55 protein-coding genes and 1 pseudogene (2 of these 56 cut by a window edge) are annotated in these 57,671 nt (G+C 51.4%); 48 read left to right on the top strand and 8 right to left on the bottom strand.

The window, feature by feature from the left end; translation table 11 throughout:
- The 8 genes from ABID13_RS15270 to ABID13_RS15235 all read left to right on the top strand — a co-directional run.
- On the top strand, nucleotides 1-186 hold the 3' portion of the coding sequence (locus ABID13_RS15270; RefSeq protein WP_007859928.1) for an HPr family phosphocarrier protein. 48 nt of this gene lie to the left of the window's left edge; 186 of the gene's 234 nt are visible here — the last part of the coding sequence; the start codon falls outside the window, past its left edge; its stop codon occupies nucleotides 184-186.
- Between the two features lie 295 nt (nucleotides 187-481).
- Entirely contained in the window at nucleotides 482-1,234 is a 753-nt protein-coding gene (locus ABID13_RS15265) for an SseB family protein (protein WP_007859927.1), read from the top strand.
- 191 nt (nucleotides 1,235-1,425) lie between these two features.
- Nucleotides 1,426-3,675 carry a bifunctional diguanylate cyclase/phosphodiesterase gene (locus ABID13_RS15260; RefSeq protein ID WP_040415003.1) on the top strand — a complete coding sequence of 750 codons (2,250 nt, stop codon included), beginning with the start codon at nucleotides 1,426-1,428 and terminating at the stop codon, nucleotides 3,673-3,675.
- Nucleotides 3,676-3,719: 44 nt separating this feature from the next.
- Nucleotides 3,720-4,700: an AraC family transcriptional regulator gene (locus ABID13_RS15255; RefSeq protein WP_007859923.1), complete on the top strand. Its 981-nt coding sequence runs from the start codon at nucleotides 3,720-3,722 to the stop codon at nucleotides 4,698-4,700.
- A gap of 140 nt (nucleotides 4,701-4,840) precedes the next feature.
- The gene (locus ABID13_RS15250; RefSeq protein ID WP_048930855.1) at nucleotides 4,841-6,262 is read left to right on the top strand and encodes a rhamnulokinase; all 1,422 of its coding nucleotides are present in this window, start codon (nucleotides 4,841-4,843) and stop codon (nucleotides 6,260-6,262) included.
- Between the two features lie 16 nt (nucleotides 6,263-6,278).
- Nucleotides 6,279-7,529 carry an L-rhamnose isomerase gene (locus ABID13_RS15245; RefSeq protein ID WP_048930856.1) on the top strand — a complete coding sequence of 417 codons (1,251 nt, stop codon included), beginning with the start codon at nucleotides 6,279-6,281 and terminating at the stop codon, nucleotides 7,527-7,529.
- A gap of 70 nt (nucleotides 7,530-7,599) precedes the next feature.
- Nucleotides 7,600-8,427: a rhamnulose-1-phosphate aldolase gene (rhaD, locus tag ABID13_RS15240; RefSeq protein WP_007859918.1), complete on the top strand. Its 828-nt coding sequence runs from the start codon at nucleotides 7,600-7,602 to the stop codon at nucleotides 8,425-8,427.
- A 244-nt stretch (nucleotides 8,428-8,671) separates the two neighbouring features.
- A complete protein-coding gene (locus ABID13_RS15235) occupies nucleotides 8,672-9,067 on the top strand; it encodes a pyridoxamine 5'-phosphate oxidase family protein (protein WP_007859917.1) in 396 nt (131 codons plus the stop codon).
- 58 nt (nucleotides 9,068-9,125) lie between these two features.
- On the opposite strand, the gene ABID13_RS15230 is transcribed toward ABID13_RS15235, so the two are convergent.
- Nucleotides 9,126-9,449 (bottom strand): winged helix-turn-helix transcriptional regulator, encoded by a 324-nt coding sequence (locus ABID13_RS15230; protein ID WP_007859916.1) that lies wholly within the window; start codon nucleotides 9,447-9,449, stop codon nucleotides 9,126-9,128.
- A 203-nt stretch (nucleotides 9,450-9,652) separates the two neighbouring features.
- Between ABID13_RS15230 and ABID13_RS15225 the strand changes: the two genes are divergently transcribed.
- From ABID13_RS15225 to ABID13_RS15210, 4 genes are all read left to right on the top strand, one after another.
- Nucleotides 9,653-10,630: an SIR2 family NAD-dependent protein deacylase gene (locus ABID13_RS15225; protein ID WP_007859915.1), complete on the top strand. Its 978-nt coding sequence runs from the start codon at nucleotides 9,653-9,655 to the stop codon at nucleotides 10,628-10,630.
- On the top strand, nucleotides 10,627-11,424 hold the full coding sequence (locus ABID13_RS15220) for a protein-ADP-ribose hydrolase (RefSeq protein ID WP_048930857.1): 798 nt from the start codon (nucleotides 10,627-10,629) through the stop codon (nucleotides 11,422-11,424). The genes ABID13_RS15225 and ABID13_RS15220 overlap by 4 nt, the downstream gene beginning before the upstream one ends.
- 229 nt (nucleotides 11,425-11,653) lie before the next feature.
- Nucleotides 11,654-12,064, top strand: a complete 411-nt coding sequence (locus ABID13_RS15215; protein ID WP_007859913.1) for a MarR family winged helix-turn-helix transcriptional regulator — start codon at nucleotides 11,654-11,656, stop codon at nucleotides 12,062-12,064.
- Between the two features lie 21 nt (nucleotides 12,065-12,085).
- Entirely contained in the window at nucleotides 12,086-12,766 is a 681-nt protein-coding gene (locus tag ABID13_RS15210) for a DUF554 domain-containing protein (protein ID WP_007859912.1), read from the top strand.
- A gap of 6 nt (nucleotides 12,767-12,772) precedes the next feature.
- Here ABID13_RS15210 and ABID13_RS15205 read toward each other — a convergent pair whose 3' ends face one another.
- Nucleotides 12,773-13,174 carry a metal-dependent transcriptional regulator gene (locus ABID13_RS15205; RefSeq protein WP_007859910.1) on the bottom strand — a complete coding sequence of 134 codons (402 nt, stop codon included), beginning with the start codon at nucleotides 13,172-13,174 and terminating at the stop codon, nucleotides 12,773-12,775.
- 257 nt (nucleotides 13,175-13,431) lie between these two features.
- Between ABID13_RS15205 and ABID13_RS15200 the strand changes: the two genes are divergently transcribed.
- The 22 genes and pseudogenes from ABID13_RS15200 to ABID13_RS15095 form a co-directional block, all read left to right on the top strand.
- Nucleotides 13,432-13,641, top strand: coding sequence for a FeoA family protein (locus ABID13_RS15200; RefSeq protein WP_007859908.1), 210 nt, complete (start codon nucleotides 13,432-13,434; stop codon nucleotides 13,639-13,641).
- A gap of 39 nt (nucleotides 13,642-13,680) precedes the next feature.
- Nucleotides 13,681-13,902, top strand: coding sequence for a FeoA family protein (locus tag ABID13_RS15195; protein WP_007859906.1), 222 nt, complete (start codon nucleotides 13,681-13,683; stop codon nucleotides 13,900-13,902).
- Nucleotides 13,903-13,986: 84 nt separating this feature from the next.
- On the top strand, nucleotides 13,987-16,161 hold the full coding sequence (gene feoB, locus ABID13_RS15190; RefSeq protein WP_007859904.1) for a ferrous iron transport protein B: 2,175 nt from the start codon (nucleotides 13,987-13,989) through the stop codon (nucleotides 16,159-16,161).
- Between the two features lie 109 nt (nucleotides 16,162-16,270).
- Nucleotides 16,271-16,558, top strand: a complete 288-nt coding sequence (locus ABID13_RS15185; RefSeq protein WP_007859901.1) for a Fur family transcriptional regulator — start codon at nucleotides 16,271-16,273, stop codon at nucleotides 16,556-16,558.
- Nucleotides 16,528-16,899 carry a heavy-metal-associated domain-containing protein gene (locus ABID13_RS15180; RefSeq protein ID WP_045091885.1) on the top strand — a complete coding sequence of 124 codons (372 nt, stop codon included), beginning with the start codon at nucleotides 16,528-16,530 and terminating at the stop codon, nucleotides 16,897-16,899. Before ABID13_RS15185 ends, ABID13_RS15180 begins: the two co-directional genes overlap by 31 nt.
- A gap of 198 nt (nucleotides 16,900-17,097) precedes the next feature.
- Nucleotides 17,098-17,418 (top strand): DUF6110 family protein, encoded by a 321-nt coding sequence (locus ABID13_RS15175; RefSeq protein WP_007859898.1) that lies wholly within the window; start codon nucleotides 17,098-17,100, stop codon nucleotides 17,416-17,418.
- A gap of 80 nt (nucleotides 17,419-17,498) precedes the next feature.
- Nucleotides 17,499-19,574 (top strand): heavy metal translocating P-type ATPase, encoded by a 2,076-nt coding sequence (locus tag ABID13_RS15170; protein ID WP_048930858.1) that lies wholly within the window; start codon nucleotides 17,499-17,501, stop codon nucleotides 19,572-19,574.
- A gap of 203 nt (nucleotides 19,575-19,777) precedes the next feature.
- Nucleotides 19,778-21,073, top strand: coding sequence for a phosphopyruvate hydratase (gene eno, locus ABID13_RS15165; protein ID WP_007859890.1), 1,296 nt, complete (start codon nucleotides 19,778-19,780; stop codon nucleotides 21,071-21,073).
- Between the two features lie 295 nt (nucleotides 21,074-21,368).
- On the top strand, nucleotides 21,369-21,932 hold the full coding sequence (gene ahpC / locus ABID13_RS15160; protein ID WP_007859889.1) for an alkyl hydroperoxide reductase subunit C: 564 nt from the start codon (nucleotides 21,369-21,371) through the stop codon (nucleotides 21,930-21,932).
- The gene (locus ABID13_RS15155) at nucleotides 21,933-23,678 is read left to right on the top strand and encodes an FAD-dependent oxidoreductase (protein ID WP_354021043.1); all 1,746 of its coding nucleotides are present in this window, start codon (nucleotides 21,933-21,935) and stop codon (nucleotides 23,676-23,678) included. It begins immediately after the preceding gene.
- Between the two features lie 144 nt (nucleotides 23,679-23,822).
- Nucleotides 23,823-24,440 (top strand): TetR/AcrR family transcriptional regulator, encoded by a 618-nt coding sequence (locus ABID13_RS15150; RefSeq protein WP_007859887.1) that lies wholly within the window; start codon nucleotides 23,823-23,825, stop codon nucleotides 24,438-24,440.
- A 71-nt stretch (nucleotides 24,441-24,511) separates the two neighbouring features.
- Complete coding sequence (locus ABID13_RS15145) at nucleotides 24,512-26,326, top strand: ABC transporter ATP-binding protein (protein WP_195415808.1); 1,815 nt, start codon at nucleotides 24,512-24,514, stop codon at nucleotides 26,324-26,326.
- Entirely contained in the window at nucleotides 26,323-28,065 is a 1,743-nt protein-coding gene (locus ABID13_RS15140) for an ABC transporter ATP-binding protein (RefSeq protein ID WP_007859884.1), read from the top strand. Before ABID13_RS15145 ends, ABID13_RS15140 begins: the two co-directional genes overlap by 4 nt.
- 153 nt (nucleotides 28,066-28,218) lie before the next feature.
- The gene (locus ABID13_RS15135) at nucleotides 28,219-28,845 is read left to right on the top strand and encodes a TetR/AcrR family transcriptional regulator (protein WP_007859883.1); all 627 of its coding nucleotides are present in this window, start codon (nucleotides 28,219-28,221) and stop codon (nucleotides 28,843-28,845) included.
- Nucleotides 28,846-28,904: 59 nt separating this feature from the next.
- Nucleotides 28,905-29,777, top strand: a complete 873-nt coding sequence (locus ABID13_RS15130; RefSeq protein WP_040415563.1) for a methionyl aminopeptidase — start codon at nucleotides 28,905-28,907, stop codon at nucleotides 29,775-29,777.
- 274 nt (nucleotides 29,778-30,051) lie between these two features.
- A complete protein-coding gene (locus tag ABID13_RS15125; RefSeq protein WP_007859880.1) occupies nucleotides 30,052-30,771 on the top strand; it encodes an ABC transporter ATP-binding protein in 720 nt (239 codons plus the stop codon).
- The gene (locus tag ABID13_RS15120) at nucleotides 30,771-33,116 is read left to right on the top strand and encodes an ABC transporter permease (RefSeq protein ID WP_048930860.1); all 2,346 of its coding nucleotides are present in this window, start codon (nucleotides 30,771-30,773) and stop codon (nucleotides 33,114-33,116) included. Before ABID13_RS15125 ends, ABID13_RS15120 begins: the two co-directional genes overlap by 1 nt.
- A gap of 6 nt (nucleotides 33,117-33,122) precedes the next feature.
- Nucleotides 33,123-34,436 carry an efflux RND transporter periplasmic adaptor subunit gene (locus ABID13_RS15115; RefSeq protein ID WP_007859876.1) on the top strand — a complete coding sequence of 438 codons (1,314 nt, stop codon included), beginning with the start codon at nucleotides 33,123-33,125 and terminating at the stop codon, nucleotides 34,434-34,436.
- A 75-nt stretch (nucleotides 34,437-34,511) separates the two neighbouring features.
- A complete protein-coding gene (locus ABID13_RS15110) occupies nucleotides 34,512-35,318 on the top strand; it encodes a class I SAM-dependent methyltransferase (RefSeq protein WP_330376803.1) in 807 nt (268 codons plus the stop codon).
- 12 nt (nucleotides 35,319-35,330) lie between these two features.
- The gene (locus ABID13_RS15105) at nucleotides 35,331-36,308 is read left to right on the top strand and encodes a helix-turn-helix domain-containing protein (RefSeq protein WP_048930861.1); all 978 of its coding nucleotides are present in this window, start codon (nucleotides 35,331-35,333) and stop codon (nucleotides 36,306-36,308) included.
- 154 nt (nucleotides 36,309-36,462) lie between these two features.
- Nucleotides 36,463-37,161, top strand: a complete 699-nt coding sequence (locus ABID13_RS15100; RefSeq protein ID WP_082173983.1) for an ABC transporter transmembrane domain-containing protein — start codon at nucleotides 36,463-36,465, stop codon at nucleotides 37,159-37,161.
- Between the two features lie 83 nt (nucleotides 37,162-37,244).
- A pseudogene (locus ABID13_RS15095) lies at nucleotides 37,245-37,736 on the top strand (ATP-binding cassette domain-containing protein); the annotation flags it as partial.
- Nucleotides 37,737-37,842: 106 nt separating this feature from the next.
- On the opposite strand, the gene ABID13_RS15090 reads toward ABID13_RS15095, so the two are convergent.
- The gene (locus ABID13_RS15090; protein WP_007859871.1) at nucleotides 37,843-38,733 is read right to left on the bottom strand and encodes a helix-turn-helix transcriptional regulator; all 891 of its coding nucleotides are present in this window, start codon (nucleotides 38,731-38,733) and stop codon (nucleotides 37,843-37,845) included.
- A gap of 199 nt (nucleotides 38,734-38,932) precedes the next feature.
- Here ABID13_RS15090 and ABID13_RS15085 point away from each other — a divergent pair, with 199 nt between their 5' ends.
- From ABID13_RS15085 to ABID13_RS15065, 5 genes are all read left to right on the top strand, one after another.
- Entirely contained in the window at nucleotides 38,933-40,207 is a 1,275-nt protein-coding gene (locus ABID13_RS15085) for an ABC transporter substrate-binding protein (protein WP_045091879.1), read from the top strand.
- Between the two features lie 50 nt (nucleotides 40,208-40,257).
- On the top strand, nucleotides 40,258-41,142 hold the full coding sequence (locus tag ABID13_RS15080) for a carbohydrate ABC transporter permease (RefSeq protein WP_045091878.1): 885 nt from the start codon (nucleotides 40,258-40,260) through the stop codon (nucleotides 41,140-41,142).
- A gap of 13 nt (nucleotides 41,143-41,155) precedes the next feature.
- Nucleotides 41,156-41,980 carry a carbohydrate ABC transporter permease gene (locus ABID13_RS15075; RefSeq protein WP_045091877.1) on the top strand — a complete coding sequence of 275 codons (825 nt, stop codon included), beginning with the start codon at nucleotides 41,156-41,158 and terminating at the stop codon, nucleotides 41,978-41,980.
- A gap of 40 nt (nucleotides 41,981-42,020) precedes the next feature.
- Nucleotides 42,021-43,910, top strand: a complete 1,890-nt coding sequence (locus ABID13_RS15070; RefSeq protein WP_048930863.1) for a beta-L-arabinofuranosidase domain-containing protein — start codon at nucleotides 42,021-42,023, stop codon at nucleotides 43,908-43,910.
- Between the two features lie 408 nt (nucleotides 43,911-44,318).
- Nucleotides 44,319-45,338, top strand: coding sequence for an SDR family oxidoreductase (locus ABID13_RS15065; protein WP_048930864.1), 1,020 nt, complete (start codon nucleotides 44,319-44,321; stop codon nucleotides 45,336-45,338).
- An 82-nt stretch (nucleotides 45,339-45,420) separates the two neighbouring features.
- Here ABID13_RS15065 and ABID13_RS15060 read toward each other — a convergent pair whose 3' ends face one another.
- On the bottom strand, nucleotides 45,421-45,627 hold the full coding sequence (locus tag ABID13_RS15060; RefSeq protein ID WP_276325549.1) for an FCD domain-containing protein: 207 nt from the start codon (nucleotides 45,625-45,627) through the stop codon (nucleotides 45,421-45,423).
- A 192-nt stretch (nucleotides 45,628-45,819) separates the two neighbouring features.
- Here ABID13_RS15060 and ABID13_RS15055 point away from each other — a divergent pair, with 192 nt between their 5' ends.
- Nucleotides 45,820-46,059 carry a hypothetical protein gene (locus tag ABID13_RS15055; RefSeq protein ID WP_048930865.1) on the top strand — a complete coding sequence of 80 codons (240 nt, stop codon included), beginning with the start codon at nucleotides 45,820-45,822 and terminating at the stop codon, nucleotides 46,057-46,059.
- A 3-nt stretch (nucleotides 46,060-46,062) separates the two neighbouring features.
- Here ABID13_RS15055 and ABID13_RS15050 read toward each other — a convergent pair whose 3' ends face one another.
- Nucleotides 46,063-47,211: an aldo/keto reductase gene (locus ABID13_RS15050; protein ID WP_048930915.1), complete on the bottom strand. Its 1,149-nt coding sequence runs from the start codon at nucleotides 47,209-47,211 to the stop codon at nucleotides 46,063-46,065.
- Nucleotides 47,212-47,697: 486 nt separating this feature from the next.
- On the opposite strand from ABID13_RS15050, the gene ABID13_RS15045 reads away from it, so the two are divergent.
- Both ABID13_RS15045 and fliB read left to right on the top strand, forming a co-directional pair.
- Nucleotides 47,698-48,267 carry a methylated-DNA--[protein]-cysteine S-methyltransferase gene (locus ABID13_RS15045; protein ID WP_007859857.1) on the top strand — a complete coding sequence of 190 codons (570 nt, stop codon included), beginning with the start codon at nucleotides 47,698-47,700 and terminating at the stop codon, nucleotides 48,265-48,267.
- Entirely contained in the window at nucleotides 48,264-49,418 is a 1,155-nt protein-coding gene (gene fliB, locus ABID13_RS15040) for a flagellin lysine-N-methylase (RefSeq protein WP_048930866.1), read from the top strand. The genes ABID13_RS15045 and fliB overlap by 4 nt, the downstream gene beginning before the upstream one ends.
- Nucleotides 49,419-49,451: 33 nt before the next feature.
- Here the strand turns inward: fliB and ABID13_RS15035 are convergent, their stop codons facing one another.
- A complete protein-coding gene (locus ABID13_RS15035; protein WP_048930867.1) occupies nucleotides 49,452-49,994 on the bottom strand; it encodes a hypothetical protein in 543 nt (180 codons plus the stop codon).
- A 370-nt stretch (nucleotides 49,995-50,364) separates the two neighbouring features.
- Here ABID13_RS15035 and ABID13_RS15030 point away from each other — a divergent pair, with 370 nt between their 5' ends.
- Both ABID13_RS15030 and ABID13_RS15025 read left to right on the top strand, forming a co-directional pair.
- Nucleotides 50,365-51,201, top strand: coding sequence for an Mrp/NBP35 family ATP-binding protein (locus ABID13_RS15030; protein WP_048930868.1), 837 nt, complete (start codon nucleotides 50,365-50,367; stop codon nucleotides 51,199-51,201).
- Nucleotides 51,202-51,263: 62 nt separating this feature from the next.
- Nucleotides 51,264-51,977 carry a GTP pyrophosphokinase gene (locus ABID13_RS15025; protein ID WP_040415560.1) on the top strand — a complete coding sequence of 238 codons (714 nt, stop codon included), beginning with the start codon at nucleotides 51,264-51,266 and terminating at the stop codon, nucleotides 51,975-51,977.
- Nucleotides 51,978-51,987: 10 nt separating this feature from the next.
- Here ABID13_RS15025 and ABID13_RS15020 read toward each other — a convergent pair whose 3' ends face one another.
- Nucleotides 51,988-52,809 (bottom strand): GNAT family N-acetyltransferase, encoded by an 822-nt coding sequence (locus ABID13_RS15020; protein ID WP_048930869.1) that lies wholly within the window; start codon nucleotides 52,807-52,809, stop codon nucleotides 51,988-51,990.
- Nucleotides 52,810-52,995: 186 nt separating this feature from the next.
- On the opposite strand from ABID13_RS15020, the gene ABID13_RS15015 reads away from it, so the two are divergent.
- From ABID13_RS15015 to ABID13_RS15000, 4 genes are all read left to right on the top strand, one after another.
- A complete protein-coding gene (locus tag ABID13_RS15015) occupies nucleotides 52,996-53,358 on the top strand; it encodes a CidA/LrgA family protein (RefSeq protein WP_007859844.1) in 363 nt (120 codons plus the stop codon).
- Between the two features lies 1 nt (nucleotide 53,359).
- Nucleotides 53,360-54,064, top strand: a complete 705-nt coding sequence (locus ABID13_RS15010) for an LrgB family protein (RefSeq protein WP_007859840.1) — start codon at nucleotides 53,360-53,362, stop codon at nucleotides 54,062-54,064.
- A 67-nt stretch (nucleotides 54,065-54,131) separates the two neighbouring features.
- Nucleotides 54,132-55,922: an oligoendopeptidase F gene (pepF, locus tag ABID13_RS15005; protein WP_048930870.1), complete on the top strand. Its 1,791-nt coding sequence runs from the start codon at nucleotides 54,132-54,134 to the stop codon at nucleotides 55,920-55,922.
- 75 nt (nucleotides 55,923-55,997) lie between these two features.
- On the top strand, nucleotides 55,998-57,389 hold the full coding sequence (locus ABID13_RS15000; protein WP_045091870.1) for an MATE family efflux transporter: 1,392 nt from the start codon (nucleotides 55,998-56,000) through the stop codon (nucleotides 57,387-57,389).
- A 1-nt stretch (nucleotide 57,390) separates the two neighbouring features.
- Here ABID13_RS15000 and ABID13_RS14995 read toward each other — a convergent pair whose 3' ends face one another.
- Nucleotides 57,391-57,671, bottom strand: partial view of a phospholipase D family protein gene (locus ABID13_RS14995; RefSeq protein ID WP_007859834.1) — the end only. The gene runs 1,204 nt beyond the window's last position; the window shows 281 of its 1,485 coding nt (coding positions 1,205-1,485); its start codon lies beyond the right edge, outside the window — the gene reads right to left on this strand; it ends in the stop codon at nucleotides 57,391-57,393.

Here is a 57,671-nt window from a genome sequence, read left to right as displayed (position 1 = left end):
TTTGTAAATACGATCAGCCGCTATGATTATGACGCAGATATAAAGTACGGCAGCCACATGGTAGACGCCAAGTCCATACTGGGCGTCCTTTATCTGGCAGTGTCCCGCACCGTGGAGCTGGTTCTGCACACGGAGGAGTCAAACTGCAGGGATCTAAAGCAGAGACTTGCCAAATTCGCGGTGTAGGATCAAGCGGATGGGTCCGCAAGCCGGGAACAGGCGGATATAGGCATAAAGGTATAAGGCATTAGGGATATAAGGCAGGATACAGGAACAGCACAAGGTATGGATTTCCATCAGCGGAAGCCATACCTTTTTGATTCCTGGAAAAAAGTAAAAAAGATTTTATATTATTTAAATAGCATAAGAATGAATGGGGTGGTATAATAACAAGCGATAGTCTGTTTTAAGTACGCTGTGCGGCCCGGTTTTCATATCCTGCCCGGCTGTGCTTGGAAGGAAAGAAGAGGAGAAGAACTACATGAATGATAACAAATCCACAGGAAATCAGGAAGTAATCCAGCGCTTAAAGAGTGCTGAGGCACTCTATGTTTTAATATCCGGCTGCACCAAGGAGCCATATATTGTCTGCGATCCGGAATCGTTTGATGATGAGACCTATATGTTTTTTACGCCAGAGGATGCCCAGGCAAAGGCTGGCGAACTGGCAGGCGGCAACATTGATGTTAAGGTGGCAAAGCTGGAAGACAGGCAGATGCTTATGTTTTACACCAGCCTTTATACCATGGGAGTGAATGCCCTGGCTGTCACGGAGGGTGCAGAGGAAAGGCATATCCAGCTGGCTGATTTTGTAAGACGGGACAGACCGGCCCAGGATCCGGAAGGCAAGATGTGGGTGGAGAACCCGGAACTGCATCTCACCGCCCTCTACTACATGCAGGAACTGAGAAAACAGCCTGCACAGGAGAACAGCCCCCAGTTAAGGGAGTGGCAGGAAGAGATATCCAATTACTTTGCTAAAGGCAGCTTCATTGTTCCCGTACAGAAAGAGGGGAACGGCATACCTGTCATCAAGTTAAACGACCAGGAGGTGTATCAGGCGATCTTTACTGATATTATGGAGTTCCAGAAGTTTAACAGGGAAAACCAGCTGCGTCCCCTTGTCATAACCGCGGACAAGATCCCCCAGATCCTGGTGGCAGAGGCTGTGGGAGTGCTTTTAAACCCCATGGGAGTGCGGATGCCGCTGCAGATCAAGAAACAGGCTGAATAAAGATAAGAAAACAGGCAGACCCCCCTGCCTGTTTTTTGTATTTTCAGGTATTAGGAGCCCTTGGGACGCCCATTTTTCTTGCTATTTGAGTTCAAATATATTATGATTAAACCAATTTAGAAATCAGGACAACACCGGATGGGAGCACTCCCGACCAGGGGGTTCTGAAGAAAAAGGCCGGGGTATATGAGATGAGTACGACAGATGGAAAAACGCACAGGCTAATGGACACGGTCCTTCCCTTACTGCTGTGCCTGTGTTTTATTGCCAGCAGCTTATTGTTCCTGGTGCAGATGATCATAAAGAACCAGGTGGAGAATATTGAGTATCTGTACAATGCATCTGACCAGAAAAAGACTACGATTGTAAAGCAGGTCCAGGGCGATCTTCAGACATTGGAGGGGCTTGGGATTATGCTGGGAGGGATGGACGAGAGTGAGCGTGAACGTCTCCTGCCCATTCTCCGTGATATTAATAATGAAAATGCATTCATACGCATGGGGTTTGCCAGGCTGGATGGAGACGCGTGGTTTGTGGATTTAAACGGTAAGGTCTATGAACGCAATCTGAAGGACATGGAGTTTTTCCAAAAAGCCCTGCAGGGGAAGAATAATATATCGGACGTGTTTTCGGATGACCTTCAGGAGGGACAGTACATCAATTATTACGGCGTGGGGATCAAGACGCCGGCAGGAGAGACCATAGGCGTTCTCTGCGCGGTGCACACAGCCGATGTTTTAAGGAGCATCCTGGACGCTCCGGTACTCAGCGGTCAGGGATTTTCCAATATAATCAGCAGCAGCGGGGATTACATCATGCGCTCCATTCATGCGTTCCCCGGGGATATATTGCCGGAGAACAAGGAGGCGCTGCGAAAGGCCATAGAGGAGGGCGGTACCGGGTCCTTTGAAATGACCGACAAGTATGGAAGAGAACAGGTGTCTGTTATCGTGCCCCTCTTAGAAGGCAGATGGTACCTTCACAGCATGGTGCCCCAGAACGTGCTGCGGGCCAGATATATAGAGACCACCATGGGGATCATGGCCATTATCGTGGTGGCATGCTGCCTGTTTGCCCTGTTTATCAGCAGGCAGAGGAGCATGGCGGCCCGGGCCCAGAAGATGCTCATGGATCTGGCCTACAATGATAGGCTTACAGGCCTGCGCAATTATGACGGATTTAAGGTGGATGCCAGGCAATTCCTTGGAAGGGATGACCTGCCCTCCTGTATTTTGTGGTACGGAGACTTAAAGAAGTTCAAATTCATCAATGATATTCTGGGGTATGAGGAAGGGGATAAGATCCTGAGGATCATATCTGAGTACCTGGTGGATAAGGAGTCAAAGGACTGCATCTCCTGCCGTGTGTCGGCTGATAATTTTGCGGGGATCTGCAGGTGCGAAAGCCAGGAACTTTTTATGGAGCAGGTCTTGTCCCTGAATCAGTACATAAAGGATTCCGGTGTTGAGGGGCAGGATTTTATCGAACTGTCCATCGGCGTTTACCGGCTTGCTCCCGGTGACAGTGAGACATCCATTGACGTGCTGGTGAATTACGCCAACATGGCTCATAAGATTGCAAAGGAGAGGTCCGGAAGCAGCTGCGCGCTGTATGATGACGAGATCAGACAGCAGCAGATCGAGGATTCCTTAATGGAGGCGGAAGCTGAAAAAGCCTTAAGGGCAGGGGAATTCAAGGTCTACATGCAGCCCAAGGTGAACATTCAGAACCACAACCGGATCGCGGGGGCGGAAGCCCTGGTGCGCTGGCTCAGTCCATCCAAGGGCCTGATCCCGCCTGCCAGTTTTATCCCTCTGTTTGAAAAGAGCGACCGGATCGTCCTGCTGGACCGGTACATGTTTGAACAGACATGCGGATGGTTCAGGCGCTACCTGGATGAGGGCGGCAGTCCCATCAGCCTGGCTGTCAATGTGTCAAAGGTGGGGCTGCTCCAGAAGGATTTTATAGAGTATTATGCAAAGACCAAACAGAAGTACCGGCTGCCGGACGGCTATCTGGAGCTGGAGTTTACCGAGGGAGTCCTGTTAAATGATACGGATCTGTTCTCCGACATTGTAAGGAAGCTTCAGTCCAAGGGTTTTATCTGTTCCCTGGATGATTTCGGTTCCGGCTACAGTTCCCTTAACCTGCTGAAAAACCTGCCCATTGACGTGCTGAAGCTGGACATCATGTTCTTTCACAAGAGTGAGGACAGTGAAAAGGAACGGATCGTGGTCTCCAATTTCATACACATGGCCAAGGAGTTGAGGATCAAGACCATTGCAGAGGGTGTGGAGTCTGTGGAAAATGTGGATTTCCTCAGAAGCTGCGGCTGTGACGTGGTCCAGGGATATGCCTTTTTCAAACCCATGCCCCTGGAAGACTTTGAACATTTAGTGAACGAGCTGGGAGACCGGCAGCTGGAACCGGAGAACGTGTGACATGGTTGGAAAAGGTGTGACACGGATAAAAGGGGGAATAGGCAGTGAATCAGGAGATGGTCGAACGCCTGAGTGTGATCACCCGGGAGGAGCAGGACATCCTTAGGGGGAACCGCGAGATAGACAGGACCCTTTATATGGACCGTGGTGATATGGTCATAGACAGCAGGAAGCTGCTTCACGCAGGTAAGATGATAACGATCCGGCCCCATACGCGGTTTGTCCATTTCCCTGCCCATACCCACAACTATGTGGAGGTCATCTACATGTGCCAGGGGCATACCACCCATATAGTGGATGGCAACCGGGTGGAATTAAAGGCCGGGGAGCTGTTGTTTTTAAACCAGCACGCCACCCAGGAAATACTTCCGGCAGGACGGGATGACATAGGGGTGAATTTTATTATCCTGCCTGAGTTTTTTGACACTGCCTTCCGGATGATGGGGGAGGAAGAGAATCTGCTGCGGGAATTTCTGGTGGGCTGTCTCTGTGATGATACCAGGTATGACAGATATCTGCATTTCCAGGTGTCGGATGTACTGCCCATTCAGAACCTGATGGAAAATATGGTGTGGTCCCTGCTCAATGAACAGCCGGGCAAGCGCAGCATCAACCAGGCCACCATGGGCCTTGTGCTCCTCCATCTCATGCACTATACAGGCAGATTGAGGATGAGCCCTGATTCAGGACAATCCCTGGAACAGAAACTGACCTTCCAGGTGCTCCGGTATATTGAAGAGCATTACCGCGAGGGCACCCTGGCGGAGCTGGCCGGCATCATGGGATATGACGTATACTGTTTGAGCCGCATGATCAAGCAGGTCCTGGGGCGCAACTATAAGGAACTGCTCCAGGTAAAGCGCTTAAACCAGGCCGCATTCCTGCTGCAGAATACAGGGATGAACATTGTGGATATCAGCGTGGCTGTGGGGTATGACAATACCAGCTACTTCCACCGCATATTCAAGGGATATTACGGTCAGTCCCCCAGGGAATACCGGTTGAGCCAAACGCTTTCCGATTGAGGGATACACTGCAAATAAGGACGCAAAATCTCCACAAGTTGCGTTCTTATTTTTTTGCCCTTTTTGCGGTATGATTTTTATATGGTTTCCGGGGCAGAGACCGCGGGAGGGCATGCAATATACAAGGAGGGGTGACGGGAATGTGCAATTATTATCTGGCAGTGGATATCGGAGCGTCCAGCGGGCGCCACATCATTGGCTGGGTTCAGGATCATGTGATGAAGGTCCGGGAAATATACCGTTTTTCCAATGGGATGGAGTCTGTAAACGGCCGGCTTTGCTGGAATACGGACAGGTTGTTTGAGGAAATCACAGCCGGAATGAGGGAGTGCAAAAAGCAGGGGATCATTCCCCGCACCATGGGCATCGACACCTGGGCCGTGGACTATGTGCTTTTGGACAAACAGGGACGCAGGCTGGGAGAAAGCGTGGGGTATCGGGACGGACGCACCAAGGGGATGGACACCAGGGTGTACGGGATTATTTCTCCGGAAGACCTGTATGCCCGTACCGGCATCCAAAGGCAGACATTCAACACAATTTACCAGCTGATGGCCGACCGGTGCCAACAGGGGAAGCGGCTGGAACAGGCGGACGGTCTGCTGATGATCCCGGATTATTTTCACTATCTGCTCACCGGAAAGAAGCGGCAGGAGTATACCAATGCCACAACCACCCAGCTGGTGGATGCCCGTACCGGAACATGGGATGAGGAGCTGATCGGGATGCTGGGATATCCGAAGCATTTGTTTGGCGCCCTCTCCATGCCGGGAACCGTGGTGGGCAGCCTCAGGGGGGAGATACGCCGGCAGGTGGGATTTGACTGCAAGGTGGTGCTTCCGGCAACCCACGATACCGCCTCCGCCGTGATGGCTGTGCCGTCCAATCAGGAACATGTGCTCTATATCAGTTCCGGGACATGGTCCTTGATGGGCACTGAGCGGCCATATGCCGACTGCGGGCCAGAAAGCCGCGGGGCCAATTTCACAAATGAGGGCGGATATGAACACAGATACCGTTACCTGAAAAATATCATGGGCCTTTGGATGATCCAGTCCGTGAAAAAGGAGTGGGAAGCGGAGGGGGAGCGTTATTCCTTTGGGGAAATATGCGAACGAGCGTCCAGGGAAAGGATTGCCTCCATTGTGGACTGCAATGACAGCTGTTTTCTGGCGCCGGACAGCATGTGCAGGGCTGTGGCGGACTTCTGCAATGCCGGCGGACAGCAGGTCCCAAGGACCAGGTGGGAGATGGCTGCCGTGATCTATAACAGCCTGGCAGCCTGCTATGGGGCGTGTGTAAAGGAACTGGAGCAGCTGACAGGGATTTCCTATGACAGGATCCATATTGTGGGGGGCGGGGCCAATGCCGATTATCTCAACCGCCTGACGGCAAATGCAACCGGCAGGACCGTGTACGCAGGGCCCGCGGAGGCCACGGCCATCGGCAACCTGGCGGCGCAGATGATAAAGGGCGGTGAATACGCAAGCCTTGCGGACGCAAGGGAGAGTATTTTCAGGTCCTTTGAAATAAAGACATATCACAGCAAAAACAACCATTGAAAGGGGTAAAGTCAGGATGAATGCAAAGGAAAGATATGAATCAGCAAGAGAAATATATGGAGCCATTGGCGTGGATACCGAGGCGGCCATGGAACAGTTAAGGAACATTCCCATCTCAATGCATTGCTGGCAGGGCGATGACGTTATGGGATTTGAGGGCGCGCAGGCCCTGTCGGGGGGGATCCAGGCAACCGGCAATTATCCGGGCCGTGCAAGAGATCCCCGGGAACTTATGAGCGACATCAAAAAGGCGTTGAGCCTGATCCCGGGAAAGCACAGGCTGAATCTTCATGCAAGCTATGCCATATTTGAAGAGGGAGAGAAGGTGGACAGGGACCAGCTGGAGCCCAAGCATTTTGCCAAATGGGTGGAATTTGCCAAGGAAATGGGACTGGGGCTGGATTTTAACCCCACCATGTTCTCCCATCCCAAGGCGGAGAATGCAACCTTATCCAGCGAGGATCCCAAAATCCGGAAATTCTGGATCGACCACTGCAGGGCCTGCATCCGCATCGGCCAGTATTTTGCGGAGGAGCTGGGCACTCCCTGTTCCCTTAACATATGGATACCCGATGGATTTAAGGATATTCCGGCTGACCGCACCTCGCCCAGGGCAAGGCTTAAGGATTCCCTGGACCGGATCCTGGATATGGATTACCGTAAGGAAAAGGTCCTGGTGGCCGTGGAGTCAAAGGTATTCGGCATTGGAATGGAGAGCTGTACGGTGGGCTCCCATGAGTTTTACATGAACTATGCTGCCTCCAGGGGAATCATGTGTCTTCTGGACAGCGGACATTTTCACCCCACAGAGGTGATCTCTGACAAGATATCTTCCATGCTCCTGTTCTCACCCCAGGTGGCGCTTCACGTAAGCCGCCCGGTGCGCTGGGACAGCGACCACGTGGTGCTGTTTGATGATGAGACAAGGGAAATCGCCAAGGAGATCGTGCGCAATGATCCAAAAAGGGTACTGCTGGCCCTGGATTTCTTTGACGCCAGCATCAACCGAATTGCCGCCTGGGTGGTGGGCATGAGAAACATGCAGAAAGCCTTGTTATATGCCCTTCTGATGCCCGGAAAGTCCCTTGCGGCACTCCAGGAAGAGCGCAGGTTTACGGAGCTGATGATGCTCCAGGAGGAACTTAAAACATATCCATTTGGCGATGTGTGGGATCATTTCTGCGAAGAGAACCAGGTTCCGGTAAAGGAGCAGTGGTTTGAGGATGTAAAGGCCTATGAGCAGGAAGTGCTGTCAAGGCGGAGCTGACAAGGTGTTGTGGAACTGGCAGGGATTTATATACATAGTTACGAAAAAATAAAAAGTGAGGAACATGGAAATGAACGTATTAGATGCATCTTTTGTACAGGGATTTATCCGTATGTGTGACGATGGCTTTAAGCAGAACTGGCACGAGCGAAACGGCGGGAATTTAAGCTACCGCATCACCCCCGGGGAAGTTGAGGAGATCAGGGAATGCCTGAGCGCAGCGCAGCCGTGGCAGCCCATAGGGACCAGCGTGCCCGGGCTGGCCGGCGAATATTTTATGGTGTCGGGAAGCGGAAAATATATGCGCAATATGATCCTTGAACCTGAGGCAAATGCCTGTATCATAGAGCTGGATGGGACCGGGGAAAATTACCGCATCTGCTGGGGGCTGGTAAAGGGCGGCAGGCCCACCAGTGAACTGCCGTCCCATCTCATGAACCATGAGGTAAAAAAGCAGGCCACGGGCGGAAAGCACAGGGTGATCTACCATGCCCATCCCGCCAATGTGATCGCCCTTACCTTTGTGCTTCCTTTAAAGGACGAGGTGTTTACAAGGGAGCTGTGGGAGATGGCCACCGAGTGCCCGGTTGTTTTTCCTGACGGTATCGGGGTTGTGGAGTGGATGGTTCCCGGCGGAAGGGACATTGCAGTGTCGACCAGCGAGCTGATGAAGCAGTATGACGTGGCGATCTGGGCTCATCACGGCATGTTCTGCTCCGGAGAGGATTTTGACCTGACCTTTGGGCTTATGCACACGGTGGAGAAGTCCGCGCAGATCCTGGTAAAAATGCTGTCCATGCGCCCTGATAAGCTTCAGACCATTACGGCTCAGAATTTCCGGGATCTGGCCAGGGATTTTAAGGTGACCCTTCCCGAAAAATTTTTATATGAGAAATAGGAGGATCGGTATGGCGGGGAAAAGGGCGGTTTGAAACAGTATCATAAAGATAGTTACATACGTTTAGGTGCCTATCTTCCCGCCGGGTGCCTATCTTCCCGCCGGGTGCCTATCCCTCCGCCGGGGGCCTATCCCACTTTAAAGTGCGTACTTACCGGATGAATACTGCTTAAGCTATAATCATGAATGTAACCAGTACAGATATACTCTGTAACGAATGCTTAGAAGAAAAGGAGACATTTTCATGAAAAAAGTAGTGGAATTTTTACAGGCTAATCCGGTACAGTACCTGGCAACCGTGGGCAGGGACCACAAGGCCAAATGCCGCCCCTTTATGTTTTGCTTTGAAAAGGATGGGAAGCTGTGGTTCTGCACCAATAACCGGAAGGATGTCTATAAGGACATGCAGGCGAATCCGGAGATTGAGGTGAGTGTTTCTGATCCCGGTTATGCATGGATCCGCCTTCATGGCCGGGTGGTGTTTGAGAACAATATGGAGGTGAAGGAAGGGTGTATGGCCAATCCCATTGTAAAGGGCCAGTATAACAGGGCCGACAACCCGATCTTTGAGGTGTTTTATCTGGATGAGCCCCATGGGGTCATTGCCGACTTTTCCGGCAATCCGCCCTATGAATTCTGATGCAGGTCTGCATGGTGAACATAGATCCTTGTTTTAAGATTGCTCCCGGGTCCTGCAGCTAAATCCTGCTTTTGTACTCGCTGCCCCAGGCGAACATGGAATCCAATATAGGTTTCAGGCTGTATCCTGTTTCTGTGAGCGTGTACTCCACTTTGGGAGGCACCTCGGGATAAACGGTCCGTGTCAAGAGCCCATCCTGTTCCATGGCGCGCAGATGGCTTGTGAGGACCTTTTGTGTGATGCCGCCCACGGAGCGCATCAGTTCATTGAACCGTTTGGTCCCGGTGAGCAGGTCCCGCAGGATCAGGACTTTCCATTTGTCGCCAATGAGCTGCAGGGTCATTTCCACAGGACAATCAGGTATGTTTTTTGTATGTTCCATAAGGGTACCTCCAGGTATATTTTAGATGATACAGTCATATTTGGCTGTATCATATTTATCAGCTGTACAGCCATGCCGGACCGCCTGGGCTTATTATAAACCGTGGCCGTTATTTTTTCAATATGGGCCAGGAAATTTCTGCAGGCAGCCGGAAGGTCTTGGTAAGGTTTCCTGGAGGAGACAGCTTGGAAAGAGGGATGAAAATGGATTGGCTTAGGTTTTTAAGCGGCACTTCTGCCGGAGATTACGTGTACCAGGATCTGCCCTATGATCAACTGATCCAAAGGGCGGCATCCATGATCAGCAAGGCGGATGCCGTGTTGGTCGGGGCAGGAGCCGGTCTGTCGGCCGCAGCGGGACTGACCTACACGGGCCGGCGGTTTAAGGAAAATTTCAGTGAGTTTATCGGGAGATACGGGCCTGCTGCCATGAGGGATATGTATGCGGCTGGCTTTTATCCCTTTCCCACGGAGGAGGAGCGGTGGGGCTACTGGTCCAAACACGTCTGGGTGAACAGGATTGAACCGGGGGCTTTGCCTCTGTACAGGAAACTGTGTGATATGGTGACCACACGGAAGCATTTTGTGTTGACCACCAATGTGGACCACCAATTCTGGAAAGCAGGCTTTGAAGATAAAAATATATTCGCCACCCAGGGGGATTATGGGAAGATCCAGTGTGCCGGGGCATGCCATGACGTGACCTATGATGCCACGGATCTGTTTGCGCGCATGAATGAGGCCCGCAAAGGCTGCGTTATCCCCTCTTGCATGGTTCCCGTGTGCCCTGTGTGCGGCGGTCCCATGGCCATGAATTTACGGTGCGACCAATATTTTGTGGAGGATGACCATTGGCATCAGGCAGCAAAACGTTACAGCGCGTTCCTGGAGCAGGCGGCTTTGAAGGAGACGGTGGTACTGGAGCTGGGTGTCGGCTTTAACACCCCGGCCATCATACGGTTCCCCTTTGAAAAGATGGTGCGGCAGAATGGGCGGTGGTCGTTTATACGCCTGAATACGGATGGGGCCGCGGTTCCTGCAGATGTGGAAAAACGGGCCGCCGGTATCAATGGCGACATGACTGAAAGTTTGGAGGGCATATGCAGGGCCCTTGAAGGTAAAACTTTGGAAGGCAGGGCTTCAGATAACGGAACGGACAGGGAGAGGAGGCATGACACATGACGCCGGAAGAACAGCGGATCTATCTGATCCGGACATTGGCAGGGGAGATGCCTCAATACAGAAAGGTTGAGATCCCTGAGGAGGAGGCGGGGCAAAAACAGCTGATCCGGGCACTGATGAACGTGCGTCCGCCCCTTCCGCCGGGCCGTGAGTTCTTAGAGATCCAGGATACATATCTGCGGGACGAGATAATGAAACGCGGAATTGTGGATGCCTCCTCCCTGGCCCCGGTAAAGGAGGGGAGCCGCATCTTTCTTTGGCAGGGGGATATAACCAGGCTGAGGGCGGATGCCATTGTAAATGCAGCCAACAGCGCGCTTTTGGGATGCTTTCATCCGCTGCACTCATGCATTGATAATGCGATCCATTCATTTTCCGGGATCCAGCTGCGCCTTGCGTGCAATGAGATCATGAGAGCCCAGGGGCATGAGGAACCCACCGGCACCGCGAAGATCACTCCCGGATATAATCTGCCCAGCCGGTATGTGCTGCACACGGTGGGGCCGGTTATTTCCGGCCCCCTGCGGGAGAAGGACTGTTGTCTCCTGGCGGATTGTTACCGGTCCTGCCTGGAGCTGGCGGTAAAAAGCGGGATCAGGTCCATTGCCTTTTGCTGCATTTCCACCGGAGTATTTCAATTTCCGCGTGAACGGGCGGCTGAGACGGCCATAGAAACAGTGGCCGGTTTTCTGGAAGGGGATAAGTCCTTAAAACAGGTGATATTTAATGTGTTTGCAGATTTGGACCTGGCTGTTTACAGACGGCTTTTGGAGCTGTCCGGAAGGGCCGTATAGAACAAGACGATATAAAATCCAGAGAATATAAAAATCGGAAAAACGTTTCCGGCCCCCATTGATCAGGAGCCGGGGACGTTTTTTTGATTCATGGATCCCGGCATGCACGATCCGGGCATAGATCCGGGAATAAAACCAAAAATCAGGATTGACAGAGCGGACCGTCACCATTATAATAGTTAGATATCTAATGATTAGAATGCTAATATATATAAAAGGGGAGGTGCACATGACATTTCACTATCTGCTGATGGCAAGCCATGCGATCTACAACAAAAAACTGATGGAAATGCTTAGTGATACCGGACTTACCGCTGGCCAGCCCAAGGTTCTTGATTATCTGGGGGACTATGACGGGGCCAGTCAGAAGGAGATTGCGGCCCACTGTTATATTGAGGCCGCAACTCTTACCTCGGTGCTGAACGGTATGGAGACAAAGGGGCTGATCCAGCGCAGGCGGATGAACGGGAACAGACGTACCTTCCATATTTTCCTCACGGACAAGGGATGGGAACAGCAAAAACGGGTCCAGGAGGCTTTCCTGAAAATTGAAGCCGAAACCTTTGAACAGATGGAGCGGGAGGAATGGGAGAAATTTATCCATCAGTTTGCCAGGATACACGAACATTTTGAAAAATAGACGAAAAGAGGAGAAGATATCATGCCGTACGGAGTTATCATCAATTGCATTGCAGTGTTTATAGGAGGGCTGCTGGGAGCTGTTTTAAAAGATTATTTCCCGGACAAATTAAAAGAGGCCCTTCCGGGGATCTTTGGCCTCTCTGCCATTACCATGGGTGTCACATTGATCATCAAGCTGGAAAGCCTTTCCGCAGTCATCCTTGCCGTGATCCTGGGAACTGTGATCGGGGAGCTGATGAACCTGGAGACAAGTCTGATGCGGGGGCTTCACAGCCTGGAATCCAGGCTCCCCCTGAGCCTGGACGACAAACAGCTGGACGTGCTGATCAGTATGATCATCCTGTTCTGCTTTAGCGGCACCGGTATTTTCGGGGCCATGAACTCCGCAATGACCGGCGACCATTCCATTCTGATCGCCAAAGCCATTATGGATTTTTTTACTGCTGTGATATTCGGCACCACGGCAGGGTATCTGGTTGGGTTTGTGGCAATTCCCCAGTTTGTGGTCGGGGTCCTGCTGTTTGGGTGCGCCGGCTGCGTACTCCCCTACATAACAGGGACCATGCTTGCCAACTTCAAGGCCTGCGGCGGCATCATAACCCTGGCGGTGGGACTTAAGATCGCGGATATTAAGAAATCCAGGGTGTTAAACATACTGCCGGCCATTGTGCTGGTGTTCCCTTTTTCCACGTTCCTCTAAGGAATTTTAAACATGCTCCGGGTCTTCCATGTCAGGCAGCTCATGTCCCTCCGTGATATGGGCTTTGATGGCTTTAAAACTTTTGGCGCTGACCACATGCTCGATGCGGCAGGCATCCTCCACGGCTGTCTGTTCATCCACCCCGAGATAGATCAGCCACTGGGACAGCATGGCGTGGCGTTCGTACATGGTCTCGGCAATCTCCCTCCCCGGTCCGGTGAGGGAGATATGCCCTTCGGAATTGATCTCAATGTATCCGTTCTCCCGAAGGTTTTTCATGGCAACGCTGACGCTTGGCTTGGAAAAGGACAGCTCGTTTGCAATGTCGATGGAGCGGACATAAGGGTTGCGGTGGCCTAACATCAGAATGGTTTCCAGATAATTTTCAGCAGATTCCTGTATTTTCATATAAATCAATCCTTTCAAAACGGTGATATGTTTCCCCCTGCGATCCTGTGTTTTTTGTGCACTGAGGTATGGTTTGATTTTAGCATATTTCAATATTCTGTGCAAAGATTGAATTTCTCATCAAGGTTTTTGAAAAAAATTATTGACATTTGAGTTAATTGGTGCTAACTTAGACTTGCAGTTAGGATACCATAACTTTCCAGGACTGCATCTGTACCTATTACTGTGATCACATCAAAAAGAAGAGGAGTGATTGTATGCCTTTAACAATGGCAAAAGAGGGTGAAGTAGCATCCATTAAGCGTGTAGGCGGTAAAGATGAAGTGCGCCGGCACCTGGAGAATATGGGATTTGTACCTGGAACGGATGTAACGGTCGTGTCCATTAACAATGGCAATGTGATTGTTAATGTAAAGGACGCCCGCGTTGCGATCAGCAGGGAAATGGCCAACAAGATCATGATCTAACTGGGAATCAGGGCATGAGGAAGAAAGGAGCGTTTGATTATGCACACATTAAAAGAGGTTAAATGCGGAGATACGGTTTCAGTGGTAAAGCTTCACGGTGAGGGAGCGGTAAAGCGCCGTATCATGGATATGGGAATCACAAAGGGGACTGAAGTATATGTCCGCAAGGTTGCTCCCCTGGGAGATCCGGTGGAAGTCAATGTAAGAGGTTATGAGCTGTCTCTGAGAAAAGCGGATGCAGAGATGATCGAAGTGCAGTAGGGGCTGCTTTTTTTTAGATAATGAGTTAGCTTGAACTAATTTATTGATAAATTTTCTCAATAAGAGGAATAGGAGGATATGAAAATGTCAATCAAAATTGCTTTGGCCGGTAATCCAAACTGTGGTAAAACTACCCTGTTTAACGGACTCACCGGATCCAACCAGTTTGTAGGAAACTGGCCGGGTGTAACGGTGGAAAAAAAGGAAGGTAAGCTAAAGGGGAACAAAGATGTGATCATCATGGACCTTCCCGGGATCTATTCCCTGTCACCCTATACGCTGGAGGAAGTGGTTGCAAGGAATTATCTGATCACGGAACGCCCTGATGCGATCCTTAACATTGTGGACGGAACCAATCTGGAGCGCAACCTGTATCTGACCACCCAGCTGATGGAACTGGGGATCCCGGTTCTCATGGCTGTGAACATGATGGATATTGTGCAGAAAAACGGAGACCAGATCAATATAAATGCCCTGAGCAAAAAGCTGGGCTGCCCGGTTGTTGAGATTTCGGCCCTTAAAGGCAGCGGCATCATGGAAGCGGCCAACAAGGCGGTGGAACTGGCCAGGGGAGGACAGAAAGTATCCTCCGTGCACCGGTTTGGGTCTGATGTGGAGTCTGTGCTGGAAGAGATCGCAGGCTGCCTCGGCAATGAGATCCCGGAGGAGCAGAAGCGTTTTTATGCCATCAAGCTGTTTGAGCGGGATGATAAGATTGCTGCCCGGATGTCCACGGTGCCCAATGTTGAGAGCCTGATCAAGCGCACAGAGGATGCCATGGATGACGATGCGGAAAGCATTATCACAAATGAACGCTATACATACATTACCTCCATCATCAGCGGCTGCTATGTGAAAAAGAATAAGCAGAAGCTGAGCACCTCGGACAGGATCGACCATATTGTGACAAACCGCTGGCTGGCCCTTCCTATCTTTGCGGTTGTTATGTGGGTAGTGTATTATGTGTCGGTTACCACAGTGGGTACCTGGGCAACGGACTGGGCCAATGACGGCGTGTTTGGAGACGGATGGAGCCTGTTTGGCATGGAAGTTCCCGGTATTCCGGTCCTGGTGGAAGGCTTCCTGACTTCCGTGGGCTGCGCTGACTGGCTGTCCAGCCTGATCCTGGATGGTATTGTTGCCGGTGTGGGCGCCGTGCTGGGATTTGTTCCCCAGATGCTGGTGCTGTTCATCTTCCTGGCATTCCTGGAGGCCTGCGGATACATGGCCAGGGTTGCGTTTATCATGGATAGGATCTTCCGTAAATTCGGTCTGTCCGGCAAGTCCTTTATCCCCATGCTGATCGGCACGGGCTGCGGCGTTCCCGGAATCATGGCATCACGTACCATTGAAAATGACAGGGACCGCAAGATGACCATTATGACCACCACCTTTATTCCCTGCGGTGCGAAACTCCCCATCATTGCCCTGTTTGCAGGCGCACTGTTCGGAGGCGCTTCCTGGGTTGCACCCAGCGCTTACTTTGTGGGTATTGCAGCCATTATCTGCTCTGGTATTATTTTGAAAAAAACAAAGATGTTTGCAGGCGACCCGGCGCCCTTTGTTATGGAACTTCCTGCTTACCATATGCCCACTGTGATCAATGTACTGCGCAGCATGTGGGAGAGGGGATGGTCCTTTATCAAGAAGGCCGGAACCGTGATCCTGTTATCCACCATCTTTGTATGGTTTACATCCAGCTTTGGGTTTGTGGACGGTCACTTCGGAATGGTGGAGGACCTGTCTGACGGCCTTCTGGCCAGCATTGGCCAGGCGATTGCCTGGATCTTTGCTCCTCTTGGATGGGGCAACTGGCAGGCGGCTGTTGCAGCCATCACAGGACTGGTTGCAAAGGAGAACGTGGTCGGTACCTTTGGTATCCTTTACGGCTTTGCGGAAGTGGCAGAGGACGGCGAGGAGATCTGGGGAACCCTTGCACAGAGCTTTACCACTGTGAGCGCATATTCCTTCCTTGTATTTAACCTGCTTTGCGCTCCCTGCTTTGCAGCCATCGGAGCGATCAAGCGTGAGATGAACAATGCAAAATGGACCTGGTTTGCAATCGGTTACCAGACACTCCTGGCCTACGGCGTATCACTCTGCATCTACCAGCTGGGAACATGGTTCACTTCCGGAAGCTTTGGCATCGGAGCAATTGTTGCGCTCCTTCTGGTAGCGCTGTTCATTTACCTGATGGTAAGACCGTACAAGGAAAGCAAGTCCCTGAAGGTTGGCGCAAAAGCCGGCGCAGCATCCTGATAACAGATGAACGTGCACGCGAGCGTGGAAAGACGATCCCCGCTCCGTGCGCGTTCTGACGTACCTGCGGCCATTAAGTGCCTGAAATCACGTAAGGAGGAGAACTGATATGTGGCAAAAAGAGCAGGTGATCGAAGAATTTCAAAAAAGAGGAAAACGGATGACCCAGCAGAGACGGATGCTTTTGGAAGTGATCCTGGAAAGCGACTGGACAAACTGCAAGGATATCTACTATGAAGCACGCAAGCGCGATCCCAACCTGGGGATGGCCACTGTGTACAGGACGGTCAGTGCACTGGAAGAGATGGGGGTGCTGGCGCGCACGTACCAGTACTCCTCACCGGATTCGCCAAAGGAGGAAGAGGATTGTCAACAGCAATCATTTGTGTCTTATTGATCATTATTTCCGTGTTTGGCATCAGAAGCTATATGAAGCGTCTGGCTTCCGGCTGCTGCGGATCGTCCGGGGAAAAGTCCCCCAAACGGATTAAGGTAAAGGATAAGGACCTGTCCCATTACCCGCACCAGTGCACCATGAAGGTGGACGGAATGTCCTGCGGCAACTGCGCGGTCCGTGTGGAGAATGCCCTGAACGCCATGGAGGGCGTGTGGGCAAGGGTGGATCTGGAAGCAGGAGAAGCGCAGGTTTATATGAAACAGAAGTATGAAGACAAGGCCCTGAAGGATGCGGTGAAGGCAGCCGGATACACGATTTTTAAAATCAATCACACTAAATGACTTTATTTCTCAATAAGAAGCGTTGGAATTGACTAACCAGCATTTTCCAGTTTAGGATAAATGTGTAAACGATATGTAAAGTTCCCGCAAAGGAAGTGACACAAGATGAAATATCACAAATTCTGGGCTTGGGCCATGGTGTTTTGTTTCGCGATGACCCTATACACCGGGTACAAGCATAAGTAGGAGGATAAAGAGATGATTGATTGTTTTAAGTGTAAGAGGATTGGTTTGTTTTTGGGCGGCGTCCTGTTTGGTACGGCAGGCGTTAAGGTGCTGGCAAGCACGGACGCAAAGAAGTTTTATATCAACTGCCTGGCAGCCGGTTTACGGGCTAAGGACTGTGTGATGACCACGGCCACCAACATCCAGGAAAATGCGGAGGATATCCTGGCAGAAGCCAAGGAGATCAATGTAAAGCGCAAACAGGAAGAAGTGTTTGAGGATGAGAGCGGAGCAGAAGACCAGGCTGTTTCTGAGGAGATGGCTGAGGAGCCGGTAAACGTGGTTACAGAGTAATGTGGATTCCGCCCGGGGATAGATGGTTCCCTGGGCGGTACTTTTTTCGTCACAGTAAGTCAGATAGGAGCTGCAGGCAGATGAAATTTGTTATAAGACATGAGATACGGGGCAGGGTGAGGATCCACCTTTACCAGAAGGAGATGAGCATCCGCCAGGCGGACCTGCTGCAGTATTATCTCTGCGCCTTGCCGGGTGTGAAGGATGCAAAGGTGTATGAGAGGACTGCGGACGCGGTTGTGGTCTTCGAGGGCGACCGGGGAGAGATCCTTAACGGTGTGCGGAAATTTTCTTATGAAAATGAACGGCTTCAGGAACTGGTTCCCAAGAACAGCGGAAGGGCCCTGAACAGGGAGTATAAGGAAAAGCTGATCCAAAAGGTGGCGGTACGGGCGGTGACAAAGGCATTGTTTCCCCTGCCCTTCCGGGCAGTCTACACCGTGTACCACGGGATCCGGTATCTGATCAAGGGGATCCGCTGCCTGTTAAAGGGCGCTTTGGAGGTGGAGGTCCTGGATGCCACGGCAATTATGGTTTCCATTGTAAGGAGGGATTTTGACACGGCCGGTTCCGTGATGTTCCTTCTGGGGATCGGCGAGCTTTTGGAGGAGTGGACCCACAAGAAATCAGTGGGCGACCTTGCCAGGAGTATGTCCCTTAATATCACTAAGGTATGGCAGAGCGTGGAAGGGACCGAGGTGCTGGTGCCCCTTTCCAAGATCCGGGAAAATGATATGGTTACCGTACATATGGGAAATGTGATCCCGCTGGACGGCGTGGTGGTGTCCGGGGAAGCCATGGTGAACCAGGCAAGCCTAACAGGGGAGTCCGTGCCCGTGAAAAAGGAAGAGGGCATGTATGTGTATGCCGGAACCGCCATAGAGGAAGGGGAGATCACGCTGTGCGTGAAAAAGGCAGCGGGAGCCACCCGGTTTGAGCGGATCGTGACCATGATCGAGGAGTCGGAGCAGCTTAAGTCCACGGCAGAGGGAAAGGCGGCCACCCTGGCCGATGCCCTGGTCCCCTGGAGCCTGGGAGGCACGGTCCTGACATGGCTGCTCACCCGCAATCCCACCAAGGCCCTGTCCATCCTGATGGTAGACTTCTCCTGCGCCCTGAAGCTGGCCATGCCGTTATCCGTGCTGTCGGCCATGCGCGAGGCCAGCAGCTACCACATCACGGTAAAGGGCGGCAAGTATATGGAGGCGGTGGCGGCAGCGGACACCATTGTATTTGACAAGACAGGCACCCTGACAAAGGCAAGGCCCCAGGTGGCTGATGTGGTGGCGTTTAACGGGCAGGATAAGAATGAACTGCTGCGGATCGCCGCCTGCCTGGAAGAACATTTCCCCCACTCCATGGCCAATGCCGTGGTCCAGGAGGCGGTTAAACGAGGCCTGGTGCACCAGGAGATGCACTCCAGGGTGGATTACATCGTAGCCCATGGAATCGCCACCTATGTGGGGGAGGAGCGGGTGGTGATCGGAAGCTATCACTTTGTGTTTGAGGATGAGGGCTGCAAGGTGCCGGAAGACGGCAGGGATGCATTTGACAGCCTTCCCTCGGAATACTCCCATCTGTTTTTGGCCATTGGAGGAAGGCTGGCAGCCGTCATCTGCATCGAGGACCCCCTGCGGGAGGAGGCGGATGCGGTGATCAGCGCCCTTCACAGACAGGGGATCAAAAAGATCGTGATGATGACTGGGGACAGCGAGCGCACGGCCCGGGCCATTGCGGCCAGGATAGGCGTGGATGAGTATTATTCCGAGGTTCTGCCCGAAGATAAGGCGGGATTTGTGGAGCGGGAAAAGAAGCTGGGCCACAAGGTGATCATGATCGGAGACGGAATCAATGACTCGCCGGCCCTTTCCGCTGCGGATGCAGGCATTGCCATCAGCGAGGGAGCGGAGATCGCCAGGGAGATTGCGGATATCACCATATCCGAGGACAACCTGTTCCAGCTTGTGACCCTGAGGGCGATCAGCAGAGGGCTGATGGACCGGATTGACCGGAATTACCGGTGCGTGATCGGGTTTAATCTGGGACTGATCCTGTTGGGCGTAGGGGGCGTGATCGCGCCTGCCACCTCAGCCCTGCTCCATAATACATCCACTCTGGCAATCAGCCTTAAGAGCATGACCAACCTCCTTGACTGAATGGGAGGATATGAGAAAAAGATTATCAGTTGGCACACTTGCCTTTTTCAAGGAACTTTGGTATACTGAGGATGGTTAGCTAAAACTAACTATGTGGATCAATCATGTGATACCATCCTGCCCCGGATCAAGTGATCAGGTGCCCATTTTCAGCTGTTTTCCATTATCCCGGGGCAGGGGATATCCATGGGAAAGGATGTGGAATGAACTATTTAGAGATTGAGAAAGTAATCGGACGGGAAATCATTGATTCCAGAGGGAATCCCACGGTAGAGGCGGAGGTTGTCCTCGCAGACGGTACGGTTGGAAGGGGAGCTGCCCCCAGCGGTGCGTCCACCGGAGAATTTGAGGCCCTGGAATTAAGGGATCATGAGAATCCGCGCTTTGGAGGAAAAGGCGTCTTAAAGGCGGTCAGGAATATCAATACAGTGATTTCAGATACCCTGAAGGGGATGAATGCAGCGGATATCTACGCAGTGGACCGCGCCATGATCCGGGCGGACGGGACAAAGGACAAGTCTAATCTTGGGGCTAACGCGATCCTGGCAGTTTCCATTGCCTGCGTGCGCGCGGCCGCCAATGGCCTGGATCTTCCCCTGTACCGTTTCCTGGGCGGCGTAAACGGCAACAGGCTGCCGGTTCCCATGATGAATATATTAAACGGCGGCGCCCATGCTGCCAATACAGTGGATGTGCAGGAGTTTATGATCATGCCTGTGGGCGCAAAAAGCTTTAAGGAGGGCCTGCGCTGGTGCGCGGAAGTGTTCCATGCCCTGGCAGCCCTTTTAAAGGAAAAGAAGCTGGCCACCTCAGTGGGGGACGAGGGCGGATTTGCCCCTGACCTGGGAAGTGATGAGGAAGCGATCCAATACATACTGGCAGCGGTGACCAGGGCCGGATATGAGCCGGGAACGGATTTTGTTCTTGCCATGGATGCTGCTTCCAGCGAGTGGAAGAGCAAAACCAAGGGAGAATACCTTCTTCCCAAGAGCGGGAAGAAGTTTACATCAAAGGAGCTGGTGGATCACTGGGAGAAGCTGATCGGCAAATACCCCATTTATTCCATTGAAGATGGTTTGGATGAGGAGGACTGGGAAGGCTGGAGGATGATGACGGACAGACTGGGAAACAGGGTGCAGCTGGTGGGTGACGACCTGTTTGTGACCAACACGGAGCGCCTTGCAAAGGGGATCAGCCAGGGCTGCGGGAATTCCATCCTTATTAAGCTGAACCAGATCGGAACCGTGTCAGAAACGCTGGAAGCCATTAAGATGGCCCACAATGCAGGGTATACGGCCATTGCCTCCCACCGCTCCGGCGAGACGGAGGATACCACCATCGCCGACCTGGCGGTGGCCTTAAACACCTGCCAGATCAAGACAGGCGCCCCCAGCAGAAGCGAACGGGTGGCAAAGTACAACCAGCTGCTGCGGATCGAGGAGGAACTGGGGGAAAGCGGAGCGTATCCCGGGATGGACGCTTTCCATATTTCAAGATAAGCGGTTTCAGGATTAGATAATAAATGATTACAGGAAAGGGATCGGTGCAGAGACGTTGAACAGGAACGTCCCTGTGCCGATCCCTGTTTTTTATTGGGTATCCTGTTCCGCTGAGCCCCCCCTCCAGGCCGCAACACGGAGATCGGTAAAAAACAATATTAATAATTATTATCAATACTAAATGTTGACAAAAGCGGGATGTTCTGATAAACTTGCATTAAGTTAGTCGAAACTAACATAAAATATCATTTTTAATGCAAACTATAAAATATCAGTGAAAACAGGAGGAAATAATATGTCATTAATCGGAAAAGAAATCAGTGATTTTACAGTGCAGGCTTACGTGGACGGATCGTTTAAGGAAGTGAAAAAATCGGATGTACTGGGGAAGTGGGCGGTATTCTTCTTTTATCCGGCTGATTTTACCTTTGTGTGCCCCACGGAGCTGGAGGATCTGGCCAACAAGTATGAGGAATTTAAGGCTGCGGGCTGCGAAATCTACAGTGTGTCCTGCGACAGCCATTTTGTACACAAGGCATGGCATGATGCGTCCAAGACCATCCAGAAGATCCACTACCCCATGCTGGCGGATCCCACAGGAAAGCTGGCAAGGGATTTTGAGGTAATGATCGAGGAGGACGGAATGGCGGAGAGGGGCAGCTTTATCGTAAACCCGGAGGGAAAAATCGTTGCCTATGAAGTGATCGCCGGAAATGTGGGCAGGAATGCGGACGAGCTGTACAGACGTGTCCAGGCTTCCCAGTTTGTGGCAGAGCACGGGGACCAGGTTTGCCCGGCCAAGTGGCAGCCGGGGGCCGACACCCTGAAGCCAAGCCTGGATCTGGTGGGGCTGATCTAAATGGAACAGGAGAGGGAAAAAAATTATTTGTATGATGTGGTGATCGTAGGAGGCGGACCGGCCGGATTGTCGGCCGCCATCTACATGGCCAGGGCCAGATATAGGGTCCTTTTGATGGAGAAAGAGAAGATCGGCGGGCAGATCACCATCACCTCGGAAATCGTCAACTACCCGGGCGTGGAGAGGACCAGCGGAAAAGAACTGACCCATTCCATGAAGGAGCAGGCCCAGGCGTTCGGGGCAGAGTTTGTGATGGCCGAGGTGCTGGATATGGACCTGGATCAGGACATCAAGGTGCTTCACACAACAGCCGGCGAGTATAAGGCCCTGGGAGTGGTGCTGGCAACGGGAGCTAACCCCAGAAAGCTTGGGTTTAAAGGGGAAAAGGAATTTCAGGGCAGAGGCGTGGCTTACTGCGCCACCTGCGATGGGGAATTCTTTACAGGCATGGAGGTCTTTGTAATCGGCGGAGGGTTTGCCGCTGTGGAGGAAGGCATTTTCCTGACCAGATATGCAAGGAAGGTAACACTGGTGGTCCGGGGGGATGACTTTACATGTGCCAGAACCGTGGCGGACCAAGTAAAAAAGGAAGATAAGATTGAGGTGAAGTTTAACACGGAGATCCTGGAAGCAGGCGGGGAACATATGGTTTCCTATGCGCGATTCAGAAACAACCGCACCGGCGAGGAGTGGACCCATGAGGCTGGTGAGAACGGCGGTTTCGGTATCTTTGTCTTTGCGGGCTATGTGCCTAACACTGCATGGATCAGCGGAAAGCTGGTGTGTGATGAGCAGGGTTACCTGGTTACGGACAGCAGCCAGAAGACCAGCGCTGAAGGAGTGTACGGCGCAGGGGATGTGTGCATCAAGAATCTGCGCCAGGTGGTGACAGCGGTATCGGACGGCGCGGTGGCGGCCACCTCCCTGGAAAAGCATGTTTCCTCCATCCATGAAAAGCTGGGCATTCCCGCCCTTGAGCAAGGGGAGGCGGACACAAAACGCCTGGAAGGGGAAATGACCGGCGGTGGCAGAACCCTGGGAAAAGGCAGCCGGGGAGATGGAGCCCGGGGAGAAGATACCCGGGGAGAAGATACCCGGGCGGAGGACGGCAATGGCTTCCTGTCGGCACAGATCCGGCAGCAGCTGTCAGGCCTGTTTCCAAAATTCCAGGAAAAGGCAGTCATAACCGCGGAGCTGGACGACAGCCCCCTTGCCGGGGAGATGAGCGGTTTCCTGGGCGAACTGGAGGGATTGACAGACAGGATCATCTGTAAGAGAGAATATATCAGCAGGGAAGAAAAGGAGAGGCGGGAGGCCGGCGGCGAATTGTTCCCCGCCTTCCGGCTGGGCCGCCAGGATGGAAGGGAAGGAAATATCCTGTTCCACGGCGTTCCGGGAGGGCATGAATTTAACTCCTTTATCGTGGCCCTGTATAATATGGCGGGTCCGGGGCAGCCGCTGGACGAGGGTCTGAGACAGCGCCTTTCCTCCATCAGCAAGGATATCAATGTGAAGGTGATGGTGTCCCTGTCCTGCACCATGTGCCCTGAGGTGGTGATGGCTGCCCAGAGGGCGGCCTCCCTTTCGGGACATGTGACTGCCGAGATGGTCGACCTGATGCATTACCCGGACCTGAAGAAAAAATATAATATCATGAGTGTTCCGTGCATGGTGATCAACGGCTCCCAGGTTTATTTCGGGAAGAAGAGCCTGGAAGAAGTGACAGGGCTGCTGGAGGGGAATTAAAGGGTCAGGCGGTCCTGGCAGCGGGAACGAGGCTTTAATGAGAAAAGGAATCAGTTAGACATATTGACTGATTCCTTTTTTTGTTACATAATAACAGTGTTATATAACGGCGTTATATTTTACGGAAAGGCAGGAAAGGGGAAGATGGGAAACCGGAGGAACAAGACGGCGGAGGCCATACTGGAAGCGGGAAAAAGGGAATTTTTAAAATACGGATATGAACAGGCATCCCTTAGAAGGATCGCAGGGGAGGCATCGGTGACCACCGGAGCCATCTATGGATATTTTCCAGGCAAGGAGGCGCTGTTTGAGGCGCTTACCAGGGATGCGGCCGAGGAACTGGTGAACATGTATGTGAAGACCCATGAGGATTTTGCAGCTCTTGCGCCGGATGAACAGCCGGGTATGCTGTCTGATATCACGGAGGAATATGTTCCCCGGATGGTCAATTTCATATATGACCATTTTGACGCATTCAAACTGCTGATGTGCTGCGGCGCTCCCGGGGCCAGGGACGGTTTCTTTGACAGGCTGGCAGCGGTGGAGGAAAAATCGTGCTGGGATTTTGTGGGCGCGGTAAAGACCTTGGGACATCCGGTGCCTGAGATGAGCGATACGCTGATCCATATTTTGTGCCGGTCCTTTTTTCAGCAGCTTCATGAGTTTGTATCCCATGATGTACCAAGGGAACAGGCTGTCTCATGTTCAGTCACACTGAGCCGTTTCCAGCATGCGGGATGGATCAGGATTTTGGGGCTTTAAAAAGCCCTGGTTTTATGACTGATGGTTAGTTTTAACTAATTTAAAGATTATTTGATAAGGAGGATGAGAAAGTGGATGGAAACAGTAAATTGATCATGACACAACTTCCGGATCAGGAAAAAGTCACACTCATGACCTTTGCAGGGAGGCATTGTTTTCTCACAGGGGCAGGCTGTGTCCTTTCGGGGATCAGCGCAGTGATCGGACTGGTACCTTACCTGTGTATGTGGAATGTGGTGAAACTGGCAGTGACGGGCTGGCCGGACCGGATGGACGGAAATGCCCTGGTGTATTGGGGGTGGATGGCGGTCATATCATCCCTGATTAGTATGCTGATCTATTTTGGGGCACTGATGTGCACCCATCTTTCAGCATTCCGCACGGCCAGGAATATGAAGACAGTGGCACTCCACCACCTGACCAGGCTCCCCGTGGGATATTTTAAACAGAGGGGCAGCGGTAAGTTAAGGCGTATCATTGATGACGGGGCAGGGCAGACGGAAACCTACCTGGCCCACCAGCTGCCGGACCTGGCAGGCGCCCTGGTCACCCCGGCGGCGGTCCTTGTGCTGCTCCTGGTTTTTGACTGGAGGTTTGGGCTGATCAGCCTGATCCCCATGGCGGTGGGCGCTTTTTTCCTGAGCCGCATGATGGGGCCGGGAATGGCCGAGTGTATGAGGCAGTACCAGAATGCCCTGGAGGACATGAACAATGAAGCTGTGGAATATGTGAGGGGAATACCCGTGGTCAAGACATTCCAGCAAAGTATATTTTCCTTTAAAAGTTTCCACGACTCCATTTTGCGCTACCGGGACTGGGCGGTGAATTATACCGTGTCCCTGCGCATTCCCATGTGCGCCTATACGGTCAGCATCAACGGCATATTTGCCCTTCTGATCCCGGCCGGTATCCTGCTTGCAGGGGATATCTCCAGGGGCGCGGCCTATGAGACCATTGCCCTGGATCTGCTGTTCTATATTCTTTTCACACCGATCTGTGTTTCCATGATGGATAAGATCATGTGGACCAGCGAGAATACGATGGCAGCCAGGGATGCCATGAACCGGATCCTGGATATCATAAAGGAAAAGCCGCTGCCTGAGCCGGCTGCTGCCACAACCCCCTCGGGTTACACCGTTGAGTTCAGGGACGTATCATTTTCCTATGACAACACAGGAACGGACGCGCTGAGCCATGTGTCCCTCACCGTCCCCCAGGGCGCTACGGCCGCCATGGTAGGGGCTTCGGGAAGCGGAAAGACCACTCTGGTAAGCCTGATTCCCAGGTTCTTTGACGTGGACAGGGGAAGTATCTGCATCGGCGGCGTGGATGTGAGGGAAATCGGCAGTGAGGAGCTGATGAAGCTGGTGAGCTTTGTGTTTCAGGACTGCCATCTGTTCAAGGACAGCCTGTTAAACAATATCAGGGCCGCCAGGCCGCAGGCCACAAAGGAGGAAGTGATGCGGGCAGTGGCTGCTGCCCGGTGTGAGGACATTATTGAAAAAATGCCCCAGGGCCTGGATACTGTGGTGGGGACCAAGGGCACCTACCTGTCCGGTGGAGAGGTGCAGCGGATCGCCCTGGCCAGGGCAATCCTTAAGGATGCGCCCATTGTGCTTTTGGATGAGGCAACTGCATTTGCAGACCCCGACAACGAGTATCTGATCCAGCAGGCGTTTGAGACGCTTGTTAAGGGAAAGACAGTGATCATGATCGCCCACAGGCTTTCCACCGTGTGCCACTCGGACCGGATTTTTGTCCTGGAGCAGGGCCGGATCGCAGAGCAGGGACGCCATGAAGAACTTCTCCGGTCAGGGGGGCTGTATGCCAAAATGTGGAAGGATTACCAGACGTCAGTGGAGTGGAAGGTAGGTGGAGAGGTATGAGCAGATATCTTCAGAGAAAATTTGCACTAAGTGAGCAGGGCGGAAAGGATTTGACCAAGGCGATTTTTTCCTGCGCCCTGACCAATATCGGATTGATGTTTCCCATGGGCATCCTGCTGGTTTTCCTGGAACGGCTTCTGGGGCCGCTGGTGGGAATAGAAGCCCCTGTTATGGGGATGGCCGGGTACATGGGCATCAGTGTCCTGCTTTTAGCCGTTATCTTTGCGGTGGAGCGCCTTCAGTATAATACAACCTTTCTGGCCTCCTACAAAGAGAGCGCCCAGATGCGCATCCGCCTGGCGGAGCGGCTGAGGACCCTGCCCCTTTCCTTTTTCGGGAAAAGGGACCTGGCGGACCTGACAACCACCATTATGGCGGATTGCGCTTTTGTGGAAAAGGCATTTTCCCACTTTATACCCGAGCTTATAGGCGCCCTGATTTCCACCATGCTCATAGGCATAGGTCTTTTGGCAGCGGACTGGAGGATGGGGCTGGCAGTGCTGTGGGTGGCGCCGGTGTCATTTCTCCTGGCAGCGGGGACCAGGCCCATGGTGGACCGGATGGAGCGCAGGCAGAAGGGAAGGAAGATTGCTGCCTCGGACGGGATCCAGGAATGCATTGAAAACATCCAGGACATCAAGGCCAACAACCAGAGGGAGGAGTACCTTAAGGGGCTGGACCAGAAGCTTTTGAACGTGGAATCCATTACCATCAGGCTGGAACTGTTAAACGGAACCCTGGTGACGGCTTCCCAGATGTTCCTTAAGATCGGCATGGCCACCACTGTGCTGGCAGGCGCATCCCTTCTGGTGTCACGGTCCATTGATTTTATGATCTTCCTCATGTTCATGCTGGCTGCAACCAGACTGTACCTGCCGCTGGCAGGCTGCCTGCAGAACCTGTCCGCCGTGTACTCCACCCTTTTGGTGGTGGAACGCATGAAGGGGATTGAGGAGCAGCCTGTCCAGCAGGGAAATAAAAGCGTTTCCTATAAAGGATATGACATTGTGTTTGACCATGTGGGCTTTTCCTATAAGGACGGGGAACAGGTTTTAAAGGATGTGTCCTTTACAGCCAGACAGGGACAGGTCACCGCACTTGTGGGTCCGTCCGGCGGAGGAAAGTCCACCAGTGCAAAACTGGCGGCCAGGTTCTGGGACATTGACAAGGGCAAGATCACCCTGGGTGGCATGGATATCAGCAGTGTGGACCCTGAGACATTGCTGGGAAGTTTCTCCATTGTGTTCCAGGATGTGGTCCTCTTTAACAACACGATTATGGAAAATATCCGCTTGGGGCGCAAGGGGGCCACGGACCAGGAGGTAATCAATGCCGCCGGGGCCGCCCAGTGCGAGGAATTTATCCGGCGTCTCCCTGACGGCTATCATACCAGGATCGGGGAAAACGGCTCCACCCTGTCGGGGGGTGAGCGGCAGCGGCTTTCCATTGCCAGGGCATTGTTAAAGGACGCTCCGGTCATACTCATGGATGAGGCCACGGCCTCCCTGGATGTGGAGAATGAGACACTGGTGCAGGAGGCCATTTCCAACCTGGTAAAGGATAAAACAGTCCTGATCATTGCGCACCGGATGCGCACCGTGGCAGGAGCGGACCGGATCGTGGTGCTGAAAGACGGTCTGGTGGCGGAGCAGGGGACTCCCAGGGAGCTGATGGACAGGAACGGGGTCTACCGCCATATGGCGGAGCTTCAGGGCAGGAGCCTGACGTGGAGCCTTTAGTATACAGGGACGGGCAGTGCGCGGTTGAAACAGCTGCGCACTGCCCGTTGGTCTGCGGGATTTCTTGACAGCCGGGATAAACATGTTATAATTGATAACATTGATAACCCACAGAAAAAGGATCGGATCCAATGACGGGCAGGAGGGGCTTACGTGCCAAAAGACAAACATGCCAGCCGCGCAAGGATCGTAATGGCTGCCAGGAAAGAGTTCCTGGAAAAGGGCTTTGAGAAAGCCTCCATGCGCACCATTGCACAGGCTGCGGGGATGACATCCGCCGGACTTTACCGGCATTTTGCAGATAAGGAAGCTATGTTTTCCGCTTTGGTGGAACCGCTGATGGAGGAACTCCAGGAAATGTGCAGCGCCATGGAAGCCAGGAATTATGGGTTTCTTGAAAAGGGAACGCTGGATGAAATGTGGGACGGTGAGGCGGAACTTGTATATCTGCTGCCTTTGGTCTACCGCTATTTTGAAGAATTCAGATTACTGCTGTGCTGCTCATCCGGTACCAGGTACGGGAACTTCATCCATGACTTTGTGACGCTGGAGCAGGAAAAGACCATGGAGTTTCTGGCCGCTGCCAGACAAAAGGGATGGGAGACAAAGGAGATAGATCCCAGGGAACTGCATCTGCTGCTGAGCGCCTATACATCGGCATTTTTTGAGATTGTCATTCATAAATTTACAAAAGAGGAGGCGGAGCATTATCTGTCCACGTTCCGGAAATTCTTTTATCCCGGCTGGAGGGCCATTTTCAAATGCACTCCGGGATCTTAGGATAAAATCATCCCAAACATGAAGAAGGAGTATTATAATATATGAACAGGTTGGTACATATGAACAAATTAGGAAGAAATGATCTGTGCTGGTGTAAAAGCGGCAGGAAATATAAGAAATGCCACAGTGATTTTGACGCCCGCTTGGAGGAATTCATGCACAGGGGAGCAATCGTGCCTCCCCGCAGCATCATCAAGAACCAGGAGCAGATCCAGGGGATCAGGGAGAGCGGGAAGATCAACATAGCGATCCTGGATTATGTCAGTGGGAACATAAAAGAAGGAATCACAACGGAGCAGATCGACCAGTGGGTCTATGAGCAGACTGTAAAAAACCATGCCGTACCGGCGCCCCTGAATTTTGAGGGATTTCCTAAAAGCGTGTGTACTTCCGTCAATGACCAGGTGTGTCACGGCATACCGTCACCGGATGTGGTGCTGCGCCAGGGGGATATCGTAAACGTGGATGTGTCCACCATTTACAACGGCTACTTTTCCGACTCTTCCAGAATGTTCTGTATCGGCCAGGTGCCTGAGGAAAAGAAGCGCCTGGTGGAGGTGACGAGAAAGAGCCTGGATGTGGGGCTTAAACAGGTGAAGCCATGGGGATTCCTGGGGGATATGGGCCAGGCGATCCATGACTTTGCAAAGGAGAACGGATACACGGTGGTAAAGGAGATCGGCGGTCACGGTGTGGGGTTGGAATTTCATGAGGAGCCCTGGGTGAGCTACGTGTCAAAACGGGGCACGGAAATGCTCATGGTTCCCGGCATGGTCTTTACCATTGAGCCAATGATCAATATGGGATCAGACGAAATTTTCACGGACGAGGAGGATGGATGGACCGTATACACGGAGGATGGCCAGCCGTCCGCCCAGTGGGAGATCCAGGTCCTGGTCACAGAGGAGGGCTATGAGATATTGGCCTATTGATAAGATTTCTCCACAGGCTTCATTGGGTTGACAAACAGGGGGGCTGTAAGCTATATTGGACTTAATGTTAGTTAACAGTGATAACAAGAATAAAGGATCGTATCCCAGAGAGGGGGCTGGGCCGGTTATGCAAAACCGGAGGCCCCTCTTTTTTGACAGATGGTTAGATGAAACTAACTTTTTTGCCTTATTCATTTTGTCGGCCCGCTGATGGGTTGGATCCCGCGGTCAAGCCGGACTCCGGATCTGCTTTGGGGCTTTGAAAGGGGAACTAATGGAAGGATCATACGGGACAGCGCTTATAAAGGCGGAGCAGATCAACAAGAACTATGTGCTGGGGGAGATCACCGTGCACGCCCTGAGGGATATTTCCTTTGAACTGTATAGGGGGGAACTGATTGTGATCCTGGGGCCCAGCGGGTCGGGAAAGAGCACGCTGTTAAATATACTGGGCGGAATAGAGACAGCCACCAGCGGAAGGCTTTTGTACGGGGGAAAGGAACTTGACTGGAAAGATAAAAAGGCACTCACTGCCTACCGTAGGGCCCATGTGGGATTTGTGTTCCAGTTCTATAATCTGATGCCGGGGCTGACGGCCCTGGAGAATGTGGAACTGGCAGCGGAACTGGGGGAACATCCCCTGGATGCAGGTGGGCTGATGGAGCAGGTGGGGCTTGCTGACCGGGCGGACCATTTTCCCAGCAAGCTTTCAGGAGGACAGCAGCAGCGGGTGGCCATTGCCAGGGCCCTGTGCAAGAATCCGGACATCCTGCTGTGCGATGAGCCCACCGGAGCCCTGGACAGCAGGACCGGGGTGCAGATTCTGAAGCTGCTGGCTGATTTTAACCGCGCATACCAAAAGGCAGTAGTATTGATCACCCATAACCAGAAGATCGCACAGATCGCCCACCGGGTATTTTATTTTAAGGACGGGTGCCTGGAACGCATTGGGCAAAATGAAAGCCCCTTAAGGCCGGAGGAGGTGGACTGGTAGTGAGGCATTTTCGCAGAAATGTGTTCCGGCTGGCCGGGCAGAACAAAGGCTCCTTTGTGGGAGCGGTTCTCATTATTGCCATTGGAATCTTTATCTATGTGGCCATGATGGATACGTTGAGAAATCTGAGGGACCAGGTGGAGGAGTACTACCGGACCAGCTCCATGGCGGACGTGTTCGCCCAGGTATCCGCAATCTCACACGCGGAGCTGGAGCGGATGAAGGAGATTCCGGGAATTGCCCAGGTGTCCGGGAAAATGGCGGAGGATGTGAGGATCCTTGCAAAGGGACAGCAGGAGATCGTGACCGTCCGCCTTCTGTCCTATGATGCAGGGGACGCCCTGAACCGTCTGATCCTGTCGGAAGGTTTTAAGGCGCATGACAGCCTGTACCTGGGAGGAAGGATGGCTGGAATTTATGGATATGATAAGGGGGAGCCGCTGAAGCTTTTGTGGGGAGGCAGAGGTGTGGATTTTTCCTTTGCAGGCATCTGCCACGCACCGGATTACATCTACTCCATTCCCCCAGGCGGGGCCATGATACCGGATGGAGAGATATATGATGTTGCATGCATTGAAAAAAAGCGGATGGAGGAGCTGACAGGGAGGCAGGATTCCCTGAATGAACTGGGATTTTCCCTGAAACCAGGCTACACCTATGAAGATGTGCGGTTCCAGCTGGCCCAGGGCCTCCAGCCTTACGGCCTTGTATCCCTTGCTTCCAAAGAGGACCAGGGCAGCTTTAACATGGTGGACGGGGAAATGCATGAACTGATCTCCACGGGTACGGTGCTTCCCGCCATGTTCATGTGTATCTCCGTGTTTATGCTGTATGTGGTTTTAAAGAAAATGACCGACAGGGATCAGACCCTGATCGGTACCATGAAAGCCTTTGGCATGACGGACCGGGAACTTATGGGAGCCTATCTCCTGGAGGGCGCCTTGGTGGGCGCCGGAGGAGCCGTCCTGGGCAGCGTTCTGGCAGCTCCCTTTGGCAAGTATATGTTTGATATGTATGTGGATTTTTTTAACCTGCCGGATACGGTTTACCACAACTACATGGACAGCCGGATCAACGGGCTTTTGATCGCCCTGGGAACCGGGCTGGCGGCAGTGTTCCTTGGGGTCAGGGATATCCTTTCCATCACCCCGGCGCAGGCCATGCGTGCCAGAACCCCGTCAGGGGCGGGAAACCTTCCTGTTCCCGGCTTCCTGTTAAAACGGCTGGGGGCCATGGAAAAGATGGGATGCCGTTCCATTGCAAGAAATCCATTCAGGGGATTCCTGCTCATATTGGCCATCGGGTTCCCGTTTTCCATGGCCTCCGTGCTTTTCTCCTTTAACGGTGTGGCGGACCAGATGTACATGGACCAGTTTGATAAAGTACAGGTTTACGATCTGCAGCTTTCCCTGGACCGGTATGTAAGCCCGGTGAAGGCTGCCCAGAGTGGGGGAGTCCTGGAAGGGGTGGAGGAGTCAGAGGCCGTGTGTACGGTGCAGGCAGAGCTTAAAAATGAAAACCTTTCGGAATTTGTAATGCTGTACGGGCTGAACCCCAGGTCCGGTCTGTGGAGGATCATGGACAATGAGAACAATTTCTATGAGCCGCCGGACCGGGGGCTTATCATAAACAGCCGGATAGCAGATAAACTTCATGTAAAAAAGGGGGATATGGTCAGGATCAACTGTCCGGGGATGACCGTGGAAGCGGTGCCTGTGCTGGTGGTCCAGGTGATCGAAGAGAGCCTTGGAAGCGGCTGCTACATGAGTCTTGGCAGCTTTGAGCAGGTATTCCACACAGAGCCGGCAGCCAACACAGTGCTTTTAAAGACAAAAGCCGGAAAAACGGAGAGTCTGAAGGCTGAAATGCTGAAGACCAGCCGTGTGACCTGGCTGGTGGACACGAAAAAGATCACAGACAGCTACAGGGATATGATGGGGAGCATGATGGCCATGATCCATATGTTTGCCATTCTGGCCGTGGCATCGGGAGGGATCCTGATCTACAACATTTCTATGATCAATATCCGGGAGCGGGTGACGGAATTCGGCACGCTGATGGTTCTGGGAGAATCCAACCGGGAGATAAGCCGGCTTCTCCTCTTTGAGCAGATGGCATATTTTGCAGTGGGGATCCTGGCCGGGATTCCGGGGAGTATGGCCATACGGAGGATGATCCAGCAGATGGTCATGTCGGACAGTTACACCATCCGTATAAAGATCAGTCCCGGTTCTTATATGGCCGCATTTTTTATCTGCATGGGGATCACCCTGCTGGCCTGCGCGGCCGAGATGCGGTTTATTGACAGGATCCGGCTGACAGAGATCTTAAAGGAAAGGGAGTAAGAAGCAATGGAAAAGCGCAGAAAAATGTTACTGGCCTGTGTGGCGGGCGGGCTGGCGGTGATTGCCGCGGTTTCCTGTGCTGCTGCAGGCGGCCGCGGACAGAAGGTGGAGACAGCGGCAGCAAAAAGAGGTCTGGTGGAGGACCGGTATACAGAGGAGGGCATCATCAGTTTTGGAGGGGAATACCGGGTGATCGCCCAGGCGTCAGGACCGGTGAGCAGCCTGCTGGTGGAAGAAAATTCGCGGGTTAAAAAAGGGGATGTTCTGTTTACCATAGACAGTACGGATTATGAGTATGAAAAGGCCCTGGCGGCAAGTGCTCTGGCCGGGTATGAAGCCCAGCTGGAACAAAGCAGGATCAACCAGGTTATGACCACATCACCCCAGGAATATCTGGAAGCGGTAAAACAGGAGCTGGAGGCCGGAAAAGCCAGGTACCAGTCTGCGAAATCCGTGTATGAAGGAGATCAGGTGCTCTATGCTTCAGGCGCCATTTCCAGGGTGCAGATGGAGACGGACAAAGCGGCTTATGAGGCGGCACTGTCCTCCTGGCAGCAGGCCAGGGGACGTTACGAGGAGAGCAGCCGGTTCCTGGAAAGCCTGAGAGAGGAGGGGATTGACCAGAGCACGATCAACTCCCGCTTTTATAACAGTGAGTTAAACCAGCTGACAGCTCAGATCCAGTCCCGGAAGACAGCAGTGTCCCAGATGGAGGAACAGATCGCCAGATGCCGGGTGAAAGCGGAGCGGGACGGCATCGTCACCTCGCTGCCGGTAAAGGAAATGTCCGTGATCCAGGCGGGGGAGACGGCCGCGGTCATCAACAGCCGGGAAGGGATGAAAGCAGAGGCGGATGTGCTGACCAATATTGCGCCATACATAAAGGAGGGGGAACCGGTGGAGGTTACCCTGCAGCTGCGCGGCAGGGATGAGACCTTTACAGGTACGGTGGAAAAGGTATATGACTATGCTGACAGAGGAACCTCCGCCCTGGGGCTGGATGAGTACCGGGTCCATGTCAGGGCCGCGTTGGATGATGGGGAAGCCCTGGCCGGCAGGGAAGGCTACGGGGTCAATATCAGATTTCTGCTTTATCATGAACAGGACTGCCTGACCGTTCCATCCGGCGCTGTGTTCCAAGCAGATGAAACGTATTTCGTGTATCAGATCGAGGATGGGAGGGCTGTGAGAAAAGCGGTGGAGGTGGAATACCAGACAGGCATACGCACAGTGATCACCTCAGGCCTGGAGGAGGGGGACCTGGTGATCGACCAGGTGGACTCAGAAGGCATCTATGAGGGGGCCAGGGTGAGGCCATGATGTTGTAATGCTTTAGCAGAATTGGCGGAAGGATGCGGTACGGAGAAGAAATGAAAAGGAAAGGAAGATCAGAATATGAAGGGAGATAAGATGAAGGTAAAACTGGGAACCGTGCAGGAGACAATGCTGATCCCTCTGGTCATAAAGGCCAGTGAGACACAGCGGCCTAAGGCCAGGATCCGCGACAAAAAGGCGGTGGAGATACTGGAACAGCTGGAACTTGATACAGATAAGTATGATAAATTCATGAGCCACGAGGGAGTGGTGGCCAGGACCATCATGTTTGACCGGGCTCTTAAATCATACTTGCAACAATATCCTGACGCAGTGTGCGTCAATCTGGGCTGCGGCCTGGACAGCCGCTTTTCCCGGGTGGACAATGGAAGCATACTGTGGTATGACATTGACCTTCCGGATGCCATTGCGGTCAGGAAACAGTTCTTTCAGGAGGAGGAACGGGTCCGGCTGATCGAGGGATCCATCCTGGAGCCGGATTGGACCAGACTGGTTAAAAAGGGGAGAAAGGTTATTTTTATTGCGGAGGGAATCCTTATGTACTTTACCAGGGAACAGGTGAAAGCCCTGCTGGGTGTCATCAGCCAGGAGTTTACGGATTATATCTTACTGGCGGAATTGATGCCTTTGGCCGCGGCCAGGATGAGCAAACATCACGATACGGTAAAGAATACCGGAGCTGTCTTCTCATGGGGGACGGATTCGGGAAAAGAACTGGAACAGCTGTGCCCGGGCCTGAAGCTTATAAAGGAGAACAGCTTTAATGACGTGATGAAGGGATTTACTTTCCGGGGATGGCTCATGGGAACCCTGCCCAAGATCAAGGATATGAATGACAGACTGGCTGTTTTCCAGTATGGGCAGTAGGGGGTGGTTCCCATGTACAGGAATGGCGCGGGGGAATATATAAGCCGGCTTTTGGAGGAATCTGAAGCAGGTTCTGCGGGTGAAGTATTTAACCGCATTCCACCTGAGATCGGAAGGTGTAAGATATGGGAAAGGCGTACAAAACAGGGAGTCTCCGCCATGGACTGGGAAATGTACTATGAGCAGGATATCTGGGTACAGAAAAACAGACGGCTTCCCATGGACGCGGTCCAGATGATCTTTTTCCTTAACCAGGGACTGGCCTGGGAGATGGGGGAGCCCGCACACCGGGTCAGGGTGGAGAGGGGGGAAGCCTGCATGTACCGGGACACCTCACTGCCCAGCTCAGCCTGGTATCAGGGCGGGGTCGGATTCAGGTTTAAAAGCATTCAAATACCCAGGGAGTATTTCCAATACATTGCGCAAGGACATCTGGGTATGAAGGAGATGGACCTGTCGGATCGTATGTTACGGTCATTTACAAAAATAACGATTACACCTTACATGTACCGTCTGCTGCAGGAACTGGAACAGGCGGATCAGTTTTGCGGCGGTATCGGCGCCATCTATTTGGAGGGCAAGATACTGGAAATGATCGCCGCCTGTCTGGATTCCTGTTTGGATATGGGCGGGGGTTCCGGCGGGGTGACTGGCAGCAGGACAGACAGGGAAGTAATCCTGGAGATCAGGCACAGGATCGACCGGGACAGTGCCAATGTACCGGACTGCGGGACCCTTGCCAGGGAGGCCGGCATCAGTGTATCCAAGCTTACAAAGGGCTTTAGGGAATTGTCGGGAAAACCCCTTCACGCTTATGTAATCGACCGGAGGCTTGAGTATGCTGCCTTTCTTTTGACGGAAAACAGGCTCAATGTGAGCCAGGCAGCCATGTATGCAGGATACTCCAATATGAGCCATTTCTCAGCCGCTTTCCGAAAAAAATACGGAGTGCTTCCTAAGGACTATATAAAAGGCCATTGGGAAGGATAAAAAGTGTTAAAATGAAATTGGATTTTGGTAGAAAACATAAGAGGACAGCGGTAAAATAAAATGCGTCAGGTTAGCAAAAACTAACTTGACGCATTTTTAGCTTGATCTGTTTTGGATATGAACCATAATATGGTTCGGAAGGAGATGAGATCCAATGTTCAAAAAAATGTTAGAGTATGCAGGTCCCTACAAAAGGCTGACCATTCAGTCGGGACTGGTCATACTGGCCGCCGTGCTTGTGAGCATTCTACCCTTTGTGTTCGTGTACCAGATCATCACGCCGCTGATCATGGGCAGCCCTGTCAGTCCGGCCTACATCAGCCTGAGGATCCTGGCAGTGGCGGTCTGCCTGGTCAGCCATGCCTGCCTTTATGTCAAAGGGCTGTCCATGTCCCATGAAGCGGCCTTTCACATTCTGATGCGCCTTCGAGTTCATTTGCAGAAAAAAATGGAGATGCTGCCCCTGGGTGAGATACAGGGAAAGGGGACAGGAAGCCTGAAGCGTATGTTTGTGGATGATGTGGACAGCATTGAGATACTGCTGGCCCATGCCCTTCCCGAGGGATTTGGCAACCTTGCGATTCCTGCGGCCGTCTACCTGTGCCTGTTTGCCGTGGACTGGAAACTGGCTCTTATGTCCCTGGCATCCCTGCCTGTGGGCCTGTTTTCCATGTGTGTGATGTTCGCCATCGGCTCCAGGGACATGAACAATTACTATACAGCCGGAAAGGTGATGAACAATACTATTATTGAGTACATCAACGGCATGGAGGTGGTCAAGGTTTTTAACAAGGATGGGGAGTCCTACCGATTGCCATCCACGGCCAGCAGGCCCGGTACCAGCCAAGTGTAAAATCCCTGTAGGCATCAATATCCTTCTCATATCGAGGGCAGGAACCCAAGGGCCTTTAGCATGGGAAGACCCAGGCTCAGGGAAAGACACATCTGTTCCGGGATACCGTATATAACAATATCTCCATGGGAAAGCCGGATGCTTCCAGAGAGGAAGTCTATGAGGCGGCTAGAAAGGCCAGGTGCTATGAATTCATCATGGCGCTGCCGGAAGGATTTGAGACCGTGATCGGGGAAGGGGGAGCCACCTTATCCGGAGGGGAGAGGCAGCGCATCTCCATTGCCCGCTGTATCCTAAAGGACGCGCCGGTGGTGGTGCTGGATGAAGCCACAGCCAGCGTGGACGCAGATAATGAGAGATACATCCAGGAAGCCATATCCGAGCTGGTGAAGGGCAAGACGCTTCTGGTGATCGCCCACCGGCTGAATACCATTAAGGCGGCAGATAACATTCTGGTTGTCTCAGAGGGGCGGATCGTACAGCGGGGAATCCACCATGATCTGATGGATCAGGAGGGCATATACAGGGATTATGTGGATATCCGTGAGCGGTCGGCGGGCTGGAGCCTGACTTAGTGAGAAGGTCTGTACCTGTTGTATCCTGATTCATACCCTTGTTATGGGTGGGAAAGCTAAAAATAGCCTTCCCGCCTATTTTGATGTCTGGAAAGCTATATTTTATTTAAACAGTCCCCTGCTGTCTGCGGAATTCTCTGGGCGTCATCCCGGTGTGCTCCTTGAATGTCCGGTTAAAGTAGGAGATAGTGGTAAAGCCCACATAATAAGAAATTTTATTAATACTTAAGTTAGAGGTGACCAGCATCCGTTTGGCATGTTCAATACGAATGCCTGTCAAAGCTTTGTTTGGGGTGATTCCGTATTGTCTCTTAAGGCAGCGGATAATATAAGCAGGATGAAAATTAAAATAGTCGGCAATATCTTTTAGAGAGATCGGGTCTGGATAGTGCCGGGAAATATACTCAATGATACTGGCGGCTAATAGCTCCGAGGGAGAGAACTGAGATGGCATTACCTGAAGAAAGTTTAACAGTCGAAGAAATGTTTCCTGGCATTCTAAGGGAGATAAATAGGTTTGTCCCTGCTGTTCCTTTTGCTGATACTTATCAATATTAGAAGACATCAGGCTGGAAAAGCAGACAGAGAACTCAACCGCTTCCTGAGGGGAAAGCCGCTTGTACAGAGGAAGGATCAAGAGGCTTGTTCTGTCCTCGTAGGAGTAGATGGAGCTGTGGTTTGGTGAGGGAAGCTGAATCTCTTCCGAGTAGTAGTAAGTACCGGACGTCCGAAAATGGCACCACATAAATTTAGTCTTAACGGAACAAGGCTTGTGGCCATAGTGTATGGTGTCCGGGCGTATAATCAGCACATCATTTTCTTTCAGGTGATAGGCATGGTCACCATCTGTTATGAATAATTCACCATATTCCACATAAACCAGATCAAAAATACCAATGCAGGCCCTTTTGCGGTGGATATCTCCCGGGCGGTAGAGCGCATCTCCGGCAATGATAAAATGGGGATAGGGAGGAGAAGGAAAATTAGCATACTCCATTTCGCGAAAAACCTCCTATAATCATCTTCTCAATTATTATACCAGCTGTGTTCCGTGCAATCAAGGTAAAATAGGTTCATATTGTACAAGTTTTAATCAATTATATTCCTTTTTTATTCAAAAGCAGTAATATATAATATGTATAAATAAATAAGCAAATAAAGCAAAAAAACAAACAAAAACACAGTGGAGGGAAGATATGAACAGAAAAATAATGACAAATATACTGATAGTGGGGGCGGGTATCGCCCTTTTAAGTGGATGCGGACAAAAGACTGGAGGAGAAAAAATAGAGTCACAAAATAATAAGAAAACCCTTACAGTATGGACCAGGGATTCTACGGCTGCCGCGGCTATTTCAGCGGCAGAGAAATATAATAAGCTCCAAGATAAGGTGGCAGTGGAGGTTGTCCAGCAGGTAAATACAGAGATTGCCAACCAGTTTACCCTGTCCCTGTCTGCCAATGAGGCTCCGGACATCATTTCACTAGATTGTACCAAAGTGCCATATTTTGCGGCAAACGGCGCATTTACAGATATTTCTGACCGTTTTGAAGCCCTGGATTATAAGGATCAGTTCAGCGAGGGAATGATAAAGAGCGGCCAGGTGGACGGTAAAACATATGCGGTTCCATTCTCACCGGATGTATCGGTCCTTTTGTACAATAAGGAGCATTACCGGGATGCGGGGCTGGATCCCGAGAATCCTCCGAAAACCTGGGAAGAACTGATTGAGTATTCACAGAAGCTGACAAAGGACGGTCACTATGGTTACGTATATGCGGGAGCCCACTCGGGAGCTTACATGTTTACTTTTATGCCTTATGTGTGGAATAACGGAGGAGAGTTCCTGTCAGAGGATGGGAAAACATGTCTGTTGAATGAAGAACATGCAATTGAAGCCATCGGACTGCTGTCCGATATGATCAACCAGTATAAAGTGACTCCGCCCAGCACCATTACGTATTCATGGAGCGAGGCACAGGATGCTTTCCTTACAGGCCAGGCCAGCCAGATCGTTCTGGGAAGCGCGGCGGTATATAATTTTGTAAATGGATCCTCCGATATGGAGTGGGGAGCCTGCCTGGTTCCCAGAGGACCAAAGGGAAGCGGATATGCTTCTTTCTCAGGAGGAGATTCCATTGGCATCACTTCCCAGTGCAGTGATGTGGAGGCGGCTTGGGACTTTATCGAGTATGCATTATCTGAAGAAGTACAGGTGGAGGAATTGGCTAAGGGCGGCTGTCTGCCGGCCAGAAAGGACTTTTTTGACAATGAGTATTTTGCCGCAACTCCTCAGTATGGCGTTTTAAAGGAGGCGCTGGAAGTGTCTAAAACTCCATATTCCCTGAAGTATGATGAGATGTATACACCTATGCTCGAAGATATGCAGAGATGTCTGAACCAGGAGATGACACCTCAGGAAGCGGCAGCGGATATTGCGGCAAGGATTGACGCCATTATGGCGGATTAAGAAAAACGGCAGATTGGATTGCCGGGAAACAGAAAGCGAGGAGAAGGTTTATGGATAAGAACAGAAAGGGACGGGGTCATCTGCAGTTGGGGTATCTCTTTGTGCTGCCCGCCATGGTGCTGAACGTTGTGTTTTTTATTTACCCCTTTATACAGACCCTTCGTATTTCCTTTTATGACTGGTCCATATTGGGGGAAAAGAAATTTATTTTTATAGAGAATTATGTGACGCTTCTGCAGGATAAGCAGTTTTGGACCTCCCTTATCTTTACGCTGAAATACGCCCTGTTTGTAACGCCATGCCTGTTTATCCTCGCTTTTATACTGGCTCTCCTGGTGAATGGAGCCTTTCGGGGAGTCAATCTATTCCGGACGCTGTATTTTGCTCCCGTGGTCATATCCATGACCTGCTGCAGTATGGTATGGCTGTGGATCTATAACGACTTATATGGTGTTATGAATTATATTTTACAGGCGGGCGGACTGATCGACAGTCCTATATTATGGATGAATTCGGCGAAAACATCCCTTCCGGCAGTTATCTTTATGGTTACCTGGAAGATGTCAGGATTTTCCATGCTTATTATTTTAGCTGCCTTTCAGGGAGTGGACGACCAGGTATATGAGGCGGCGCGGGTGGACGGAGCCGGATGGATCGCGCAGTTTTTCAAAATCACTTTGCCGATCATAAAGCCCCAGGTGGCTCTGGCGCTGATCATGTCTGTTACTGGCTCTGTTTTGGCATTTGAGCAATTTTCCATCATGACAAAGGGCGGCCCCAGTCAGCTTACCACCACCAGTGTCCATTATATTTATAATACTTCTTTTAACTATTTCAAGTTGGGATATGGTTCAGCTATGACAGTTGTTATTCTGCTGATCCTGGGCGCTCTTAGCTTGTTCCAGTATCAGGTAATGAAAGATTCAACAAATTAATGGGAGATGAAGCATGAGACAAACAACGAAAAAAACCTGGGCTAATATTATACTAAGTATACTCTTTATGCTTCCCTTGTACTGGGCGGCCGCCACCTCATTAAAGGGAAAGGGTGAGATTTATCAGGTGCCTCCCACATTGGTTCCTCATATTCCGTCCCTGGAGAACTATGTTAAGATATTTACGCTGGAAAATGGAATCTATCTGAGATATTTTATGAATTCTGTTATGATCACCATTTGTTCCATCCTATGTACAGCAGTTGTCAGCATAGCGGCGGGCTACGGTCTGTCAAAGCTGAAGCTGAGGGGTGGAAAGATCATGCTGGCCTGTATTCTTGCCGCCATTATGATTCCATTTCAAACGCTGCTGACACCCCTTTATACGATTATGGCAAAATTGGGATTGCTGAATACACGGGCAAGTTTGGTTTTGATCTACACGACCTTCCACACGCCCTTTTGCATTTATATGATGAAAAATGCGTTTGACACAATTCCCGATGGACTTTTGGAATCAGCGAAATTGGACGGAGCCGGAAATCTTCGGATATTTTTGCGGATATGCCTTCCCTTGACCTGGTCTTCCGTTGCCACGATTGCTGTTTACTCAGCTTACACGACCTGGAATGATTACCTTATCGCACTTGTATTTGCTAACAGCAATACCATCAAAACATTTAATGTAGGGCTTACAAACCTGGCAATCGGTTATTACGGTACGGATTGGGGCGTTTTAACCGCAGGATCTCTTATGGGGATGCTTCCTATTATGCTGATGTTCTTATTCCTGCAGAAATATTTCATCCGGGGAATGATGAGCGGTGCTTTAAAGTAAAAATAACAGGGCCTGAACCGTCAGGCAGAGAGGACAAAACATGTGTACAAAGAATATCAAACGTTTAAAATGCTGCCGCATACCTGAAATCCGGCCGGAAGGCTGGTTAAAGCGGCAGATGGAAATACAGATGGAGGGATTGACAGGATTGCTTTATCAGGTGTGGGATTGTGTGGGAAGCTATTCCGGATGGCTGGGAGGAACCGGAGAAAACTGGGAGAGAGGACCCTACTATTTGGATGGCCTTTTGCCGTTGGCCTGGTATTTGAAGGATGAGGAACATTGGGAACTGGCCTGCCGTTTTGTGGAATGGACCCTGGAGAGTGCAGATGCGAGCGGAAATTTCGGCCCCGTGGCCAGCAGGCAGGATTATTGGTCCCGTTTTGTTATGCTGAAAGTACTGATTCAATACTATGAGATCAAAGAGGACGAACGGGTGTTAAAATTGTTTAGCGGTTACTTTTCCTATCTGCAGGAAGAAATCCTTAAACGGCCCATGACTCAATGGTCCAAGGCGAGGATCGGAGATCTGCTCTATTGTATCAACTGGTATTGTCAACAGACCGGAGAAGTTTTAAAGGAGCTGGCAGCGGAGCTGAAAAGCCAGGCTTTGGACTGGAATGAGGTATTTGAGGACTTTCCCTTTGTACGGCCTGCTGAGTATTATTACAGTTGGGACCGTTTACTGGCTCATTATCAGAAGAGCTCTATGGATGAGGTAATGAAATACCATACGAACCATATTGTTAATCTGACCATGGGATTTAAATACCCGGCCATGCTGTCTTATTTTTTTGATGATAGGGATTATGAAGAAATTACAGACAGGGGCTTGGAGGCGGCGGAACATTTTCATGGGGTAGCCACCGGAGCATTGAACGGAGATGAGCATCTGGCCGGAAACAATCCTTCCCGCGGCGCGGAACTGTGTTCCGTTGTAGAGTATATGTTCAGCCTGCAGACTATGATCGAGGCATTTGGCAGAGGCGACTATGGGGACAAAATAGAAAAGCTGGCGTATAACGCCCTGCCTGCCACTATAACAGAGGATTTTATGGCTCATCAGTATCTTCAGCAGGCTAATCAGGTACTTGCCAACCGGGCCGAACGGGATTGGTTCAATACAAATGAAGAATCCAATATGTTCGGTCTTGAGCCGAATTTCGGCTGCTGTACTGCCAATATGCACCAGGGCTGGCCTAAGCTGCTGAAGTCTCTGTGGTTTAAGGAAAATGAACATACGCTGGTTTCCATGGTCCATGCGCCTAGCAGCATCGTCACTCAATTAGCCGGAGAAAAGGTACATATCATTGAGGAGACAGAATATCCTTTTAAAAACAGGATCTGCTATCGCGTGGCGGAAGGCGAGGCGCCTGAAGCTGTTCTCCGCATATGGATTCCGGGCTGGTGTTCCCATATACGGGTTGGCCAGGAGGGAAAGCAGCGCCGTCTTGGGAGGAGTGAAGATTATGTGACGGTCCGGGGACTTAAAGCAGGGGATGAGATTACGGTTGAATTTGAGATGGATATCCGCCAAAGCCATTGGTTTAAGGACAGTCTGGCTGTGGAGCGCGGACCTTTGGTATATGCCCTGAATATAAAGGAACAGTGGAAGGCGGTCCGCAAAGTTGCAGGGGTCAGCGATTATGAAGTTTATCCAATCAGTCCGTGGAACTACGCTATATCAAAGAATGCTCCCCTGGCTGTAGCGGAAAATACGATAGGCCGCGTTCCATTTTCCAAACAGAATCCGCCGGTTGTCCTTACAGGAACCGGAAAGCGCCTGGAAGGCTGGTGTCTTGAGCATAATAGCGCGGGCCTTATTCCGAAAAGCCCGGTGGAGATCCAGGGGAAACCGGAGAAAATCGAACTGATTCCCTATGGGTGTACAAAGCTTAGGATTACACAGTTTCCGTATTATGTTGAGTGACCGGAATTGTGTGAACTTGTTTGTGTAAGTGTATAATATTATTTTACAGGATGCGGCATGGCCTTTTGGGCGTGCCGTTTTCTGTTTGGAACGCCTTATATTGGAAAACTTATTTGCTCTGGACACGGAATGGGGTATCTGCTAAAATATAAGAATATTTCCAATGAGATCTCAGGGGACTGACCAGGGACGAGGCGATCATACAGGCCATGTCAGACTGCTATGAGAAGGGAGATATATGGAGAAATTTCTGAGAGAGCATGGAAGGATTCCAGAACAGAGGATTTATTGAGAGCAACAGAGGATAAGGCGTTCCATGAAGTTTTATATAAGGAGTACGGCATTAAAAACGTGTGACTTCCTTGTTGATATATACCATAAAAATACAGATAAACGGAGGTATCCATTGTGAAAGCACTATTTATTGGAGGTACGGGAACGATCAGCATGTCGGTGACATTGCTGGCATTAAAGAGAGGATGGGATGTAACCCTGCTTAACCGCGGGAGCAAGCCTGTACCGGATGGGATGGATTCCATTGTGGCGGACATCCATGACGAGGAGGCTGTGGCAGCGGCCTTAGAGGGAAAGCACTATGATGTGGTGGCCCAGTTCATTGGTTTTACAGCCGAGGATGTTATGAGGGATATCCGTCTTTTTAAGGGTAAGACCAAACAGTATATTTATATCAGCAGTGCTTCCGCTTATCAGAAGCCGGTGACCGATCACCGGATCACGGAGAGTACGCCTTTAATCAATCCGTACTGGGAGTACTCAAGAAACAAGATTGCGGCTGAGGATGTGCTGCTGGCAGCCGGCCGAAGGGAGGGATTCCCGGTTACCATTGTCCGCCCCAGCCACACCTATAATGGAACCAAGCCGCCGGTATGCGTACATGGCGCAAAGGGAAACTGGCAGATCTTAAAGCGGATCATGGAGGATAAGCCGGTGATCATACCGGGTGATGGCTCATCCCTGTGGACCTTGACCCACTCCGATGATTTTGCCAGGGGATATGTGGGGCTGATGGGCAATCCCCACGCCATCGGACATGCCTATCATATTACAAGCGATGAGAGCATGACGTGGAATCAGATTTATGAAACCATAGCCGAAGCCCTGGGAAAACCGCTGAATGCCCTTCATGTGGCATCTGATTTTCTTGCAAGGCACAGTGGGCCCCATGATTTCAGGGGGGAACTTCTGGGTGATAAATCCAGCAGTGTTGTATTTGACAATACAAAGATCAAACGGGCGGTCCCTGATTTTGTATGTACGGTTTCCATGGCAGAGGGACTGAGACAATCCGTGGTTTATATGCTGGATCACCCTGAGACACAGGTGGAAGACCCGGAGTTTGACCGGTGGTGTGACCGGATCGTGATGGCGCAGAGGGCTGCGGACCAGGCGTTTGAGAAGGGTGTGTAAGTAAAGTGTACTCGGAGTACCAGGAGGCTGCCAGAGTACACTTAAGGATAAGAGAGGAAAAAGGGCCTTTGTGGAAGGATTTTCACAAGGGCCCTTTTATAGCTGTTCGCGGTCTCTGGGTATAGTTTTCCAGTGAACTTTGTAAGTGGTTGCGGATCGCCTGGGCAGCTCCCTTTAGATCACTGTTCAGTATACCGTCCACAATGCGCTGGTGTCCGTCTCTTGTACCGGCATACCGCGAGGGTGTAAGGAGGGGCAGCCAGCGAAGCCGTTGGCTTTGAAGGGTAATACGGCCTGAAAGTCCCAGGTCAACTAGGTGTTGTAGGGCCTCATTTTCCGATTATCTCAATCCATTTATTCCATCTCAGTACTGTTTACTGTGAGCACAATGTGTTAAGATAGAGACAGGCAAGAAACATCGCGCGGATTTGAGTACCAGGAGATTCCGAGAGTACACGTAGATGAAAAGGAGAAGCCGGATATGAATAACCCCAAATTGTTGTTTTCCATACTGACCATCTTTTTTGCAGCCCTGGGGCTGACAGGAATCCTGCCTTATAATATATCCTTGCCGGTTATGTTTATATTTCTGGGATTGGCACTGCTTGTCAATGCAAAGGAATCCCTTGATAAAGGCCGGAAAGGTGACGCGGCCATGTTTGCCGGCATGGCCGTATTGATCTATGGGATCACGGCCTACAATCTGTTGAGCAGATTATAGACATCATATTTGTTGGAATAATTCCCCTGCCCTGACCATGCGCTCAGAAACAGGAACACCAAAAGGACATCGCTCTTCGCAGCCCCTGCACCCGATGCAGTCACTGCCATTGGAGGAAAGGCTGTCATAATGCGCTTTTATGGTGGCCGGAACCGTATCCTGCATCAGGGCCAGGTCATAGAGCTTGTTGACCATGGCAATATCGATCCCCACAGGACAGGGTGCGCAGTGGCCGCAGTAGGTACACTGTCCGTAGTAGGCATGGGCAGGGGCCTGGGACAAGGTGGTGGCATAATCCTTTTCCTCCTCAGAGGCTGTCTCATAGGCCACGGCTGCATCCACATGTTCCGGTGTATCATATCCCACCAGGACGCTGGCCACAGCGGGCCTGGTAAGGGCATAATGAAGGCACTGCACCGGTGTCAGGGCCACTCCAAAGGGGGATGCCTCAGCTGAGAACAGGCGTCCGCCCGCGTACCCCTTCATCACAGTGATGCCGATATTGTTCTGTTCACATATCCTGTATAATTCTGCACGCTCCGGAGCAATTCCACCCAGGCATTCATCATAAGTTTCCTTAAAATAGTCATCAATATTCTCGCTGGCCGGGAGCATATCAAAGGCCGGATTGATGCTGAACAGGATCATCTCTATCTTTCCGCATTCCGCTGCCAGCTTTGCAACAGCAGGATTGTGGGTGCTCATGCCAATGTGATGGATAATGCCCTTTTCTTTCAGTTCTTTTGCGTATGCGTAGAACTCGCCCTCCATGATCTGCTTAAATTCCGCTTCCTCGTCCACAAAGTGGATCATTCCCAGGTCAATATAATCAGTGTCCAGCCGTTCCAGCAGATCGGCAAATGCCGCCTGCGCCTTGTCCAGGTCCCGTGTCCTCACATACTGCCCGTTCTGCCATGTGGATCCAAGATGACCCTGAATGATCCAGCGGTCCCGGCGGCCCTGTATGGCGGCGCCGATATTGGATCGCACATTTGGTTCAGACATCCAGCAGTCCAGGATGTTGATGCCCGCGGATTCGCAGTGCAGGATTACCTCTTTTATTTCCTCTCCGTTGTGGCGTTCCAGCCATTCCGCTCCTAATCCGATTTCGCTTACCTTAAGTCCTGTTTTTCCTAATTCCCTGTATTTCATATCATGGCTCCTTCCCTTTATGTTCATTGAGGGTATCATACCAAATATACGGCCGGAAAGGAAGATGTTTTCTTGTATCATGATATCCTCAGTGGACAAGCGTGTCCCCTTGTCCACTGAGGGTACCGGTGTTTGATTCTCTTTGGCGGAATGATCCGGCGTCTGTCCTGTTTCCATGGCATCATTGTGCCGGGGAGACATGCACATCTGCCCAAGGCCGCTGAAGGATGAAAAATACCTCCTGTTTCCGCCCAATCGTTACAATATGAGCACAATGCCTGTCTTTTAGCATATATCATACAAGCGGAATATGCAACCGGATACATTTACGCAAGTTATTTTGTAGTGGATACAACTGCTGTTTCGTAGTACAATACCCTTATATACTGCGGTGGCAGCGGTAAAATTATATACAGCAGGGAGGTCCCCGGATGGAGGGGATTTCCATAATGAAAGAATCATAAATCTACAAGGAGAGGTATGGATATGATATACATAGGTACGATTCCCTCGCCCGCGGGCATTCTCACCCTTTCGGGCAATGAAAAAAGTATAACAGGACTTTGGATCCAGGGACAGAAGTATTTTGGGAGCACATTGGAGCGCGGCATGCTGGAGCCTGATGGGCGGGGAGGTTTGAGGATTAGACCGCAGAAGGAGGTTCCTGAACTCTATGAGGAGAATGGGAGCCTGGAGATCTTCCGGGAGGCAGGAGCATGGCTGGAGGAATATTTTGGAGGCAGGGAGCCTGATTTTATGCCTTCCCTGGCACCGTCCGGGAGTGAATTCCGACAGCAGGTATGGAAGATCCTGTGCCGTATCCCATACGGAGGCAGCACGACTTACGGCCATATAGCGAAGGAGATGGCCGCACAGATGGGAAGGACCACCATGTCGGCCCAGGCAGTGGGAGGGGCCGTGGGGCATAACCCTATTTCGATCATGATCCCATGCCACCGGGTCATGGGCTCTGACGGAAGTCTTACCGGCTATGCTGCAGGCACGGATGTGAAGAAAATGCTCCTGAGACTGGAAACGGGGAGCCTTGTGAAATGATATACACAATACCCCACTATTATAAGAAATTCCACTGCATTGCATCGGAGTGTCCGGATACCTGCTGTGCGGGGTGGGAGATCATGATCGACAAAAAAACTCTGGAGCATTACCGGCGCATGGAGGGGCCGTTCGGCAACCGGCTCCATAATTCCATTCATTGGAACAGAGCCTGTTTCAAGCAGTATGAAGGCAGGTGTGCCTTTTTGAATGAAAATGATCTCTGTGACATCTATGGGGAGACAGGGGCCGCAAATCTGTGCAGGACCTGCCGCACCTATCCCAGGCATATAGAGGAGTTTGAGGGATGCAGGGAGATATCTTTGTGCATGTCCTGCATTGAAGCGGCAAAGCTGATCCTGGGATGTGAAGAACCGGTGCGTTTTATCACAAAGGAAGATGAGAGACAGGAATCCTATGAGGATTTCGACTTTTTCCTATACACAAAGCTTATGGATGCCAGGGAACTGGCAATCTCCATCCTGCAGGAGCGGACACTGGACATAAATGTCCGCATGGCCATGTGCCTTGCCCTTGCCCATGATATGCAGGGGAGGATCGGCCGGAACAGACTCTTTGAAACAGATGCCCTGTTGGAGCGATACCGCGGTAAGAACAGGAATCCGTGGTTTGTAAGGAAGATGAAAGATTTCAGCGTACTGCCGGATGAGCGGTGGGAACTTATGCAAAACATGTATGGGATCATTGGGCGTTTTGAGGTATTGAAACAGGATTGGCCCGGCTTTGCAAAGCAGGCCGGCAGGACACTGTACGGTGAAGGGGGAATTGCATATGGGCGGCAGCGCGCAGCGTTCAGGCATGGGCCTTTAGAGGCAAAGCTTCCTCTGTGGGAGGAGCAGCTCATGGTTTATTTTGTGTTCACCTATTTTTGCGGGGCTGTCTATCATGGGAATCCTTACGGTAAAATGAAACTGGCTGTTGTAAGTACCCTTCTCATAGGGGAACTGGCCCAGGCTGTCTGGAAGGAGAAGGGAGGGACCCTGGATTTCCTGGATTTTGTGGATGTGGCCCACCGGTATTCCAGAGAGGTGGAGCACTCGGATCTTAATAAAAGACGTCTGGAACAGGGCGTACTGGAAAAACCGGAATTCAGCCTGGATAAACTGATGAGAGCAATGGCAGGGGACTGAGGTACTTTCCGGTTATGCCCCGTAGGATGCGGCTTATCGCAGGATCACATTCTCCAGCCCGTCCTCGGACGGCTGTGCCACAAGACTGCCGCTGGAATCGTAAAAGTAAAGCCGGGCAGTCTCTTTCCGGCCCAGTATGTTATAGGAATGGCACTTTTCATTCATGGCATCGGCAAGCTGGGTACAGTAATCGGATTTCTCAGATTCCGTCAAACCATACCAAACCGAATCATCCAGATAAACATAATAGCTGCTGTAATTCATCATTTGTACCTGTGTGATGGCGCTGTCCTTTTTCAGCATCTCATCTACCGAGGAGGAAAATGCACTGCGGTTGGCCGGGGAACGGGTGATGGTGCGAAAGCCGATGCCTGAAAGGACCACAAGGGAAACCACCAGAAGAAGTCCGGCTGCAGCAATCACGATCCGGGAGGTACGCTTATAAAAATCCATCATGCCGTTTATCCGTGTAAAGTTTTCCGCGGCCTTGATCCTGGTCAGTTCAGGGTTCTTTTCAGTATATTGCTCATAGGGGGAAGGTCCATGGCGAAGTGTCTTTGCTGTGGTAAGTTTCATATTGGCAGCACCTCCTGAATCATAGATATGTTCACAGAATCTTCACATACTCTTATTATTATATTAGCATTTAAGCACAAAAAAGTAAATAAAGAAGGGGATGACTTGTGAAGATTTCACAATTTTGTAAAATATTTACAGTCCAGGAAAGAGAATTGTCTATTAATATTTATTTTATTGTTTAAAGAATGGACAATAGATGAAAATGGTTTTATAATGGACATGATGTTAGGGCGTGTTTGGATCAATGATTCTATATGGTGGATTTCCTTTAAAGCGCGGGACGCGGCGGGCAGAAGACAGTGTGACGGCCGGCGTGCAGGTGCAATTTCCGGACACGCCCTGAGGAAAATTGGAAGGAGAACGAAAAATGAGTGAATGTAACCATGACTGTGGCTCCTGCAGTGCAAGCTGTGAGAGCCGTACCGTTGATAAAAGTGAGTTTCTGGAGGCACTGAATCCGGCCAGCTCCGTAAAAAAGGTGATCGGCGTAGTCAGCGGAAAGGGGGGCGTTGGAAAATCACTGGTGACCTCCATGATGGCTGTGAGTATGAACCGAAAGGGAAAGAAGACCGCTGTTCTGGATGCGGATATTACCGGACCGTCCATCCCCATGGCATTTGGTCTTCCTAATGACGGTGTAATGACCTCACCGGACAGCAAGCTGATGCTTCCTGCCAGATCCATGGAGGGAGTGGAGATCATGTCCGCCAACCTGCTTTTAGACAAGGATACGGATCCTGTGATCTGGAGAGGCCCTGTGATCGCCGGTGCAGTCAAGCAGTTCTGGTCTGAGACATTGTGGCAGGATATTGATTACATGTTTGTGGACATGCCTCCGGGCACAGGAGATGTGCCGCTGACCGTATTCCAGTCCCTGCCCGTGGATGGAATCATTATTGTAACCTCTCCCCAGGAACTGGTGAGTATGATCGTGGCCAAGGCAGTGAATATGGCTAAGAAAATGGATATCCCCATTGTGGGAATCGTGGAAAATATGAGTTACCTGGAATGTCCGGACTGCGGTAAGCGTATCAGTGTATTTGGAGAAGGACATGTGGAGGAGGTTGCGAAGGAGCACGGCATTCAGGTGCTTGCCCAGATCCCTATTGATCCAAAGATTGCCCAGATGGTGGATGCCGGACGTGTGGAATATATGGAGATGCCATGGTTTGAACATGCGGCTGAGGTAGTGGAAGCCCTGTGATACGGCGGGGTGGAGCAGATGTAAGAATATTACACGATTGATAATGAGGTGAACCGATGAACATGAATATTAACATGAATCCAAACAGCGAACTTCATCAGTCCATCGTCAATGTGCCGGATCTGGTACAGGTGCCTGAAGTCTGGATGAACCAGGCGCGGCAGTTTCAGCAGGCCATGATGCGTTATACCTGTGCGATCCGGGAAGTGAAGACAAAGCTGGAAGTGCTCAATGATGAATTGTCGGTTAAGAATCAGCGCAATCCAATTGAGATGATCAAGTCCAGGGTAAAGAAGCCCATGAGCATTGTGGAAAAGCTTCAGCGAAGAGGAATGGAGATCTCCCTGGAATCCATGGAGAAGAATCTGGATGATGTGGCAGGTATCCGCATCATATGTTCCTTTGTGGATGATATTTATGAGGTGGCGGATATGCTGGTACGTCAGGATGATGTCACGGTCATTGCCGTAAAGGATTATATTAAGAATCCCAAGCCCAATGGATACCGCAGCTATCACATGATTATTGAGATACCCGTCTTCTTTTCCGACAGCAAGAAACCGATCAGGGTGGAGGTACAGATCCGGACCATTGCCATGGATTTCTGGGCCAGCCTGGACCACCAGTTAAAGTATAAAAAATCCTTGATCGATGATGATGGAGAAATCAGTGAAGAGTTAAGAAAATGCGCCCATGTGATCGCTGAGACAGATCAGAAGATGCTTGCCATACGCAAAAAGATCGAGGCGCAGGGGGTTACGGTGCGCAGGGATTAGCAGACGCGCTCTAATACAAATAATAGGACAGGGTTTCCGTTATGCGGAACCCTGTTTTTCTGTAAAGCCTGAGAGCCGGTTCATTGGTGCCGGATACCTGCAGCCGCAGTTGTCTGCAGCCGTCCTTCTTTAACATGCCCATGATCCCCTGGACAAACATGGAACCCACGCCCTGACCGCGCAGATGGGGAGCGATCTCCAGGCTGTAGAGATAGGCGCTGTCCCCATGGATGGAGAGGCGGCAGGTGCCTGCCGGCGGCGCTGCAGACCCATCTTTTGCAATACGCAGGGTCATGCCCCATTCCGGTCCCTCATCCTCCACGGTCATGGCAAGATCCAGGTCAAAGCCTGATGCTGAATCCAGGTCAAGGCCTGATGCTGAATCCAGTTTGCATTCCATCATATATTCATCATACCAGAACTCTGCTTCCAGATGTTTAAGGATCTCCTGTGCATCCCCGCAGCGGTTGTCCGTGACAAAGCACAGGTCCGGATCGCCTGCCTCCTGTCCCGCCGTGAGTACAGCCTCTAACAGTGCGGAAAAATATCCCCTACCGCGGGAGTCGGGCCTGGTAAAGGCATAACATTCCCAGCAGGAAGCGTCTGTTTTAAATACTGCAAAAAATGCTCTGATGGAGCTGGTTTCCGGATCACCTTCATACAAAAGCCAGAAATCATCCCCGTCATTTGGGCAGGAAAGGGAAATGCCATCCTGCTTCCGGCATAGGTTGGTGATATCATGTATTTCTTTTATCTGTTCACGGGATAATGATAAGGCGTTTACAATGTTCATAACAGGATTCCCTCCGGGCAGGTGTGTTTTTTTATCCATTTCATTTTCCTATTGTAGGACAGCAGGCAATATAATGCAATGGCGAAAGATTGTATTTCTTGTGTATTTATACATCTTCGGGTTGAATCTGCAAAAACAGGGTGGTAGAATAATAGCCGTGTTTGAAAAAACAAGCCAGTTATTACTCACCACCTGAAGATGTGTGAGTCTCAATCGGAGGAAAAGATGAAATACGTAAAACAGATAGGGATTATTCTGGGCATCACCATGGTGGGAGAGATCTTGTACCAGGTGCTGCCCCTGCCTGTTCCGGCAGGCGTATACGGACTGTTTATCATGCTTGCAGCCCTTATGAGCAAAGCTGTGAAACTGGAAAGCGTGGAAGGGACCGGTAATTTCCTTATGGATACCATGACCATGATGTTCATACCCGCCACTGTGGGGATCGTGGAATGTATCGGGGAGGTAAAGGCGGTTCTGGTACCCTTTCTGCTGATCATAGCAGTGTCCACCATACTGGTGATGATCGTCACCGGGCGCATGGCCCAGTGGGTCATGCAGTCCAAGGAAGCAAAGGAGGAAAAGTAAGATGAGGGACAGTATCCGCGTGGTTTTAGAGCAGTCCCAATATTTTGGACTGGCGCTGAGCATTGGGGCATACCTGTTTGCCTGCTGGCTGAGGAATAAGACAGGTCTTGCCATCCTGAATCCTCTCCTGGTATCGGCCGCATTGATCATTGGCTGCATATTTGGAGTAGGAATGGATTATGAAACATATAATAAAGGTGCGTCATATCTGGGATGGCTTCTGACACCGGCCACCGTCTGTCTGGCAATCCCTCTGTATAAGCAGCTGCATCTGCTGAAAAAACACGGGGATGCGGTTGCCCTGGGCATTACTGCGGGTGTGGCCACAAGCGCGGTGAGCATTTTCCTCATGTGCAAGGTGCTGGGCCTGGCCCATACGCATTATGTGACCCTTCTTCCAAAGTCCATTACCACGGCCATTGGCATGGGGGTCAGCGAGGAGGCGGGGGGCATCGTCACCCTGACCGTTATGAGCATAGTACTTACCGGCGTCCTGGGAAATATGGCGGGGGAGGCGATTCTCAGGCTGGCCAGGGTACACCATCCCGTGGCCAAAGGACTGGCCCTTGGAACCAGCGCCCATGCGGTGGGAACTGCAAAGGCATTGGAACTGGGGGAGATAGAGGGAGCGATGAGCAGCCTTTCCATTGCAGTGGCAGGGCTTATGACCGTGATCGTAGTGCCGTTGATGGCAAACCTGATTTGACAAAAATGAGAATGGCGCCAGGCTTTTAAAGGATGGCCGGTGCCGGATATGAAAGGAGCTGGTTCATATGAAGAAGCGCGGTGAGGTAGATGTTAAGGATACGTGGAAATTGGAGGACATGGTGCCTGGTGACAGCCAATGGGAAAAGCTGTTTGAGGAGGCGTCCCTGGAAGTAAAGCAGTATGCGGATTTTCGGGGAAAACTGGCAGAGTCCCCGGACAGCCTGTACCAGTGCCTGAAATTTGATGATGAGATGTCCAGGAAAATAGAACTTCTTTATGTATATGCCAGGATGCGCTCAGACCAGGACACGGCGCAGCAAGGGTATCAGGATATGTTTGCCAGGGCCCAGTCCCTCTCTTACAAGGCTTCGGAATATTCCTCTTTTATTGTTCCTGAGATCCTTTCCATACCGGAAGAAACACTGGACGATTTTATGAAGGCGGATAACGGCATCAGCCACTTTAGGCGTGCGCTGGAGATGATCCTTGATAAACGCCGGCACACCCTGTCCGGTGAGATGGAGGAGCTTCTGGCCCAGTCCTATGACGCCACCCAGGGAGCCAGCCAGATATTTACCATGTTCAACAATGCGGATGTAAAGTTTCCTGTGATCACAGGAGAAAACGGCGAAGGGATCCAGATCACCCACGGCAACTATATTTCCCTGATGGAGAACAAGGACCGGAGGATCAGAAAGGACGCCTTTGAAGGGCTTTACAGCGTGTATGCACAGTATAGCAACACCCTGGCGGCCGCATTTTCTTCCAATGTAAAGCAGGCTGTATTTTACGCAAAGGCAAAAAAATATGAGTCCAGCAGACAATATTACCTGGCGGAGAACGAAGTGCCGGAGCTGGTCTATGACAATCTGGTGCAGGCCGTGAGAAAAAACCTTCCAAAGCTTCACCGTTACACGGCCTTGAGAAAGACGCGTTTGGGAGTGGATGAACTTCACATGTATGACCTTTACGTGCCCATGGTGTCGGAAGTGGACCGCCATTATACCTATGAGGAGGCAAAGGCCATTGTGAAGGAAGGTCTGGCGCCTCTGGGGGAGGAGTATCTGTCCGTGCTTCAGGAGGGCTTTGACAACCGCTGGATCGATGTCTATGAAAACGAGGGAAAAAGAAGCGGTGCCTATTCCTGGGGAACCTACGGCAGCCATCCCTATGTGCTTTTGAATTTCCACGGCACCTTAAATGATGTGTTTACCCTGGCCCATGAGATGGGGCATTCCATCCACAGCTGGTATTCCGATAAGAACCAGCCCTTCACCTATGCGGGGTATAAGATATTTGTGGCAGAAGTGGCGTCCACCTGCAATGAAGCGCTTCTGATCCGCCATCTGCTGGGAAAGACGGAGGACAAAAAGGAAAAGGCATATCTTCTGAACCATTTTCTGGAAAGCTTCCGGGGAACCTTGTTCCGTCAGACCATGTTTGCGGAGTTTGAGAACATGGCCCACAAAAAGGGAGCTGCAGGGGAAAGCCTGACCGCCCAGAATCTGTGCAGGGAATACCATCAGCTGAATGCGGATTATTTTGGCGGGGAAATGACGGTGGATCCCCAGATCGACTATGAGTGGGAGAGGATCCCTCATTTCTACACACCGTTTTACGTGTACCAGTACGCAACCGGTTTTTCCGCGGCAGTGGCCATCAGCAGCAGGATCATGAAAGGTGAGTCCGGTGCGCTGGAGGGTTATAAGAAGTTTTTAAGCGGCGGCTGTTCCATGACGCCCATCGACCTTTTGAAACTCTGCGGCGTGGATATGTCCACCACCAAACCGGTGGACGAGGCATTAAATTTCTTTGGGGAGCTGCTGGAGGAATTTGAGGAAATGGACCATAACTGATCGTAACTATAGGAACGATGATATCACAAGGGAATGATGATATCTGGGGATAATGATGATATTTGAGGGAAAACAATGAGTGGGGATACGGTGAGAGAAAATGCCGCAGGACGGCGGATAAAGAAACAGATTGACCTGACAGAGGGGAGCCCTGGAAAAAGCCTGCTTGTTTTTGCCCTGCCTCTGATCCTGGGAAACCTGTTCCAGCAGTTTTATAATATGGCTGATTCCATGATCGTGGGAAATTTTGTGGGCGAGGATGCATTGGCGGCAGTGGGGGCGTCCTATGCCCTGACCAATGTGTTTATCATGATCGCCATTGGAGGAGGAAACGGGGCTTCCGTGCTTACATCCCAATATCTGGGGGCTAAGCAGCATGGAAGGATGAAGACATCCATTTCCACGTCCCTGATCACCTTCCTGGCTGTAAGCCTGGTGCTGGGGGGCGTGGGATTTGCCATGAACGGGCGGATCCTTGAGGGCCTGAACACGCCGGAAAATATTATGGGCCAGGCCAGGCTGTATCTGGGAATCTATTTCCTGGGGCTGCCCTTCCTGTTCATGTATAATGTGCTGGCTGCCATATTCAATGCCATGGGGGATTCCAGGACGCCTTTGTACCTGCTCATATTCTCGTCCCTGCTGAATGTGGTTCTGGATATCATATCAGTTACCTGGCTGGGAATGGGGGTGGACGGCGTGGCCATTGCAACCGTAATGGCCCAGGGTGTATCCGCCCTTATCTCTTTTGCCCTTTTGTTGAAAAAATTAAGAGGGTATGCCCAGGGACCGGAAGATGAATTCCGCTTTTATGACACCAGGATGCTGGGATCAGGCACCAAGATCGCGGTTCCGTCCATCCTTCAGCAGTCCATTGTGTCCATCGGGATGCTGCTGGTGCAGTCCGTGGTCAATGGCTTTGGCTCCGCTGCCCTGGCCGGATACTCTGCGGGCAGCCGCATTGAGTCTATCTGCGTGGTGCCAATGATCGCCACAGGAAATGCAGTTGCAACCTTTACGGCCCAGAATATCGGCGCAGGTAAGCTGGAACGGGTGAAAAAGGGGTACAGGGCCAGTTACGGGATCATAATAGGCTTTTCAGTACTCATAGCAGTGGTGGTCTCCCTGACCAACGGCCCGATTATCGCCTCCTTCCTGGGAGGCAGCATGAGCCCTGACGCATACGCGGCAGGCACCGGGTATCTGTCCTTTATCGCATACTTCTTTGTGCTCATCGGGTTAAAAGCGTGTACGGACGGCCTTTTAAGAGGGTCCGGGGATGTGCTTGTGTTTACCATAGCAAACCTGGTGAACCTGGCGATCCGCGTGTTCGGCGCCTTCCATTTCGCACCGGTATGGGGTGTTGCTGCTGTCTGGTATGCGGTTCCCATGGGCTGGATGGCCAACTATGTGATCTCCTTTGCGCGGTATCTCACAGGGAAATGGAAGGATAAGAGGGTGATCTGATTCAGATCAGAAACCGGAAGGGCTGCATTACAAACCCTACCACCTTCCACGCGGCGCGTTTGTAGAGAGGAACGGATGCCACATTTACGTGGGCGGGGATTTTATAGGTGCCGTCTGACTGCAGGGTGCGGCAGTCCTGCTGATAGGAATCCATGTGCTCCTTCAGCTGGGCGGTGAGCGGCGGACTCTGGATGACCAGCATCAGCTCAGTGTCCATATAGGTGCTGCGCAGGTCAAAGTTATAGGAGCCAATGGCGCACAGTTCATCATCGATCACAAGGG

The organism is Enterocloster citroniae (assembly GCF_040545455.1).
Classification (GTDB): Bacteria; Bacillota; Clostridia; order Lachnospirales; family Lachnospiraceae; genus Enterocloster; species Enterocloster citroniae.
The sequence above is the reverse complement of the archived record's forward strand: the minus strand, read 5'-3'. Positions and strand labels throughout refer to the sequence as shown.

Bases quoted from the DNA above. Each gene is read 5' to 3' on its own strand.
- ABID13_RS15090 (WP_007859871.1), bottom strand. From the start codon at position 38,733: ATGGAGTATGCTAATTTTCCTTCTCCTCCCTATCCCCATTTTATCATT.
- pepF (WP_048930870.1), top strand. From the start codon at position 54,132: ATGAAGAAGCGCGGTGAGGTAGATGTTAAGGATACGTGGAAATTGGAG.
- ABID13_RS15235 (WP_007859917.1), top strand. From the start codon at position 8,672: ATGAAAAAAGTAGTGGAATTTTTACAGGCTAATCCGGTACAGTACCTG.
- ABID13_RS15085 (WP_045091879.1), top strand. From the start codon at position 38,933: ATGAACAGAAAAATAATGACAAATATACTGATAGTGGGGGCGGGTATC.
- ABID13_RS15260 (WP_040415003.1), top strand. From the start codon at position 1,426: ATGAGTACGACAGATGGAAAAACGCACAGGCTAATGGACACGGTCCTT.
- ABID13_RS15045 (WP_007859857.1), top strand. From the start codon at position 47,698: ATGATATACATAGGTACGATTCCCTCGCCCGCGGGCATTCTCACCCTT.
- ABID13_RS15140 (WP_007859884.1), top strand. From the start codon at position 26,323: ATGAGCAGATATCTTCAGAGAAAATTTGCACTAAGTGAGCAGGGCGGA.
- ABID13_RS15215 (WP_007859913.1), top strand. From the start codon at position 11,654: ATGACATTTCACTATCTGCTGATGGCAAGCCATGCGATCTACAACAAA.
- ABID13_RS15155 (WP_354021043.1), top strand. From the start codon at position 21,933: ATGGAACAGGAGAGGGAAAAAAATTATTTGTATGATGTGGTGATCGTA.
- ABID13_RS15130 (WP_040415563.1), top strand. From the start codon at position 28,905: ATGAACAAATTAGGAAGAAATGATCTGTGCTGGTGTAAAAGCGGCAGG.
- ABID13_RS15035 (WP_048930867.1), bottom strand. From the start codon at position 49,994: ATGAAACTTACCACAGCAAAGACACTTCGCCATGGACCTTCCCCCTAT.
- ABID13_RS15015 (WP_007859844.1), top strand. From the start codon at position 52,996: ATGAAATACGTAAAACAGATAGGGATTATTCTGGGCATCACCATGGTG.
- ABID13_RS15195 (WP_007859906.1), top strand. From the start codon at position 13,681: ATGCACACATTAAAAGAGGTTAAATGCGGAGATACGGTTTCAGTGGTA.
- ABID13_RS15100 (WP_082173983.1), top strand. From the start codon at position 36,463: ATGTTCAAAAAAATGTTAGAGTATGCAGGTCCCTACAAAAGGCTGACC.
- ABID13_RS15050 (WP_048930915.1), bottom strand. From the start codon at position 47,211: ATGAAATACAGGGAATTAGGAAAAACAGGACTTAAGGTAAGCGAAATC.
- ABID13_RS15115 (WP_007859876.1), top strand. From the start codon at position 33,123: ATGGAAAAGCGCAGAAAAATGTTACTGGCCTGTGTGGCGGGCGGGCTG.
- ABID13_RS15075 (WP_045091877.1), top strand. From the start codon at position 41,156: ATGAGACAAACAACGAAAAAAACCTGGGCTAATATTATACTAAGTATA.
- ABID13_RS15185 (WP_007859901.1), top strand. From the start codon at position 16,271: ATGTGGCAAAAAGAGCAGGTGATCGAAGAATTTCAAAAAAGAGGAAAA.
- ABID13_RS15175 (WP_007859898.1), top strand. From the start codon at position 17,098: ATGATTGATTGTTTTAAGTGTAAGAGGATTGGTTTGTTTTTGGGCGGC.
- fliB (WP_048930866.1), top strand. From the start codon at position 48,264: ATGATATACACAATACCCCACTATTATAAGAAATTCCACTGCATTGCA.
- ABID13_RS15105 (WP_048930861.1), top strand. From the start codon at position 35,331: ATGTACAGGAATGGCGCGGGGGAATATATAAGCCGGCTTTTGGAGGAA.
- rhaD (WP_007859918.1), top strand. From the start codon at position 7,600: ATGAACGTATTAGATGCATCTTTTGTACAGGGATTTATCCGTATGTGT.
- feoB (WP_007859904.1), top strand. From the start codon at position 13,987: ATGTCAATCAAAATTGCTTTGGCCGGTAATCCAAACTGTGGTAAAACT.
- ABID13_RS15245 (WP_048930856.1), top strand. From the start codon at position 6,279: ATGAATGCAAAGGAAAGATATGAATCAGCAAGAGAAATATATGGAGCC.
- ABID13_RS15220 (WP_048930857.1), top strand. From the start codon at position 10,627: ATGACGCCGGAAGAACAGCGGATCTATCTGATCCGGACATTGGCAGGG.
- ABID13_RS15200 (WP_007859908.1), top strand. From the start codon at position 13,432: ATGCCTTTAACAATGGCAAAAGAGGGTGAAGTAGCATCCATTAAGCGT.
- ABID13_RS15010 (WP_007859840.1), top strand. From the start codon at position 53,360: ATGAGGGACAGTATCCGCGTGGTTTTAGAGCAGTCCCAATATTTTGGA.
- ABID13_RS15025 (WP_040415560.1), top strand. From the start codon at position 51,264: ATGAATATTAACATGAATCCAAACAGCGAACTTCATCAGTCCATCGTC.
- ahpC (WP_007859889.1), top strand. From the start codon at position 21,369: ATGTCATTAATCGGAAAAGAAATCAGTGATTTTACAGTGCAGGCTTAC.
- ABID13_RS15030 (WP_048930868.1), top strand. From the start codon at position 50,365: ATGAGTGAATGTAACCATGACTGTGGCTCCTGCAGTGCAAGCTGTGAG.
- ABID13_RS15230 (WP_007859916.1), bottom strand. From the start codon at position 9,449: ATGGAACATACAAAAAACATACCTGATTGTCCTGTGGAAATGACCCTG.
- ABID13_RS15210 (WP_007859912.1), top strand. From the start codon at position 12,086: ATGCCGTACGGAGTTATCATCAATTGCATTGCAGTGTTTATAGGAGGG.
- ABID13_RS15020 (WP_048930869.1), bottom strand. From the start codon at position 52,809: ATGGATAAAAAAACACACCTGCCCGGAGGGAATCCTGTTATGAACATT.
- ABID13_RS15225 (WP_007859915.1), top strand. From the start codon at position 9,653: ATGGATTGGCTTAGGTTTTTAAGCGGCACTTCTGCCGGAGATTACGTG.
- eno (WP_007859890.1), top strand. From the start codon at position 19,778: ATGAACTATTTAGAGATTGAGAAAGTAATCGGACGGGAAATCATTGAT.
- ABID13_RS15000 (WP_045091870.1), top strand. From the start codon at position 55,998: ATGAGTGGGGATACGGTGAGAGAAAATGCCGCAGGACGGCGGATAAAG.
- ABID13_RS15170 (WP_048930858.1), top strand. From the start codon at position 17,499: ATGAAATTTGTTATAAGACATGAGATACGGGGCAGGGTGAGGATCCAC.
- ABID13_RS15250 (WP_048930855.1), top strand. From the start codon at position 4,841: ATGTGCAATTATTATCTGGCAGTGGATATCGGAGCGTCCAGCGGGCGC.
- ABID13_RS15205 (WP_007859910.1), bottom strand. From the start codon at position 13,174: ATGAAAATACAGGAATCTGCTGAAAATTATCTGGAAACCATTCTGATG.
- ABID13_RS15265 (WP_007859927.1), top strand. From the start codon at position 482: ATGAATGATAACAAATCCACAGGAAATCAGGAAGTAATCCAGCGCTTA.
- ABID13_RS15070 (WP_048930863.1), top strand. From the start codon at position 42,021: ATGTGTACAAAGAATATCAAACGTTTAAAATGCTGCCGCATACCTGAA.
- ABID13_RS15055 (WP_048930865.1), top strand. From the start codon at position 45,820: ATGAATAACCCCAAATTGTTGTTTTCCATACTGACCATCTTTTTTGCA.
- ABID13_RS15110 (WP_330376803.1), top strand. From the start codon at position 34,512: ATGAAGGGAGATAAGATGAAGGTAAAACTGGGAACCGTGCAGGAGACA.
- ABID13_RS15150 (WP_007859887.1), top strand. From the start codon at position 23,823: ATGGGAAACCGGAGGAACAAGACGGCGGAGGCCATACTGGAAGCGGGA.
- ABID13_RS15125 (WP_007859880.1), top strand. From the start codon at position 30,052: ATGGAAGGATCATACGGGACAGCGCTTATAAAGGCGGAGCAGATCAAC.
- ABID13_RS15080 (WP_045091878.1), top strand. From the start codon at position 40,258: ATGGATAAGAACAGAAAGGGACGGGGTCATCTGCAGTTGGGGTATCTC.